This is a genomic window from Shewanella waksmanii, assembly GCF_043643685.1.
Lineage (GTDB): Bacteria > Pseudomonadota > Gammaproteobacteria > Enterobacterales > Shewanellaceae > Shewanella > Shewanella waksmanii_A.
Genome location: NZ_JBHZSN010000002.1, coordinates 278511 through 336181 on the forward strand (window position 1 = coordinate 278511; position 57671 = coordinate 336181).

General features: G+C 40.3%; 40 protein-coding genes and 2 pseudogenes (2 of these 42 cut by a window edge). 31 read left to right on the plus strand and 11 right to left on the minus strand.

Translation table 11 applies throughout. The features are described from left to right. The 20 genes and pseudogenes from ACHUFW_RS04120 to ACHUFW_RS04215 all read left to right on the plus strand — a co-directional run. On the plus strand, nt 1-424 hold the 3' portion of the coding sequence (locus ACHUFW_RS04120; protein WP_394200820.1) for an ABC transporter permease. 278 nt of this gene lie to the left of the window's left edge; the window shows 424 of its 702 coding nt (coding positions 279-702); its start codon lies off the left edge, out of view; its stop codon occupies nt 422-424. After that, nucleotides 424-1134 (plus strand): ABC transporter ATP-binding protein, encoded by a 711-nt coding sequence (locus ACHUFW_RS04125; protein ID WP_394200821.1) that lies wholly within the window; start codon nt 424-426, stop codon nt 1132-1134. The genes ACHUFW_RS04120 and ACHUFW_RS04125 overlap by 1 nt, the downstream gene beginning before the upstream one ends. A 3-nt stretch (nt 1135-1137) precedes the next feature. Further along, nucleotides 1138-2019, plus strand: a complete 882-nt coding sequence (gene rfbA, locus ACHUFW_RS04130; protein ID WP_394200823.1) for a glucose-1-phosphate thymidylyltransferase RfbA — start codon at nt 1138-1140, stop codon at nt 2017-2019. A 27-nt stretch (nt 2020-2046) separates the two neighbouring features. Then, a complete protein-coding gene (gene rfbC / locus ACHUFW_RS04135; RefSeq protein WP_394200825.1) occupies nt 2047-2598 on the plus strand; it encodes a dTDP-4-dehydrorhamnose 3,5-epimerase in 552 nt (183 codons plus the stop codon). A 4-nt stretch (nt 2599-2602) separates the two neighbouring features. Then, nucleotides 2603-3508 (plus strand): dTDP-4-dehydrorhamnose reductase, encoded by a 906-nt coding sequence (gene rfbD / locus ACHUFW_RS04140; protein ID WP_394200826.1) that lies wholly within the window; start codon nt 2603-2605, stop codon nt 3506-3508. Nucleotides 3509-3676: 168 nt separating this feature from the next. Further along, nucleotides 3677-5089: a mannose-1-phosphate guanylyltransferase/mannose-6-phosphate isomerase gene (locus ACHUFW_RS04145; RefSeq protein ID WP_394200827.1), complete on the plus strand. Its 1413-nt coding sequence runs from the start codon at nt 3677-3679 to the stop codon at nt 5087-5089. Between the two features lies 1 nt (nt 5090). Continuing rightward, nucleotides 5091-6452 (plus strand): annotated as a pseudogene (locus ACHUFW_RS04150) (phosphohexomutase domain-containing protein); the annotation flags it as partial. A gap of 687 nt (nt 6453-7139) precedes the next feature. After that, nucleotides 7140-9029 (plus strand): annotated as a pseudogene (locus ACHUFW_RS04155) (glycosyltransferase); the annotation flags it as partial. Between the two features lie 11 nt (nt 9030-9040). After that, a complete protein-coding gene (locus ACHUFW_RS04160; protein ID WP_394200828.1) occupies nt 9041-9775 on the plus strand; it encodes a sulfotransferase family protein in 735 nt (244 codons plus the stop codon). Between the two features lies 1 nt (nt 9776). Beyond that, the gene (locus ACHUFW_RS04165) at nt 9777-10820 is read left to right on the plus strand and encodes a glycosyltransferase family 61 protein (protein WP_394200830.1); all 1044 of its coding nucleotides are present in this window, start codon (nt 9777-9779) and stop codon (nt 10818-10820) included. 38 nt (nt 10821-10858) lie between these two features. Then, entirely contained in the window at nt 10859-11791 is a 933-nt protein-coding gene (locus ACHUFW_RS04170; RefSeq protein WP_394200831.1) for a UDP-glucuronic acid decarboxylase family protein, read from the plus strand. A 207-nt stretch (nt 11792-11998) separates the two neighbouring features. Beyond that, nucleotides 11999-13363 carry a hypothetical protein gene (locus ACHUFW_RS04175; RefSeq protein WP_394200833.1) on the plus strand — a complete coding sequence of 455 codons (1365 nt, stop codon included), beginning with the start codon at nt 11999-12001 and terminating at the stop codon, nt 13361-13363. Nucleotides 13364-13829: 466 nt separating this feature from the next. After that, on the plus strand, nt 13830-14744 hold the full coding sequence (locus ACHUFW_RS04180; RefSeq protein ID WP_394200835.1) for a glycosyltransferase family A protein: 915 nt from the start codon (nt 13830-13832) through the stop codon (nt 14742-14744). Then, the gene (locus ACHUFW_RS04185; protein WP_394200837.1) at nt 14731-16347 is read left to right on the plus strand and encodes a hypothetical protein; all 1617 of its coding nucleotides are present in this window, start codon (nt 14731-14733) and stop codon (nt 16345-16347) included. The genes ACHUFW_RS04180 and ACHUFW_RS04185 overlap by 14 nt, the downstream gene beginning before the upstream one ends. Before the next feature lie 257 nt (nt 16348-16604). Continuing rightward, nucleotides 16605-17522 carry a glycosyltransferase family 2 protein gene (locus tag ACHUFW_RS04190; protein WP_394200839.1) on the plus strand — a complete coding sequence of 306 codons (918 nt, stop codon included), beginning with the start codon at nt 16605-16607 and terminating at the stop codon, nt 17520-17522. A 23-nt stretch (nt 17523-17545) separates the two neighbouring features. Beyond that, nucleotides 17546-18298 (plus strand): WbqC family protein, encoded by a 753-nt coding sequence (locus ACHUFW_RS04195; RefSeq protein ID WP_394200841.1) that lies wholly within the window; start codon nt 17546-17548, stop codon nt 18296-18298. After that, nucleotides 18285-19256, plus strand: coding sequence for a hypothetical protein (locus ACHUFW_RS04200; protein WP_394200843.1), 972 nt, complete (start codon nt 18285-18287; stop codon nt 19254-19256). Before ACHUFW_RS04195 ends, ACHUFW_RS04200 begins: the two co-directional genes overlap by 14 nt. After that, nucleotides 19253-20239: a sulfotransferase gene (locus ACHUFW_RS04205; RefSeq protein ID WP_394200845.1), complete on the plus strand. Its 987-nt coding sequence runs from the start codon at nt 19253-19255 to the stop codon at nt 20237-20239. Before ACHUFW_RS04200 ends, ACHUFW_RS04205 begins: the two co-directional genes overlap by 4 nt. Then, complete coding sequence (locus ACHUFW_RS04210; protein ID WP_394200847.1) at nt 20236-21210, plus strand: sulfotransferase family protein; 975 nt, start codon at nt 20236-20238, stop codon at nt 21208-21210. Before ACHUFW_RS04205 ends, ACHUFW_RS04210 begins: the two co-directional genes overlap by 4 nt. A 49-nt stretch (nt 21211-21259) precedes the next feature. Continuing rightward, nucleotides 21260-21889, plus strand: a complete 630-nt coding sequence (locus ACHUFW_RS04215; protein WP_394200849.1) for a sulfotransferase — start codon at nt 21260-21262, stop codon at nt 21887-21889. Nucleotides 21890-21992: 103 nt separating this feature from the next. On the opposite strand, the gene ACHUFW_RS04220 is transcribed toward ACHUFW_RS04215, so the two are convergent. Together ACHUFW_RS04220 and ACHUFW_RS04225 are read right to left on the minus strand one after the other, a co-directional pair. Next, nucleotides 21993-23234, minus strand: coding sequence for a hypothetical protein (locus ACHUFW_RS04220; protein ID WP_394200850.1), 1242 nt, complete (start codon nt 23232-23234; stop codon nt 21993-21995). A 29-nt stretch (nt 23235-23263) separates the two neighbouring features. Beyond that, nucleotides 23264-23704, minus strand: a complete 441-nt coding sequence (locus ACHUFW_RS04225) for a hypothetical protein (protein WP_394200852.1) — start codon at nt 23702-23704, stop codon at nt 23264-23266. 612 nt (nt 23705-24316) lie between these two features. Here ACHUFW_RS04225 and ACHUFW_RS04230 point away from each other — a divergent pair. The 10 genes from ACHUFW_RS04230 to ACHUFW_RS04275 all read left to right on the plus strand — a co-directional run bounded on the left by ACHUFW_RS04230 (nt 24317) and on the right by ACHUFW_RS04275 (nt 45501). After that, complete coding sequence (locus ACHUFW_RS04230) at nt 24317-31639, plus strand: DUF7933 domain-containing protein (RefSeq protein ID WP_394200854.1); 7323 nt, start codon at nt 24317-24319, stop codon at nt 31637-31639. 56 nt (nt 31640-31695) lie between these two features. Continuing rightward, on the plus strand, nt 31696-34926 hold the full coding sequence (locus ACHUFW_RS04235; protein ID WP_394200855.1) for a CRTAC1 family protein: 3231 nt from the start codon (nt 31696-31698) through the stop codon (nt 34924-34926). A gap of 62 nt (nt 34927-34988) precedes the next feature. Then, the gene (locus ACHUFW_RS04240) at nt 34989-37169 is read left to right on the plus strand and encodes a DUF255 domain-containing protein (protein WP_394201133.1); all 2181 of its coding nucleotides are present in this window, start codon (nt 34989-34991) and stop codon (nt 37167-37169) included. A gap of 190 nt (nt 37170-37359) precedes the next feature. Continuing rightward, complete coding sequence (gene cysD, locus ACHUFW_RS04245) at nt 37360-38265, plus strand: sulfate adenylyltransferase subunit CysD (RefSeq protein ID WP_394200856.1); 906 nt, start codon at nt 37360-37362, stop codon at nt 38263-38265. Nucleotides 38266-38347: 82 nt separating this feature from the next. After that, on the plus strand, nt 38348-39757 hold the full coding sequence (cysN, locus tag ACHUFW_RS04250; RefSeq protein WP_394200857.1) for a sulfate adenylyltransferase subunit CysN: 1410 nt from the start codon (nt 38348-38350) through the stop codon (nt 39755-39757). Nucleotides 39758-39904: 147 nt separating this feature from the next. After that, complete coding sequence (locus ACHUFW_RS04255) at nt 39905-41632, plus strand: SLC13 family permease (RefSeq protein ID WP_394200859.1); 1728 nt, start codon at nt 39905-39907, stop codon at nt 41630-41632. A 17-nt stretch (nt 41633-41649) separates the two neighbouring features. Continuing rightward, nucleotides 41650-42291 carry an adenylyl-sulfate kinase gene (cysC, locus tag ACHUFW_RS04260; protein WP_394200861.1) on the plus strand — a complete coding sequence of 214 codons (642 nt, stop codon included), beginning with the start codon at nt 41650-41652 and terminating at the stop codon, nt 42289-42291. A 25-nt stretch (nt 42292-42316) separates the two neighbouring features. Next, nucleotides 42317-43285: a DHH family phosphoesterase gene (locus ACHUFW_RS04265; protein WP_394201135.1), complete on the plus strand. Its 969-nt coding sequence runs from the start codon at nt 42317-42319 to the stop codon at nt 43283-43285. Nucleotides 43286-43621: 336 nt separating this feature from the next. Further along, complete coding sequence (locus ACHUFW_RS04270) at nt 43622-44608, plus strand: glycosyltransferase family 2 protein (RefSeq protein WP_394200863.1); 987 nt, start codon at nt 43622-43624, stop codon at nt 44606-44608. After that, nucleotides 44605-45501: a glycosyltransferase gene (locus tag ACHUFW_RS04275; RefSeq protein ID WP_394200865.1), complete on the plus strand. Its 897-nt coding sequence runs from the start codon at nt 44605-44607 to the stop codon at nt 45499-45501. Before ACHUFW_RS04270 ends, ACHUFW_RS04275 begins: the two co-directional genes overlap by 4 nt. 3 nt (nt 45502-45504) lie before the next feature. On the opposite strand, the gene ACHUFW_RS04280 is transcribed toward ACHUFW_RS04275, so the two are convergent. The 5 genes from ACHUFW_RS04280 to ACHUFW_RS04300 all read right to left on the minus strand — a co-directional run bounded on the left by ACHUFW_RS04280 (nt 45505) and on the right by ACHUFW_RS04300 (nt 51790). Further along, nucleotides 45505-46176 (minus strand): acetyltransferase, encoded by a 672-nt coding sequence (locus ACHUFW_RS04280; protein WP_394200867.1) that lies wholly within the window; start codon nt 46174-46176, stop codon nt 45505-45507. Beyond that, a complete protein-coding gene (locus ACHUFW_RS04285) occupies nt 46166-47935 on the minus strand; it encodes an asparagine synthase-related protein (RefSeq protein WP_394200869.1) in 1770 nt (589 codons plus the stop codon). Before ACHUFW_RS04285 ends, ACHUFW_RS04280 begins: the two co-directional genes overlap by 11 nt. Before the next feature lie 2 nt (nt 47936-47937). Continuing rightward, complete coding sequence (locus tag ACHUFW_RS04290) at nt 47938-49356, minus strand: MOP flippase family protein (RefSeq protein WP_394200870.1); 1419 nt, start codon at nt 49354-49356, stop codon at nt 47938-47940. Nucleotides 49357-49555: 199 nt separating this feature from the next. Continuing rightward, nucleotides 49556-50641: a dTDP-glucose 4,6-dehydratase gene (rfbB, locus tag ACHUFW_RS04295; protein WP_394200871.1), complete on the minus strand. Its 1086-nt coding sequence runs from the start codon at nt 50639-50641 to the stop codon at nt 49556-49558. A 63-nt stretch (nt 50642-50704) separates the two neighbouring features. Beyond that, complete coding sequence (locus ACHUFW_RS04300) at nt 50705-51790, minus strand: TDP-N-acetylfucosamine:lipid II N-acetylfucosaminyltransferase family protein (protein ID WP_394200872.1); 1086 nt, start codon at nt 51788-51790, stop codon at nt 50705-50707. A 257-nt stretch (nt 51791-52047) separates the two neighbouring features. On the opposite strand from ACHUFW_RS04300, the gene ACHUFW_RS04305 reads away from it, so the two are divergent. Then, nucleotides 52048-53214, plus strand: coding sequence for a nucleotide sugar dehydrogenase (locus ACHUFW_RS04305; protein WP_394200874.1), 1167 nt, complete (start codon nt 52048-52050; stop codon nt 53212-53214). Nucleotides 53215-53427: 213 nt separating this feature from the next. Here the strand turns inward: ACHUFW_RS04305 and ACHUFW_RS04310 are convergent, their stop codons facing one another. The 4 genes from ACHUFW_RS04310 to ACHUFW_RS04325 all read right to left on the minus strand — a co-directional run. Next, complete coding sequence (locus tag ACHUFW_RS04310) at nt 53428-54678, minus strand: CDP-glycerol glycerophosphotransferase family protein (protein ID WP_394200875.1); 1251 nt, start codon at nt 54676-54678, stop codon at nt 53428-53430. A gap of 116 nt (nt 54679-54794) precedes the next feature. Continuing rightward, nucleotides 54795-55190 carry an adenylyltransferase/cytidyltransferase family protein gene (locus ACHUFW_RS04315; protein ID WP_394200877.1) on the minus strand — a complete coding sequence of 132 codons (396 nt, stop codon included), beginning with the start codon at nt 55188-55190 and terminating at the stop codon, nt 54795-54797. A gap of 9 nt (nt 55191-55199) precedes the next feature. Next, a complete protein-coding gene (locus ACHUFW_RS04320; RefSeq protein ID WP_394200879.1) occupies nt 55200-56603 on the minus strand; it encodes a sugar phosphate nucleotidyltransferase in 1404 nt (467 codons plus the stop codon). A 35-nt stretch (nt 56604-56638) separates the two neighbouring features. Beyond that, nucleotides 56639-57671, minus strand: partial view of an exopolysaccharide biosynthesis polyprenyl glycosylphosphotransferase gene (locus ACHUFW_RS04325; protein ID WP_394200880.1) — the 3' portion only. 950 nt of this gene lie beyond the right edge of the window; only the last 1033 of its 1983 coding nucleotides appear in the window; its start codon lies off the right edge, out of view; it ends in the stop codon at nt 56639-56641.

The following is a 57671-nucleotide window of genomic DNA, read 5'->3' on the forward strand; positions in this document are numbered from 1 at the left end:
TGTAATGATCGCGGTTGTTATTTTTTCAGGTTATCAAGATTATCAATATTGGTGGCAGTTAGTGCCATTGATTTTGTTGCAGTATCTATTAATCTGCGGATTTGGGAGCCTGATGGCGATGATGGTGACTTTTTTGCCTGATTTTAGAATGATTCTACAAATGTTCATGATGGGGCTAATGTTTTGCTCAGGAATATTTTGGGATGTGAATGCCATAGCCGATCCTGATATGAGAAACGCGGTATTACTATTTAACCCTTTAGCGCTTATCATAGATTGTTATCGGCAGGTGTTGCTGTTCGGCCAAATTATTGATTGGTGGTCGTGTTTACCTGCATTTGCTATCGGCGTAGTGTTTTCGATTGTCGGTTTTGGTAGTCTTGAGCGCTTTAATGGTTGGTTGACAAGAAGAATCTATATGTAATGAGTAATGTAATACTGTCAGTAGATAACATTTCCTTAGAATATAAAAGTAGGGCTGGCTTTTTTAAGCATTTTACTTATAGAGCGCTTGATGGCATATCGTTTGATGTGGAGAAGGGCGAAGTATTTGGTGTACTGGGACGTAACGGCTCGGGTAAGTCTTCACTATTGAAAGTGTTAGCTGGAACATTGCCACCTGATCGAGGTAATATTTCCTATTCTCATCAAATTTCTAAGTCACTATTATCATTAGGGTTGGGTTTTAACTCTAATTTAACTGGTAGGGACAATGCGTTGATTAGCTGTATGTTAAATGGTTATTCACGCAAAAGAGCTCAACCACTCGTTGATGAGATTGGTGCGTTTGCGGAACTTGGAGATTTTTATAATCAACCCGTGAAAACATATTCATCGGGTATGAGAAGTAGACTAGGTTTTGCGGCGGCGCTGTTGACTAAAGTTGACCTTTTACTCATTGATGAAACCTTAAGTGTTGGTGATGCTGCATTTAATGAGAAAGCTGAGGCGGCTTTGAGGGACAAGATGGCTGGTTCTCAAACCGTAATATTTGTCTCGCATAGCATCAACCAAATAAACAAGTTGTGCAATAGGTGCATGTGGCTGGATAAAGGTAAAGTGATTACACTTGGCAGCACCGAAGATGTCATGGCGCAGTATTTAGCTGATAAACAAAAAGTAGTGAAGATATAAACAATGACTAGAAAAGGAATTATCTTAGCCGGTGGCTCAGGAACAAGATTGTACCCGTTAACAAAAGTTGTTAGTAAGCAGCTAATGCCAATCTATGATAAGCCAATGATTTATTATCCAATATCAACCTTGATGAATGCTGGTATTAGAGAGATTCTTATCATTGCTACGCCAGAAGAGTTACCACGTTTCAAGCAATTGTTAGGTGACGGATTAAGTTGGGGCGTTCGATTTGATTATGTAGCACAACCCTCCCCTGATGGGTTAGCACAGGCTTTCATTCTAGCTGAAGAGTTTTTGTCAGGCGCTGATGCAGCCTTAGTGTTAGGTGATAATCTATTTTATGGGCATGATTTGTCTAGCTCCTTAAAAAAAGCTGCTGAGCAGAGCAAAGGGGCTACTATATTTGGTTATCACGTTGCTAATCCGCGCGATTACGGGGTTGTTGAGTTTAGCGAGTCAGGTAAAGCAATATCAATAGAAGAAAAACCACTGCAGCCTAAGTCAAATTACGCAGTACCGGGTCTATATTTTTTCGATCGAAAAGTGGTCGAATATGCTAAGCAAGTTAAACCTTCTGCGCGGGGCGAATTAGAAATTACGGATGTAATTGAACGCTATTTGGAAGAGAAAACGCTTAATGTAGAAATTATGGGACGAGGCACAGCTTGGTTGGATACGGGCACGCATGATAACCTATTACAGGCTGCTCAGTTTATTGAAACCATTGAGAAACGCCAAGGGCTTAAAGTCAATTGTCCAGAAGAAATTGCTTATCGAATGGGTTACATTACCGATGAACAATTAAAAGCGTTAGCCACGCCATTACGTAAATCAGGGTATGGTCAGTATTTACTTAATCTGCTGGAACAAAAACTTTTTTAATTAGTGGATTTCAAGTAGAAGGGATTTATGAAGTTTTTAGAAACTAAGATAGCTGACGTCAAATTGATCGAACCCATAGTTCATGGAGATGAACGGGGTTTTTTCATGGAAACATTTCGTCGTGATGAGTTTAATAAACATTGTGGAGTTAGGGAGTTTGTTCAAGAAAATCATAGTCGATCAGATCGTGGTATTCTTAGAGGGTTACACTATCAAACAAACAATACTCAAGGAAAGCTCGTCAGAGTAGTTAGCGGTGAAGTATTTGATGTTGCGGTTGATATGCGAGCCAGCTCAGATACGTTCGGTCAATGGGTTGGAGTCATATTATCAGCCACAAATAAACGTCAGCTCTGGGTTCCAGAAGGGTTTGCTCATGGCTTTTACGTGCTTTCTGAATCTGCCGAATTTGTTTATAAGTGTACCGATGTTTACAATCCTGAGGCTGAAATATCAATTAGCTGGGATGACCCTAGTTTGGCTATCGATTGGCCCCTAATTGAAGATAGAGCTCCTATTTTGTCCAACAAAGATGCAAACGCACTGTCATTGGCGCTAGCACCTAAACTGGAACTTTAGCTATATGTCAAAGCAGAGAGTCTTAGTCACTGGGAAAGGTGGCCAGTTGGCAACGGAGTTACAAGCAACATTGCCGAGTCAATTTGAGCTGGTATCTTTGGATTCGAGCACACTCGATATCACCGACTTAAGTGCGTTAGAGCAAGCCGTAACAACCTACCAACCAACAATCATTATAAATGCTGCTGCATACACTGCTGTTGATAAAGCAGAGTCTGATGTTGAGGCCGCATACTCGGTTAATGAGCTTGGCACTGCAAACTTGGCGCAGATTTGTAGTGAAAAAAAACTTCGATTAGTTCATATATCAACTGACTTTGTTTTTGATGGTAAAAACAATCAACCTTACACACCGGAAGATGCGCCGGCACCGCTTGGAGTTTATGGTAGGTCAAAGTTCCAAGGTGAGCGTCGATTACTCGAATTGATGCCCACAGGTGCCATCATAGTGCGTACAGCATGGGTCTATTCAGAGTATGGCAGTAATTTTGTCAAGTCGATGCTGCGTCTAATGACCGAGAAGGAGCAGTTAGGCGTAGTTTATGATCAAGTCGGCACACCAACATGGGCGAAAGGACTTGCAAATGCGATTTGGGCGATGGTCGTTCAATCAGATCAACAAAGTGAAAAATGGGCGCAAAGCTCTGTTGTTCATTGGACTGATGCAGGGGTAACATCCTGGTATGACTTCGCAATAGCCATTCAAGACTTAGCCTTCTCAGCCGGGCTGCTAAATAAGAAAATTCCTATTCTTCCGATTAAAGCAACTGCTTACCCTACACCAGCAGTTCGTCCCTATTATGGTGTGTTAGATAAGGCATCGGGTGAGAAGCGCTCTGGTATGAATACAATCCACTGGCAATCACAACTTAAAGATATGATTGTGAAGTTAGCTGAGGCAGAAAAATAGCCAATAGTTTGAAGCTTATTGATCGTACTACCGATTTTTAGCTTGATTATTGTGAGTTAGGTAACCAGATAGTTTTATAGGAAGCTTAAGTTATTTGCCACTGTTTCAATGTATTAGTTTTTGCATCATTTGGTGTATTTTGTTTTTAGAAAGGATAGAGGCGTTTTGATGAAGATAGTTCCAGTTATTATGGCAGGAGGCTCAGGAACCCGTTTATGGCCGTTAAGTCGCTCACTTTTTCCTAAGCAGTTCCTTTCGTTTGCATCAAATCAAAGCATGTTGCAAGAAACTGTAAAACGGACTTATGGATTAGATGGCGGTAAAGCAATTTTGTTATGCAATGAGAATCATCGATTTTTAGTGGCGGAGCAGTTGCGAGAAATTGGCTATCAGGGGGCGAGAATTTTATTGGAACCAGCTTCTAGAAATACTGCGCCCGCAATTGCTTTAGCTGCCTTTGACATCATCAATAGTGCTGAACAGGATGGCATAATGATGGTGATGGCTGCTGACCATATCATAGAGAACCCAACAGAGTTTGAAAATGCTGTAGTTCAAGGGTTACCAGAAGCATTAAACGGTAAAATGTTAACTTTTGGGATTGTAGCCAATCACCCAGAAACCGGTTATGGATATATTCGCCGCGGCGAAGTTATTTCTGAGAACGTTTTTCAAGTCAATGAGTTTGTTGAGAAACCTGATCTAGACACAGCGAAAAGTTATATCGCAGCCAATGAGTACTATTGGAATAGCGGTATGTTTCTTTTCAAAGCGTCAACCTTCTTGGCTGAATTAAAGGCTTATGCTCCAGACATTTTTACCGCTTGTGAATTGGCGTATGAAAACAAGACTTCAGATCTCGATTTTATTCGTTTAGACAAAGAGGCATTTCTTGCTTCGCCTGATGATTCGATAGATTATGCCATTATGGAGAGGACCCAAAATGCAGCAGTCATTCCCCTTGATGCTGGTTGGAGTGATATTGGGTCTTGGTCGGCGCTGTGGGACGTAGATGCTAAAGATCGCAATAACAATGCGGTTAACGGTGATGTCGTTATGCACAATACGACAAATTCACTCGTACATTCTACACATAGACTCGTTGCTGCAGTAGGCTTGAACAATATTGTTATTGTTGAAACTGATGATGCGTTATTGGTCGCAGATAAAGACAATGTTCAAGATGTGAAACACATCGTTAAATCATTAAAACAAAGAAATCGAAGTGAAACCAAGCATCATCGTCAGGTGTTTAGGCCTTGGGGTAAGTATGATTCAATCGATGCAGGACACAGATATCAAGTTAAACGCATTACTGTGAAACCTGGTGCTAAATTAAGTGTGCAGATGCATCATCACCGTGCGGAACATTGGGTTGTTGTTTCGGGTACAGCTAAAGTCACTAATGGTGATACCGAGATTTTATTGACCGAAAATCAATCAACCTTTATTCCTGTTGGCGTCGTTCATGCACTCGAGAACCCAGGTAAAGTTGACTTAGAATTAATTGAAGTACAATCAGGGAGCTACCTAGGCGAGGACGATATTGTACGCCTAGATGATCGATATGGTAGAAAATAACATGGAAGAGCTAAGTTGTTTTAAAGCTTATGATATTAGGGGACAATTGGGGTCACAGATAGACGAAGATATAGCTTATCGTATTGGACGGGCCACAGCGCAGTATCTTAAAGCGGCATCTATTGTTGTTGGCGGTGACGCAAGAGAAACAAGTGAAAGTTTAAAGTTAGCGTTATCGAGAGGGATTCAAGACGCTGGTTGTAATGTGATAGATCTAGGTCTTGTTGGAACAGAAGAGATTTATTACGCGACTTCTGATCTAAAAACCGATGGGGGCATAGTTGTCACTGCTTCACATAACCCTATTGATTACAATGGAATGAAGTTGGTTCGGCAGAATTCGAAACCTATTAGTGGTGATACTGGCCTTAACGAAATAAAGCGGGTAGCTGAGCATAATAAATTTGAGAAAGTAACCACAAAAGGAAGCTATCGACGCGAATCAAACTTAGGTTCCTATATTGAGCACTTATTAACGTATATCTCCCCGTCATTGATTAAACCACTCAAGCTTGTAGTTAATGCTGGCAATGGTGCTGCAGGGCATGTGATTGATGCGCTTGAAGCACAGTTTGATCGTCTTTCAATACCAATACAAATTGTCAAAATTCATCATCAACCGGATCCAACGTTTCCAAATGGGATACCCAACCCTCTATTACCCGAGAATCGGCAAGATACTGCCGATGCAGTCATTAAACATAAAGCCGATATGGGCATAGCGTGGGATGGTGACTTTGACCGCTGCTTTTTGTTTGATGAAAAAGGCCAGTTTATCGAAGGTTACTATATCGTGGGTTTGTTAGCTGAGGCGTTTTTGAAAAAAAATCGTGCTGAGCGGATTATCTACGATCCACGTGTATATTGGAATACTGAAGATATTATTCTTAAAAATGAAGGTGTACCGGTTAAGTGTAAAACTGGACACGCTTTCATTAAAGAAAGGATGCGTGCGGAAGACGCTATTTATGGCGGTGAAATGAGTGCCCACCATTACTTTAGAGATTTTTTCTACTGTGATAGTGGCATGATACCTTGGTTATTAATCGCTGAGTTGATGTCTGTAAAGTCGGTTGGGTTATCTTCTCTTGTCGCCGACAGAATAAGCAAATTTCCAAGTTCAGGAGAAATCAATTTAACAGTTACTGATCCGGACTACATCATTGAAGCACTCAAACGTAAGTTTAGTCATATCACGAATGCCGAGATCGATCTAACTGATGGACTCGGTGTAAGTTTGGAAAAATGGCGGTTTAATATTCGTAAGTCAAACACTGAACCAGTATTAAGAATTAACGTAGAATCCAAAGAGAATGCCGAAATGGTCAATGAAAAGCTAAGTTATTTGTTAAAGTCTATTAAAACATATACCAAATTAGGCGAGTCGTTAATTGGGTTTATTGATTCTATTGATGGCCGAAATATTACCGGCTGGGCGGCGTCAAATAAAACTGATAGAAAGCTAGATATCGCTATCGTTTGTGATGGGCAAATAGTCGCGAGGGGATTAGCAAATTTATACCGGGAAGACTTAAAGCAACAAGGTATTCACAAGGGTGAGCACAGCTTTAACCTATATCTAAGTGAAGGCACCATAGCAATAGATTCAGAGCTACAACTGGTAGAATTAAGTACTCAAAAATTAATTGCTAAAGCCCCCATCTTTAAAATTTCAGCACAAAAAGAGTTTATTGTTGAAGGAGAGGTTAAATATAGCCAATCTTTTTCACCAGATTTATTAGCTAGCCCACAGCCTGAAGTACAGGAAGCTCAGAAGCAAAATGGTGCTACAGGTGCGAAGGACAAAATTGCGACACCTTGGAAATACTTGAAAGATAGTGCTAATACTTCAGGCTTTATGTCGCTGAATGTACATAGTAATTACCGTTTTGAATCACTTAAGTACCATTTAGATGCAATAGCGAGGAATTCGCACTATTATACTGCGGAGCAAGTTTCAACCGTTCACATGCTAGTAGTGGAAGGCTACGAAAATAGAAACAAATTTCCGTCGTTTTCACTACCAAAATTTGATCAGCCAAAAGTTTCAATAATTGTTCCGGCGTACAATCAGTTTAATCTAACTTATCACTGCATCGCGTCCATTGCCCTTGCCTTTAACCATACCAGCTATGAAGTGATTCTTGCCGACGATTGTTCTACCGATATCACCGCAGAAGCAGAGGAGATAATTGGTAATATCGTCGTCTCTCGTAATGCAGAAAACTTAAGATTTCTAAGAAGTTGTAACCAAGCGGCTAAAAAAGCAAGCGGGCAGTACATTATTATGCTTAATAATGATACCGAGGTAACTTCCTACTGGATAGATCGACTAATTAGCCAAATGGAAGGTAATCTGCAAATAGGAATGACCGGCTCTAAGCTTTTGAACTTAGATGGTACTTTGCAAGAAGCGGGCGGGATTGTCTGGAACAACGGCCAGCCCTGGAATGTGGGCAGAGACCAAGATCCGTTAGCACCTGAATATAATTATGTGCGCGATGTTGATTACCTTACCGGCGCCGCTATGTGCATCAAGACAGCAGTGTGGGAGCAGGTTGGAGGTTTCAGTGAGGAACTTGTTCCTTGTTATTATGAAGATACAGACATCGCTTTTAAAGTCAGAGAGCTTGGCTTAAGAACCGTTTATGTTCCTGAGTCAGAGGTGATTCATTTTGAGGGCCAAAGCCACGGTACAGATGTAACTAAAGGCCTTAAACGCTATCAACAAGTTAATGAAGCAACTTTTCGTGCTAAATGGATTAAACAATACCGCAATAACGGTGTTGCCAGCTGGGACAACATGTTGCTTGAAAAAGACAGAAATATCGAAAAGCGCGTTTTGGTTATTGATTATGCGACACCTATGCCTAATCAAGATGCGGGAAGCTACGCAGCAATTCAAGAAATTAAACTTATACAGTCATTAGGGTTTAAGGTAACGTTTGTTCCAGAGAATCTTGCACACTTTGGTAAATATACTAAAAAGCTACAAAGCCTTGGAGTGGAAGTCCTATACGCACCTTTTTATCAATCTATGGATGAAGTGTTGTCTCGACGTCTTGCTGAAATGGACGCTGTATATATTACGCGGTATCACGTTGCTGAGAAATACATAGATAAAATAAAACAAACATCTAATGTGAAAATTTTGTTCAATAATGCCGATTTGCATTTTTTGAGGGAGTTGAGGGCTGCAACAAGTACTAGTAGCAAAGATTTAGAAAAGGCACTGAGAACAAGAGATGCGGAACTAGAAGTATGCCGGAAAGCTGATGCGGTATTATGCTACAACACAACAGAACATGCTGTTATCACTAGCCATACTTTAGATGACAGTAAGTTACATCTGACACCATGGGTCCTTGAAGAGAAGCCTGTAGGTCAAAGCTTTACAAAAAGAGATGGAATAGTTTTTCTTGGCGGATTTAATCATACTCCCAATGGCGAGGCTGTCGAGTATCTGGTCAATGATATAATGCCGCTACTTGCTAAACATCGACCGGATATTGTATTGCATGTATATGGCAGCAACATGCCTGCTAGTTATAAAGAAATGGAAACAGCCAATATTAAGATGCATGGATTTGCCCCTTCACTTGATGGAGTCTATCACAATCATCGTTTATTCGTTGCCCCGCTCCTTTCCGGTGCTGGAATAAAAGGCAAAGTGTTGGAGTCAATGGCATATCAATTACCTACAGTGTTAACTGAAGTTGCGGCAGAAGGGACAGGTTTAACGCATGGTATAAGCACTTTCATCGCACTTGAACCTCAAGAGTGGGTGGATAGAATCATTCAGCTTTACGATGACCAATCATTATGGAATAAGTTTGCGGAAAATAGCCAAATATTGTGCAATACAAGTTATTCCTTTGAGCATGGACATAAACAATTTAAAAGAATATTCGCTGGTGTTGGAATTTATTCAAGTAAATAGAAGTGATGACAATGAAAAAGAATTTATTTATTGCTGGTTGTGCTAGATCTGGTACGAGTGCATTGGTTCAACTACTTAGCGGCTCGGAAGATATAGTACTTGGTATGGAAAGGTACGGTCATTTAGTAAAGAAAAATGATTTTAAGCTGACTAAAGAACATTTTGTGAAAGAGCGCTTTTTTGACTTGCGTGAAGAAGACACATTTTATTCGGATTTTTTTGCTTTCCACCGTTTTTCACCAAACATAGAAGCTAAGTTTGATAGTTGTAAATGGGTAGGCGATAAACGGCCTGATCTTTATGAAGTCTACGATGAGTTATTTGAGGCATTTCCTGAATCAAAAGTCATATTCATTTATCGTGATATAGTCGAAGTTGCATCTTCCTACCAGGAGAGAGTAAAAGATGGGAAGAATTGGCCAGCTTCGAAAGACTTTATGGCTGCGGTAAGAGAGTGGAATCGCTCGCTATACTTAACTAGAGAAGCAATAGCTAAAGGTTATGACATTAATGTAGTCGAGTATTCGAGTATATTTAATAGCAAAAAGGACCTTAATCCATTATTTGAAATACTGAATATTGATATAGACAAAAATCTCGAAAGGCATATAGCTAATATTAGAGGAAGAGCAACGCAATTAGTTGAAGAGAGGAAGATGTCTTTGTCAGAGTCTGAACTTGACTATATTTCAAAGAATAGCAAAAGCTTCCTAATAGATAATATTGTAGAGAAGAAGGTTCTTTAAAATGAAAGTTATCAAAGAATTCGAAGATGCTATCGAATCTAAGGTTAAGAGACCGCTAAATCTGACTTCGGATATAAATGCCCTGGGGTTTAAATTCAGAGATATGGTATTGAAGCGATTCCCTTTGTCTGTTTATGAACTGTCTAATGTATATTTATATTATGATGATAAAGGCGCCTTTTTCTTTGATAGTGACTTTGAACTCATTGAAGAATTAACAGATAGTATAGCTAATTTAAAGCTGAATAAAAAAGATTTGCAAAACCTTGCTAACAGCCGTCTTACTTTATATAGAGGCGTTACTGCAACTAGCGTCACGTTTAAAGCTAAAACCAATTATTGCCACTTTTTGTTAGAAGGTGCAGCAAAATTACGTTTGATAAATGAAGCTTACAATGGCGAGTCGATTAATAACGTTATTTGTGATGAGTATTTTGGTTCTCAGACAGAAACTTTATGCTCTCTATTTCCAGCTTATAAACATTCCTCCTTTATATCTTTAAAAGGCGAGGGGATTTTAAAGTTTGAAAAACTTCTAGTAACGAATACTATTAAACATCCCATGCATAATGGCCATTCAGACTTCAAATTATTTTTCGAGTTTTTGAGAGAGAACATAGAGTCTAGCGTACCCAAAAAGTGTAAAAGAATCTTCATAGACAGACCAAATGGTAGGCGAGGAGTTAAAAATAAACGTCAACTACAAGATCTGTTAGATAAGTATAACTTCGATATTTTAAAGTTAGAAGATTATTCGTTTGCAGAGCAGATAGGTATCTTTAAAGAAGCTGAAGTCATTGTTGGTATACACGGTGCAGGGTTAAGTAATCTAGTATTTTCTACATCAAAGACATCGGTTATCGAGGTGATACAGCATGATTACGGGCTACCTTCATTTTGGTTTTTAGCGAACTTTTTAGATTTAGATTATCAAGTAGTAGGTGAAAAAAGAGACTTCTTGACTTTTAATGACGGAACGAAAAAATTTAATGATTTAGACATAGATATCTTAGCTCTAGAGCATAGTATTTTGAAAACAATATGAATTTGAGCTAATTGTTATTATATGATATGGATTTTGATATGAAAAAAGTGTTAGTTACTGGTGGTGCGGGTTTTTTAGGCTCTCATCTTTGTGAAAAGCTACTAGAAGAGGGTAATGAGGTCATATGTTTAGATAATTTTTTTACTGGAAGTAAAAAAAATATTGAGCATATGCTTGATCACCATTACTTCGAAGTTATTAGGCATGATGTTACTTACCCAATATCTTTAGAAGTGGACGAAATTTACAATTTGGCCTGTCCAGCCTCCCCCCCTCACTATCAATTTGATCCGGTACAAACAACAAAGACTTCGGTACTAGGTGCGATCAACATGTTAGATTTGGCAAATAAATGTAAGGCCAAAATACTGCAAGCTAGTACTAGTGAGGTTTATGGTGACCCAGAAGTTCACCCCCAACCAGAAACCTACCGGGGAGCGGTTAGTACGACGGGTATAAGAGCATGTTATGATGAAGGGAAAAGATGTGCTGAGACTCTCTTTTTCGACTACTATCGTCAGCATGAGCTAAGGATTAAGGTTATGAGGATCTTTAATACCTATGGTCCTAATATGGACCCATATGATGGCAGAGTTGTTAGCAATTTCATCGTACAGGCTCTCAAAGGGGAAGATATTACGATATATGGTGACGGAAGTCAGACTCGTAGCTTTTGTTATGTAAGCGATCTTATCAATGGAATGGTAAGACTTATGAATTCGGATGAACATATCACAGGTCCAATAAACGTAGGAAACCCCAAAGAGTTTTCAATGTATGAATTGGCTACAATCGTGCTTGACTTAACTGGTAGTAAGAGTGAAATCGTTTATAGAAAGCTTCCACAGGATGACCCTTTGCAAAGAAAACCGGTAATCGAGTTAGCGAAAAGAGATTTAGGTTGGGAGCCTTCTATTGAGTTGAAAGAAGGCCTTTTGAAAACAATTGAATATTTTAAATCAGTAGTCTAGTGGATATTGAGAGCAAGTAATGATTTCTTGAAAGTGTGGAAGGTTAGTCTATTAAATGTGCTTTAATTATTAACTCTCCACCACTTACTAGTTGAGTGCCTGTTAATTTTATGGGCAGTAATATCAGTTCAAGAACGATAAATTTCGAAATTTTACGATAACAATATAGGCTCGTTAGAATATACGATATGTGTAAGGTGTTCGATTTTGCCCAATAACAAAAGAATTTTAATCCATGTAGGGCCAGGGAAAACAGGTACATCAGCTATTCAATCTTCTCTTTTATTAAATAAAGGTTTTTTGAGAAATAGTGGCGTTTATTATCCTTCGCATATGATAAATAAAAATGGTATTAGTTCCGGCAATATGACTAGCCTACTTTCATATGATGAACATCGACAATTATTTATTAGTCGGGATAAAGTATCAAAACTAGTTAAGTGGTTTTATGGCTCTAGCTATGATGTATTACTGTTGTCGTCAGAGTTCTTTTTTGACTTTATTGAGGAGTTATCTGATGTTGTACCTAGTGCTGAATTCCTGATTTATATTAGAAATCCGCTTGAAATAATTGATTCTGGTTATAATCAAGCTGTGAAAAGGCATCGTCAAACCGCCAAGTTATCTGTATCCCGTAGCACAAAGTTTCGACAAATTGACGGTTTTGAAAAAATTGTAAAAAAGATAAGTGCCTCAAGATTGAACTTCAGATTTTATGATAGAGCAATTTTTGTCGGTGGAGATATCGTTTCAGATTTTTATAGTGTTCTTGGACTGGAGCGTAGTTCTACCAGCGACAATCAGCGTATAAATACGTCCTACTGTTTTGAGGCGTTAGAGTACAAGAGGGCGCTGAATAATTTAGGCTTGGATGAAATTGAGCCGACACTCGACAGCACGCTACAGGGGATGGAATCAGATGGTGAAGGATATTCACTTATTGAGCCTGATACATACGAGGAACTTCGCCAGGCTGTCATCACTAGACTTAAACGTTGGCAATTAGAGTATGATGAAATTGATCTGGAACGCTTTACAAATAGTGTGTTAAACGCGAGGCAAAAAAGATATTTTTCGCAGCACAACACTCATATGGACTTCCGGCGGATAAATAATTATATAAAGAAACATAACATTTTTCTTTATTTGTATATAAAAAGATTGTTAGCTATTAATAATGACCTTGTTGTCGATAGATTGGATATTTATTCTTCGTATGGCTTGTCACATTGCGAAGTTGATGCGGATCGTTCTGCTATTAATGAGACATCTCAATTCTTATCTTCTCTTAACTTACCTACAGGAAAACAAGTTTTACTAGCAGTTGATTATGCGAAGATCCTAGAAAGTCGAGGCAAGTACGAGCAAGCATTGTTATTTTATAGGGTAGCTTACGGAATACGACCAGATATGAAGTTGGTTTATGATCCTCTTAATCGGCTGATAGTAATGAATAATCAAAAATTATTGAAGCCTAGAGTCAAGTTGGAATTGTATATTTATCGTATGTTTATGCAGTGGGTTAATGCATTTGGTTTACTTAGAAAAAATTTCTTTAGTTTGTTTAAATAAAATAGTGGTCGAACATGTGGTTTTTATTGAAAGCTGAAATGAGGGATTATGAATCTTAGATATAGAGCTGAAATTGATGGGATGAGGGCGCTAGCCGTTGCACCTGTAATATTATTTCATGCTGGTTTTGAATTTCTTGGATGGCGAGCTTATGACTTACGATAAGCATCACCTTTCTGTTAGATCTGTTGGCGTTATAAGTGAGCTTAATAGAGAAAAAATAAGAAACTATGTATTGTCAGAATACGCTAAGTGAATTTTTAGTGGTTGAACTCTATAAACAGCCAGTCGATTACTGTACAAAGCGAGCATAAGCTCAGGCGATTGCTCTGTAGATGCCAACATTGCCACACAGTAGTTTTTGAATAGATAGTGTTTTTTAGTGTTAAGTTTATAAGTAAAGTTCTTCATTTACCAAATGTGATAGTTGGGTAGAAGGAAAGCTTAGGTAGGTGATGGAGTAGAGATGTCTAATAAGCAGGCGAGTATTACAGTAGTTGTCGTAGCCTATAATATGGAGCGCGAAATACCTAGGACTTTGACGACCTTACTACCTCCCTATCAAAAAGGTATTGCACTAAGTGATGTAAATATTATCGTTGTTGATAATGGATCGACGAACCCGCTAACATTAAATGATATGCCAGAAAATGTGTCTCTTATTACCATCAATGACCCTATATCTAGCCCTGCACAAGCATTAAATTTGGGGGTTGAAGCAGCAACAACGGATCTCGTGACACTCTGGATTGATGGCGCCAGAATGGCCAGTCCTAACCTTATTTCTATGTCATTACTTGCCTCAAAATTGAATGACCGAGTAATCGTTTCTACCTTAGGCTTCCATTTAGGCGCAAAGGCTCAGCAGTTTAGTCAGCAACAAGGCTACAGCCAAGATGTTGAAGATGCTCTTCTTTCTTCGTTAGATTGGCAAAGTAATGGCTATAGATTGTTTGAAATATCTTCCTTTGGCGGCTCCTGCAAGAACGGCTGGTTTTCGGCAATTTCTGAAAGTAATGCAATTACTATGTCTAAAACAGTATTTAGCGAATTAGGGGGATTAGATGAGAGATTTGTCAAAGCCGGAGGAGGCTTAGTTAATTTAGATTTTTTCCAAAGGGCTGTCGTCCTACCAAACTGTCAGCAAGTCTGCCTATTGGGAGAGGGGACATTTCACCAGTATCATGGAGGTGCTGCGACGAACCAACCGAACCATACTGAGGTTTGGGAGGATAATTTAGCTGAGTATCAGCAAATTTTTGGCGAGCCGTTTATTTGCCCTGATACTATAGATTGGCTGTATGTTGGGAAAGTACCTAAGGAGCTATATCCTAGCCTTCGCTTTTTAATAAATGAGTGGGAAGTTAATGATGTCAAGTGAACAGGCTGAACAATTAGCTCTGGTCGTTACTGGCTTTCATCGCAGTGCGACCTCTTTTACGGGTAACTGGTTGTCGAATGCAGGATTGCATTTTGGTGATGACTTATTAGCCGCCAATTTTGCCAATCCAAAAGGTTACTTTGAAGATAGACAAGCTGTTTCAATCAACAATCGGGCCTTAATTGATTCTGGAACATCTTGGCAGTATCACGGTGAAGCTTCGTTACAATTCAATCAGGTAAGTGAGTTAGACGCATACATTAAATATAGAGCGATGCAACATAAACAATGGGCAGTAAAAGATCCTCGAATATGTTTATTTCTCAACGAATGGCAACAAGCACTAGTTAATAATGGGGTTAAAGCCAAATTTTTGTTGGTGATTCGCCATTGGGCTACATGCAGTGATTCACTTTTTCGGCGTCATTCCAATGTTCTAGCAACTAAAGCTAAGCTTGGCAAGACGAATCATTTTGCTTTTTGGCAGATTGATAGTTTGGCGCAAAAGATGTGGTTAGCATACAATCAAAAGCTATTAGAGTTTTATGTGGCAAATAAGGATGACTGTATACTTATAACCCAAAGGGGCTTATTTGAGCTGACTGATCCAACTCAATTAGTACCCGGCTTCGACATCGACCCTACATGCCTTGATAGCGCGCTAGATAGAACTTTGTTAAGAGAAGAGGCCCCAATAGAAATAAAAGATATTTTACCAAGGGGGCTTAGGTGTCAACTTGACACACTGTGGGAAAAATTGACGTATTTAGCTGAAATTAAATCAGAAAATGAATGCATAGATTATCAACAAACTACGCCTCCGGTAGCAGCGACTAAGCCTCCGGTGTTAGCCAGCATCGATAACCCTTTTTACCCTTATAACAGTTTTGACGAATTATTGACTGTATTAAAGCAGGAGCCCATAGACAATTTAGGTCGTATGATCAATTGGGATATCATTAATGCCGATCACTTCTGTCGGGTGTTAGAAGGAGTTGATAGGAACTCCTATGGTGCACTACATCAGATTTCAAAATGGTTAGGAACTGCTGGTTACGATGAACTGTTCCTCACTGTTTCCCAGTTTTTGGTTAAGCAAGAATCAAACAATATTTATTATCTTAGTGTTGCAGCAATAGCTAATCAAAAACTAGGAAAGCCCGCCGACGCAGATAAGTTGATGGAGATCGCTTTCTCTATTGAGCCTAAGCATATATTTTGTAGGTTTACTATGGCCAATCTCTATATCTTGAGAAAATTATGGCATATGGCCTATGCATATTCAAAAGTGGCTGTGGTTCAGGGAGAATCGAGCCCGATGTGGGTGTCCCAGCAATTCGCATTTATTCTTCATCGTTTGGATTATTCTGAAGAGCTTAGCCAGTTTACAAATGAGATAGATGATCCGGTGTTTACTCGTTGGGTCGAATCTTCTATTGCAAGTTACAACAGCACTAATGTCACTAAATGTATGGACGCTATCGGTGAAAACCTGGATGAAAGTACTCTTAATAGACGGTTGCAATTCGGTGTACAATCAGCTCATAGTGAGACTTTGTCTGAGGACTTCGTATGCCGTGTGCTTAAGCGCATACGATTTTAAGTGACACTGACTTAGTAAGTCTTATTATCGGTTTCATTTAGCCAACAAGTAGGTATAAAGGCGAACTGACGACATCAAATTGGGTATAGGGCTTATTATGCTGCGCTGTTTAGTCTAGAGCCACAGGCAGAAAAGCACTATAAGGTCAACAATTTTAAAGCTTACACGCCCATGCAAATGGTGTATTTTCGCGATGTATGCAGCGTTAAAGACGCATTATTAAATATAATTTAAGTGACTGATATTAAATATTTACCATGGCAGGGTTAACCTTGGATATAACAGCGATTATCAATGTAAAAGACGAACCCGAGCTTTTACGAAAGAATATCGAGTATCATAAAAAGTTGGGTATTAAGAACTACTTTATTTTTGATAGAAGTATTGAGCCCTTTAATGTTTCATTGATCAGAAAGTTTTCAGACTCAGAAGATATTAAAGTCGTTGTTTATCATAGAGATATATTTTCTATGCCAATCGACTCACTAGAGTTTAAAAACCGAAGGTTAGACATGTTTTCTGCATTTAAGCAGGCGTTTAGTAAAGGCTGGTACGTTATTATGGATGCCGATGAATTTTTGGTATCCAAGTATAAAGATATAAGTAAAACGGCCTCAATTACATCTTGTAATACTATAATTTTAAATAGATATAATATAGCCTCTACACTGAACTCGATACCTTTTTATGAACAGAGTTACTCTCTGGATGATGTACTGAATTTAAAAGTGGTAGCCAAATCAGTTTATATGTCGCGAGATTTTATGGCAGATAATCCTAGCATGCCTTGGATAATGCACAAGGTTGGCCCGAAAATGATGTCAAACATTAGAGAGGTAGAGGGTATCAATCCAGGATTTCACTCAATTGAAACTAGAGAGGAAATAGTTGAAGTTGAGGGTGCAGACCTTTGTTTATTACATGTGCCTTTTACAGACCTAAAGAGCTTTGCTAATAAAGTTAAATCAATTAGAGTTCATTTGGATAAAATCGGTTCTACATTTAGACCTGCACAGGCTTGGCATTGGCGGCGGTGGGCAGAAGAATTAGCAAGTTCACAAGATATTGCCGAAGAATTTGATAAGCAGTTTTTTTCGAGTGACACGATAAGTGACTTGGAAAGTCGAGGCGTGATCAAAAAACTTGATAATGTACTTATTAGTCAACTCGCTTGAACGACCATTGCTTAGGATTTGGTATGAAGTTAGGCATTATGCAACCTTATTTTTTCCCTTATTTGGGGTATTTCCAGCTTATCAATCATGTAGATAGATGGGTTGTTTTTGATGAGGTGCAGTACAATAAAAAATCTTGGATGAATAGAAATAGAGTTGTTCATCCAGACATTAAAGAAGATTATCAGTATATAAGTGTTCCTATATGTAAGCATGCTAAGGGAACACTTATACGAGAAGCAATGATTAACAATCAGATTGGCTGGAGAGAGGCGCTAAAAGGAAAGCTAACAGTTTACAAACACTTAGGTGCTAAAAACTATGGCGTCGGACTTGATTTAGTTAGCAATGTTATTGATCGAGATGTCAATAGTTTTCTGGATTTGTCGACTCTTTCTATAAAAGCAGTGTGCAAATACTTGGACATAAATATTCACTCTCTCGAAAACTCCTCAGATATACATTTTGACCGCAGTTCAGTTGATGGACCTGGCGATTGGGCTTTGATGATAAGTAAGGCAAAAAATGCTACTCAATACATAAATCCTTACGGTGGGAGGACACTATTTGATGAAGGTAAGTACAGTCGTGAGGGCATTGAATTAAACTACTTAAGAACCTGTTTTTCTGAGTATAAGCAAGGCAGAGATAGAGCATTTGTTCGCGGCTTATCTGTCATTGATTTGATCATGTTTTTAGATAAAGAAGAAATAAGCAATCTATTGAGAGAAGATTTCTTCTTGGTTCATCCTAAGGATGTTCATGACAAATCATGAAATAGGTGGCTTTTTCGAGTTAGAGCTACCAAAGGTAAAGTGCCATTATCACCATGGGTTAAAGCTAAATACGGCGCGCTCTGCTCTTTACTTAATATTGCAAGAGTGTAAACCATCAAAAATTTATGTGCCTTACTATATGTGTCATGTTGTGCTAGACGTTTTTAAAAGCTTAAATGTTGAGTATGATTTTTACAATATAAATAAAGACTTAGGTATTGTAGAACGGCCCGTATTAAAGGAGTCTGAATATTTACTTTATGTAAACTATTTTGGTGTTAAAGATGACTATGTCACACAACTTGCTGGTCACTTTGGCGCTCACTTAATTGTAGATAATAGCCAAGCCTTTTTTTCAAAGATGACCGAAAATGTAAAATATTACTTTTACTCCGCTAGGAAGTTCTTTGGGGTAGCTGATGGTGCCTATCTTTATGGAGTTGAAGAAGACGTATTATCGGGCACAGGAACTGATGTTTCTGGCAGCAGAATGGAGCATTTACTTGGTCGTTTTGAGGACCGGGCTGTTCATTATTACAGCGCATATAAGAAAAATGACGAATCATTGTCTCATGTAGGTGTTCGGAAAATGAGTAAGCTAACAGGGCACTTGCTTAGTCTGATTGATTATGAGACCGCAATGAATGCAAGAGCTGCTAATTTCGAGTACTTAGCGAGTCGATTGAATCATTTAAATGGACTTAGTTTATTTGATGCACAGATATCAGCTCCCATGAGTTATCCGTTGTTGTTAGCTGCTCCAGGATTGTCTGAGTATTTGATTAGTAATCAGGTGTATGTCGCGAAGTATTGGCCTGAACTAAACGATATAGTATACGAAGATGAAATGGTTCTTGTTAATTGCTTAATTCCATTGCCCATTGACCATCGGTATGACATTACCGATATGAAACGTATTGTAAGTTTGATCTTCAAGTTTCTAGAGAGCAAACAATGAATAAAAATCGAGTTGAAAGTTTTGCTAGGAACGCCTCTTTAGAGCAATTCTTAAACGAGCTAAACAGTGAACTATGGTATACAGAGAGTCAAATACTTGAAGCAGAAATAGAGCAGCGCTATCCATTGATATTTATTGTTGGCCCTCATAGATCAGGTTCAACTCTATTTATGCAATGGCTCGCTTCATTAGGAAGCATTGCTTATCCTACCAATTTAATGTCGCGTTTTTATGGCTCTCCCATTATCGGTTCAAAAATACAAAAACTACTCAGTGAACCTAGCCTTAATTATCGCGACGAGCTTGGCGATTTTTGCTCAAGAACTGATTTCAGATCCGCTAACGGTAAGACACAGGGCTTAACTTCACCAAACGAGTTCTGGTATTTTTGGCGTCGATTTTTGGATTTTGACAATTTAGTAGAGCTTGATACGGAACATTTAGAATCTGAGTTTGACTCTGTGACCTTTAAAAGGGAATTGTATGGAGTCTCTAATGTATTAGAAAAACCTTTTGCTCTTAAAGCAATGGTAATGAACTACCATATTCCTTTTCTTGCGAAATTATTCGATAAGGCACTTTTCATTCAGTTGACGAGGGAGCCTCTAGCAAATATTGCATCTGCGATGGAAGCTAGAAAGAGGCAATACGGCACTTATAATGATTGGTATTCATTTAAATTTCCTGAATATGAATTGCTTAAAGATATGTCCAACTATGAACAGGTAGCTGGGCAAATTTATTACATAAATAAAGCTGTTGATAATGGCCTAAGTGCAGTTTGCTCAACAAAAAAATTACAGGTTAGCTACGAGGTGTTTTGTCAGGACCCCAAGACAGTGTATCAACAAGTGCATAATAAATTGGCCGGCTTAGGCTGTGTTTTACCAAAGGATTATATTGGTCAAAGCCAATTTGAGATATCAAGAAAACTAGTCACGGATCCTAGTATTTTACTGGCATATAATAGATTTTGGAGATGAAATTGATGTTTATTTTTTTGATGTGTTCTGAACGTTCAGGCAGCAACTTTATCACTAAGTTGATGAACGGCCACCCAGAATTGATTGGACCGTCGACAAAACACATTCTTAACCCAGTATTAAAGAACTATTTTCGCTACGGAAATTTAGCAATACAAGACAATTGGTTAGATTTACTTGCGGACATAGTAACATTGTTTAAGGTAGATTTTTCAATTTGGAAAACAGAACTAAGCGTAGAGTTGTTGTTGACTTTCGCTGAACCAGGTGATCTGCCTAGTTTATTGAAAAATTTATTTTTGCATGAGGCTAGGCTGCATGGTAAGACTTCAGTCTTCGTTAAAGAAAACAAAATCTACGAGTTTTACCCTTATTTAGTTAAGTATTTTGGGGAGTCGAAGTTCGTTTACCAAGTTCGTGACCCTAGGGATATGGCTCTTTCTTGGAAGTTGAACAAAAATATAAAGGGTGGAGTTGTAGAGGCTGCACAGCAATGGAAAAAAGACCAGCAAGGCTTTATGGCCATGAGGGCACTGCTAAAAGACCAAGTTTACACTATTACATACGAAAATATGGTGACTCGGCCTGAAGCTGAATTGACTTCCTTATGTCAGTTTTTAGGCTTAGAGTATGCTCCTAAAATGCTAGAGTTTTATTTGGACGAGCTGACGCAAAAGAATGCTCAAATGAATTCTGCATGGAGTAACCTTTCAAAGGGTATCATGGAAAATAACTGTAATAAGTATCGAGATCTATTGTCTGCGCAAGAAGTGAAGGCTGTAGAGAAAGTTTGCTTTCACGAAATGAAACAGTTGGACTATGCAACAGATAATGCTAAAGCAGCCTTAGATAAGGTTTCAATGCAAGAACTTGATGTTTTGTCTGCACAACAGCGAAACAGCTTGGAATATGCACCGGTTAAAGGGATTAGGGATAATATGGTGGCGAAAGCACGTTTTTATCAAAAATAACAATGCTTAGAGAATTATCCATAGGGTTCATTAAGATAAGGGAATAGTATTGTCTTTTAGTAAGATATTTTGTGTCGGTTTTAATAAGACTGGTACGACGTCGTTAAAGGTCGCTATTGAAAGTTTAGGTTTTAAGGTAGGAGATCAAAAAAGGGCTGCAATCTTGGCTAGTTCAAATTGGGCAAAAAGGGATTTTGGTAAAGTGATTGACTATTGTCAATCTGCAGATGCATTTCAGGATGCACCTTTTAGCTTTCCTTATACCTATCAAGCAATGGACATGGCCTTCCCTAGAAGTAAGTTTATTTTGACTATCAGGAATAGTAGCGAGGAGTGGTATAGCTCGCTGATTAGGTTTCACGGCAAATTATATGCTTCTGGTAAGGTACCTCCCAATAAGAGTGACCTTATAAATGCAAATAATTGGCTCTATAAAGGTCGTCCTTGGGAGATGAATAGAGCGTTGTTCATGTCTCCAGAAGATGAACCATACAAAAAGGACGTATTAATAAAAGCCTATGAAAATCACAATTATGCTGTACAAGATTATTTCCGTCATAGGCCAGCTGATTTACTTGTACTAAATGTGTCTGAAGCGCAAGCTTTGGAAAAGCTAGTTAGGTTTCTAGGTGGTAAGTCTCATTTAACATCTTTTCCTCATGAGAAAAAGTCTAAATAACTCATGTTACTTTGATGCCTCATTTCCCCCTCTGGGTGAAATGAGTTTAGAAATTAAGAATCCGCTATGCTGAAAGCATAACGGATTCTCAGCGATATAAGGGCTAACCTTTACTATTCGGTGTGGTTTTAAGTTGATTTAATTCGGTCTGTTGACTTTCAACTAACCCCGTTAAGTGTTTTATCTGTTTATCTTGTTCAATAGTGTACAAGGTTAATTCTTCCACTTTCTTTAAAATCTGTTGAGGCAGTGCAGATAGATTCAATCCCGACGTGTTTACATTATTGGCGCTAGGTATTTCTGGTAGGTGTTTTTTCTCATTGATAAATGCTTCTAGTTCAGAAATCGGCATCAATGGATAGTCTTTTTCGAATACATAATCAGGGTGAACTAACGCTGCATTAACATATACATTTCCACTTGAATCTATTCTAAATTCACGAGTACCACTTCCATGTCGTGTGATAGAAAAGCCTGGATTTGCGTTGGAGTCATTGGCGGCAATGATACTCCATTGACCATTATCACCTGTAGATGTATCATTTAACTCAACTTTAACTTCACCGACGTTTTCAATATCTACATTAGCACTTGGTTCGAGCGTGCCGGAACCTAGATTACCATTGTTATCAACAACAAAGGAATCGCCGTAAAGGGGGTTTTCTATTCGCAACGCAGTGGGGCTAATACTATTTCTTATGTGAAGACTGGCGGCTGGTGCATCGGTACCTAAACCGACATCTCCATTACCATTGACGAAAATGGAGTTACTCGGTGCACCAGGCTTAATTCTAAAAGGTAGATTAGAGCTATTGGTTACATCTCTTATAAAAAAGCCAGCTTCATTACCTGCGACATCCCATGACTGAGACGTAAATCCAGCACTACCATCTTGTTCTAAGCGTAAAGTTGGTGTGTTACCTTCTTTAACATGGATATCTACCAATGGTGCATTAGTTTTGACACCGATATGGCCATTACTATCGACATACAGCGTATTGGCCGGCGCATTACCTTCGATGGTAAATGGTGTTTTGTTGTTGGTGATATCATCAATGGCAAACTTTTCCGCACCACCATTAACACTATCGTTAATGGTGATTTGCCAATCATTTCTTGGGAAGCTAGACGAGACACTGGTATCATCAAATTTAATACGTAGGTTGTTCTCTTTTAATCTTATTGTGTCAAAACCAAAGTTTTCACCATTACTGCAATCTATGCCAACACAAGCACTGCCGCCGACGATTAAGTCGTCATTGTATACTTGGTCCGCTAACGCCGTCGTAGAGATTGCAAGCGTAAGTGGCAACATGGTCAATGTGCCAATTTTAAACGTTTTCATAATTATTCCCTTGTTTTCTTACTGCTTGGTTAGTTTTGGTTAAGGTTACTACTAGGGGGGATGAGTTCATTCTCTTCAGTTGTGATCACAAACTCATCGTCCTTGACATTAAAATACCCTGTGACTACTTCAATTTGTCCCAAGTTTCTTACAGCACCATCGCGACCCGTTTTGCGGTCGGTCACAAATTCAACCCCACCGTTGTTGGCGTATTGGATTTCATATTTGTAGCGGCCATCTGCAAGTGCACCTAATTTGTCAAAGTCTATTTTCGTATCACTAGCATCAATTTGTATTTTCTTAAAGAAGCCGTTGGGACCTGATAGGGTAATGGTAGCCACGTCATACTCAACTTCATATACATCAATATCCAAATCAGTAGCACTGGCGATAAATGATTTTTGTTGTGCATGGACCGGATTGATGAACACAACAAACAAAAATAGTGCTGTTAATACGAATTGTTTCATATTCATACCTATATTTATACGAATGGATTAATTTTAACTTAGCTGCAACATAAATCAAACGGCGGCGTCAAAAAACTGTCAATGGTAAAACCAGTTAGTAATATCAATGGCAATACTTTGAATTTAAATACTTACACTCTTTATGTTTGTAATATTTTAACTCCCTAAAAATAATCGTTTTTTTTGTTGTAGATAGAAATTGCACTGAAATTGTTGAGTATTTTTTAATGGCGTAAGCATAACACAAAATCATTCACACTTTTGAAAAAGCTGTTACAATTATGTTTCGCTTGTGCTGCTCAAAATGTAAGCTAAATAAGTGCTTTAAAGAGTTTCGCACTAGAAGGGTGTGGTGGTTTTAGGGTTTAAATCTTTATGCAGCTCAAAATGCGAAAGATAAAACCAGTCAAAATATTTTTAATGGTGGTGAGTGAAAGTGTGTTGCCACTTCTTCACCGTAAAGAACGCAAAGAATTAGTCGTGAAAAACTATTCGAAAAGTACTAGTAGCAAATAGTGAAATTTTGGGTTAGTCGCTAAGAATGATATTTAGGTGTTGTTGCGCTAAATGACAATGTGCGTTAGGCAGCTTTTTATGATAAAGGGTATTACCATGGATAAATCGATAAGTAAAAGTGCAAATATCATTAAGCTGTTTGTTTATATTTGTACTTTTATGATGCTAGTCATCTCGCCTAAAACTTGGGCAGCCAGCACAGATTTGAGCTTATCAGGTTCCTATTCGAGTTCCACAATAGGTAATGGTGGTGTCAGCTCATTAACGTTAGTGCTTGATAATCAAACAGGGCTACCGCTTAGAGAAATTGGCTTTAGCGTCACGATTCCAGATGATACCTATTTAGCTTTTGCCGACCCGATTAATTTTAGTACAAGCTGTTCGAATGGTAACTACACGTTCGACACCACCACTTTTACGGCTGCCGATTATACCCTGGCGCCCGGTGAAAGCTGTAACTTCATGTTTGATATGGCTGCTTCCGGTGTTGCTTCTTTGTCCGTTTTAGATTTGGATGTTACTGGGCTGAGTTCTAGTGAAGGCGTTGGAAGCAATCCAGCAGGTCCTATTCAGCTGTCCGTCGACCCAAATTATGTCAGCATCAGCATGTCTGTGCTTAACGATAAACTATCTGTTGAGAGCGTTAATACGCTAACGGTTTCAATGGCTAATTTACCGTTATTTTTTGGTGACTTTTACCGGGTGCCCTTTGGTACGATCAATTTGCCCGACGATGTTGTATTGGCATCACCGCTTAATTATTCTAGTAATTGCGGTGCTAATTTTGTTAATGGTAATGCCTCAGGTGCTAACTCGTTCGCAATTCCTGGGTCATACGCTGATTCCAGCGCATGTAGTTTCTCTTTTGATGTTGTTGCCAGTAGCCCTGGGGTTAAAAATATCGTCAGTGGTGAAATTACCGATCCGGCAATAAGCAGAACCATCGGTAAGATTAGTGCTAGCTATGTCTCTGAGTTGTCTTTTATTACCGCTAAATTCTCTCCATCTGCGTTGGTCCCTGGTGGTTCAGGTGCAATAGAAGTGTCGATTTTCAATAGTGATCGTAGTAATGCTGCTACAAACATCAGTTTTACCGCTGATTTAAATAGCGCATTGGCGGGGTTGGTGTCGAGCGGTGATCTCAGTGATGTTTGTGGGGCGGGCTCGAGCCTTTCTGGTAGCGGAGTTTTGAGTTTCAGCGGTGGTAGCTTAGCGGCGGGTGCTAGCTGTCAATTTAATATCAATATTGATGTGCCGGTAGCAGCGGTGCCGGGTAGCTACGTTAATACTATTTCGGCTATTAGCTATCAATTGAATGGTCAAACACAAACACCAGATAATTCAACCAGTAGTTTTACTGTTAATAGCGCTCCGAGCATCGCGTTAAGAACATTACAAAGCGGTAGCCCTAGCACTTCAGTGGCAGCGGGGGAAGTGATCAGTGTTGAATATGTATTAACTAACGTTGATAGCGCGAACTCTGCAACAAATGTTGCTTTTGTGCATGAGTTAGCAGGACTGTCATTTTTTACCACTACGCCACCAGCTGATGGATATTGTAATGGTACCGGTACCGCAAGCTTTAGCCCAAGTTTTAACCCGCCACCACCTTCATCTTTTGTGGAAGCGAAAACGACGTTTTCTGGCATGAGTTTAGCTGCTGGGGCCAGTTGTACATTTACCTTAGACTATTTAGTACCTGATGACTTTGTTGCTGGTAGTTACCAGTTTTCCACCGCCGCAATCAGTGCTTTAGTTAATAGTGTAAATGTTGAATCTGCGTCACCTTCAGCCAGTATTGCGTTTTCAGTTGAAGCGGCACCAAAGTTAAGCTTCTCATATAGTCCAGCTGCTGTTGGTCAAGGTGGGGCAACGTCTTTAGATTTTAAGTTAACTCACGGAGCCGGCTCGTCTGCAAATGCTACAGATATAGGTTTTACTATTGATTTAGCTACTGTCTTGCCTAATATCTCTGTTAATAGTTTACCCGAACAGCCCTGTGGTGTTGGTTCTACGATAACAGGTAGCACAACGCTGACTATGTCAGGGGGTACTCTGGGGGTTGCGGAATCCTGTGAGTTTTCGGTGCCTGTCACTGTACCTGCGGATGCAGCAGCTGGTTCTTACACCTTTACCAGTAGTGTTGTTGATGCAACGGTTAATGGCAATAGCTTGTCTTCACCTGCAGCGACATCGGATCTGCAAATTACTAATGTCACTTTTTCAAAAAGTTTTTCACCTGACTCATTAAGAATTGGTAATGCTGCTGCGACAACCAAGGTTGTTTATGTGATTAATAATGCCGACCCAGTTGAAGCGGTATCAGATATCGCTTTTACAGAGCTGTTTACAACGATTTATTCGGGTGTGACAGTTACTTCAGTCACGCAGCCAGATGTGTGTGGCGCGGGTTCTTCTGCAATTATTTCGGGCAATCAACTAATTCTTAATGGTGGAACACTTGATCCATCAAGTAGTTGTAGTTTTGAAGTTTCGCTCAATCTACCTGCGAATATGCCAGTTAACACATACTCTAGTAGTACTTCTTTGTTTTCGGCAACGGTTGATGGCATAAATACCAGTTTTGATTCGATTTCATCACAGTTTACGGTTAACGAGATTACAGTATTAACTTCCATTGATGTGACAAGCCCAACATCGCAGTCAACTATCAGCATGGATATTGAGTTTTCTGATGCAGTCGAGAACTTTGATGTTAATGATATTGTTGTCACCAATGCATCACTAACCAACTTTGTTAGCACATCGTCGACGCTTTATGCTGTTGATGTGATGCCAACAACTGACGGCACCGTTACGTTGAATATCCCCGCAGGTGTGGCGGATGATGTTCTAGATAATAACGTCACCAATACTGCTGCTTTTGAGCTTAGCTTCGATTATCAAAGTGTGGTGGTAACGCCGACACCAAGCTTGACCATCTCTGCACCATCTGTGTTGTTGGCAAGCTCTGGTCCGGTAACGTTTGATGTGGATTATCTTGATGTAGAGCAGGTCAACCTAACAGCATCAAATGTCACACTTAATACCACTGGCGATGCAAGTGCTGACATTACCATTATTGATGGCGATAGTTCTAATGCACAAGTCAGCCTATCGAATTTAGCCGGTGAAGGGTCTATTGGGATAAGTATTGCAGCGGGGACGGCAAGGTTCAGTACTAATTCAGCACCTGCAGCAGGCCCAAGTGGTGTGTTTGCTGTTGATACAAATGCACCTTCTGTGACCTTATCAGGCCCGAGTGGTATTCAATCCGGTGATTTTGTTGTAGACATTGTGTTTAATGAAAATGTGCTAGGTTTTGACCAATCCGATATTGCTATTGTTAATGGCACCATTGAAAGCTTTAATGCTATTGATGCGCAAAATTATCAAATAACAGTCAGTGCTACAGGGACTTTGGACGTTGATTTAAGTGTGGCAGCTAGCTCGGCTCAAGACGCCGCGGGCAATGGCAATACCGTTTCAAATACGCTAGTCATTAGTTTTGATGATGAAGCACCATCAGTGACAATTTCGGGTCCAACAGGTGATGTGGCTTCATCATTTACAGCGACCTTCACATTTAGTGAAGATGTGACAGGGTTTACCAAAGATGATATCTCCGTTAATAATGCTGACCTTGGTACATTGGCAAGTTCTGATGCTAAAACCTACAGCATTGGTGTTACTCCAACAGTTCAGGCGGCCGTAACACTTGATGTTGCCGCTAATGTAGCAATTGATGGCGCAAATAATGGTAATCTTGCTGCGACTCAGTATGCCGTTAATTACGATTTTAACGATGCACCCATCATTTCAGGCAGCCCAGCAATTTCGGTTTTCGAAGATAGTGCCTACAGTTTCGCACCAACTTATAGTGATGCTGATGCGCTAGATACATTAGTGTTTTCGATTGTCAATAAACCAAGTTGGGCAAGTTTCAGTACCAGCGATGGCTCTTTAACGGGGACGCCGACTAATAGTGATGTTGGATTGACTTCATCGATTGTAATTACCCTCTCAGATGGTGCTTTATCTGCGAGCCTTGCAGCATTTGATATTGAAGTTATCAATAGTAATGATGCGCCAGTTATTTCAGGAACGCCTTTAACATCAGTGAATGAAGGGGAGCTTTATAACTTCGTACCTGGTAGTAGTGATGATGATGTGGGGGATAGCTTAACATTTAGCATCGTAAATAAACCAGCTTGGGCCATATTCTCTAGTGCTGATGGTTCACTTAGCGGTACGCCCACTAATGCAGATGTAGGAATAACAACTAATATTGTTATTTCAGTTTCAGATGGCACCGTTACGGTACCATTGCCGAGCTTTAATATTACGGTAGTAAATGTTAACGAAGCACCGACTATTACCGGTGTCCCAGCTTCCTCTGTTAATCAAGGTAGTCTGTATAGCTTTACCCCCATCGCGAATGATGGCGACGCAGCGGATAGTCTTCAATTCAGTATTCAAAATAAACCCAGCTGGGCAAGCTTTAACTCGGAAGATGGCACCTTAAGTGGTACGCCAAATAACGAAGATGTAGGTGTTACCAGCAATATCATTATTTCAGTTTCTGATGGAGAGCTCTCAGCTTCTTTAGACCCATTTAGCATTGAGGTGGTCAATGTCAACTCAGCACCAGTTATTTCTGGCACACCGTTGACGGTTGTTGAGCAAGGACAAAATTATCACTTTATGCCAACAGCGACAGATGAGGATGGTGATACGTTATCATTTACTGTGGTGAACTTACCAAGTTGGTCATCGTTCGATGTTACAACTGGTGCCATTAGCGGTACGCCAATGAGTGATGATATAGGTATTACTACTGGTATTGTGATTTCTGTGTCCGATGGTGTTGAGACAGCATCGCTTGCTGGCTTCAATATTGAAGTGGTCAATGTCAACGATGCACCTGTTATCTCAGGTATTGCCCCATCAAGTGTTTTACAAGGCGAGGTATATAGCTTTACGCCAACCGTGAATGATGACGATGAAAATGAAGAGTTTACGTTTAGCATTGTCAATAAACCACAGTGGGCGATGTTCGATACTCAACTAGGTACACTGTCAGGCACACCAGACAACGATGATGTAGGTGTAAGCGCCGATATTCAAATCTCAGTAACAGATAAGGCAGGTGAGAGTGATTCACTTGCAGCGTTCAGTATTGAGGTGGTAAATGTCAATGACGCGCCAGTCTTTACTTCTACGCCAGTGACGGAAATTGTCGCTGAACAAGCCTATCAATATCAGCTTTCTGCTGAAGATGTTGATGCTGAGCATACCTTAGTCTTTTCGATGGTTTCAGGCCCTAATTGGTTATCAGTTTCTGCAGCAGGTTTAGTTCAGGGTACAGCTCCTGCATCTGCTATAGGTGAAACCTTTGTTGTTGTGCTTGGGGTTACTGACGGAGAAATTGAAGCGCCGATCACTCAAGAGTACTCTCTCAGGGTTATTGCGCCAGATGAAACAACATTGTCTGCCAACCTGTATTTCTCTCCCGCGCCAACCTCCACACAACAAGCTGTCAGCTTGATTGTTGAACTTAATAATACAGGCCTAACCAATGCTGAATCCGTCATGTTTGATGTTGTTTTGTCAGATTCAATCACGGTGACGAGTTTGCCAGCCGAATGTACTGTTCAAGCACAGACGGTAAGTTGTCAATTAGAAGACAGTTTATCAGCGGATAACCAATACAGTGCAGCATTAAGCTTAGGTAGTGGCGAGGATAGTGGCTTCGTTACAGCTGTCATGTCAGTAACTGCTACTAATATTGGCGATGATCTAACAGCTGAGGCGCAATTATTAATTGCAGACTCACTTGCTGTAATACCTGGTGAAATAGTCTCTAGTGTGCCAACTGAAGTGGGTACCGCTATTGATATCAATGGTGACGGCAATGTGGACTTGATTTCTTTCAATCCTGTCAATAGTGAATTTGAAATACGCGTAAATGATGGTTTAGGTCATTTAGTGTTTGAAAATTCAATTGATGCATTATCGCCAGCCACTGCAATGTTGGTTGCCGATATTAACGGAGACGGTCAGCTTGATATTGTTGGGCTAGGCGGTAATAACGGTGTTAGTCGAGCCTATATGTTGGATCAACAACTAACAGTCAGTAGCATGGAAGTGTTAGATGCCATAAGTGCTGATTTTGCTGTGGTAGCCGATTTAAGCAATGACGGTAACCGTCAGCTAATTTTGGCCGGTGTTAGCCAAGCTGAGATAGCCGTTTATACTGGTATCGGCAGTGGTAATACTGTGGTTGAGTTGGTTAACTTGTTTGACCTCATTTTATCGCTTGGTAATGAGCAGCCATTGTCTGAAGTGTCAGTTAATGAGCAAAGCTCATCAGTTGAAGCATCATCTAGCTCTAGTTTCAAGCAGCTGACAAGTCAACAAGGTATTAGCAGTGTGGCTAACATATCCAGCACAAATGGAGAGCAGTTGTTGCTGGTGAGAGACGGTGAAGCGCCTATTATTGCGACTTATACTGAGCAAGGATGGCAAGCAGAGGTTGTGACAGGCCTACCTAACGGTGTGAGTAAGTTCATTACCGGTAATATTGACGGTAATGAGCAAATCGACGGGTTTGTATATCATGATAGCCGATGGACTATGGTTATTGATATTTTCTCTGGAACGCCGCAATTGAGTACCGTCAACCTGCCGCAAGCGTCTGATATTAAGGTCACCGATCTTGAAGGAGATGGTGTTGTCGATCTTGTGTTTATCAGTGCTCAAGGTGTAAGCGTTTGGCATTATTATGGTATCAATGATATTCGTAGTAGCGGTAATGTTATTGCTGGCGTGGATATTGTTGATGCGTTGCTGATGGATGTTGATGCAGATGGTGATTTGGATGTGATTACCTTGGACGCTCAGCAAGGAATGGGTCTTTGGTATCTAACCAGTAATGCTGACTTTGGCGCTCAAGACGTTGATATTAGTTTGTTTGCCCAAGCTCCTAACTTCCCACAGGCCGACCAGGCTGGGCCAGTTGAGTTTATTGTAAGTAACAACTCATTAGGTAATGCAACCCAAGTGGCATTGAATGTTGATGCCGACAGTGGGATTACCTTAAGTCAGTTACCAGCAGGATGTTCGTTGGTCGATACTGGCATGTCATGTAACCTCAATGACCTAGCAAATGGCCAGCAACAATCTGTGACTGTTTGGGTCACGACGGCTAATACTGGTAGTTATCAATTGTCAGGGCGCATCGACAGTGCTGAAACCGATACTAACCCTGAAAATAATACGGTTACCGTGAGCCTGTTAGTGCCTGAGAAGCCTAAGCAAAGTAGTAGCAGTGGTTCACTGTCTTGGTACCTCTTGGTGCTGTTAAGTCTATTGAGTGTTTATCGTTTATTAGCGGTCAGGCAAGCCAATAGAAATTAGTGTTAAATTAAATGCCGATATCTTATGAATATCGGCATTTTCTTATATGATAAAAATTGAGTAACTATAATGATATGCCATTTAAAATGGCAATGGAGAGTGGTATGCGCTTGTTTAACGATGGATTAGCCGCCGAAGTCAGTTTTACATCTAAATCAAAAATTAAGCGCATGGCGCTCAGTAGTTTATTTGTGGCGATGTTTGCCGGTGGTGTGCAAGCCAATACTGAGTTTGAATTTGCGCCCGTTGATGATGGTATTTTGAAGTTAATGGGTCAGTTGGAGTCTGATAAAGACCCTAAATGCCATGCCACAGCTACTCGACTGGAAGGACTGATTTACGGTACCCCATTGTCTGAAGGTGCTCGCTACGCCAAAAGTGAATATCAAAAGCAGTTAGTCAAACAGATTTGGATGGTGGCAAGTAAAGCTTACCCGGCACAAGATCCCCTCACTGAGCAAGCTGTTGCTGACGCAACAAATAACTTATTTAAAACGCGTTTGGTGAAATCTGACGCCGAGGCATATTGGCAGGTCGAGCTAGATAACCAACAGGTAACGATTACCGAGCGTGACCAAAAGCATTATGGCTCTATCGCCTATACGCTGCGAGCCATGTTAGCTGTGCAGCAAGATGTATTGCTGGATTTTGATTTAGAACTTCCAGAGCTGTCTGATCAAGCGACAAGTTATATTACGGAGCAAGTTGACTTGGTGACTTTATCGCTACTTAAACTTGCGGATGAAAGGGCACGTAAAGCGGACTTGTATGAAGTAAGTACTAACCATATCGAAAGCAGTTGGTTGCAACTGTTTCCTGAATTTGAATCTGCTGACAGCAATCAGCCTGTTACGTTAGTTGCGGGTGCGCAGTCAGGGTTACTTACGCAATTAATAGACCAAAAAATCGCAGCATTTTCTCAGTACAATGATGTCAATCAAACACTATTTATCCGTAATTTGCAGGTATATTTCGCGAAGCTCGCGATGCCCGAGGCTGAGCGCGATAGAGCGAGTTTTAAACAGTACTTTACCGAAGCGATGATTGCATTTTCGGGCACGCTTTACTTAAATGCACAAGCCTATGCTCAGCAAGCTAAGGGAATTACCATTAAAGAAGCTGACGTTGCTGCAGCGCTGCACAGTGTTTTGCCCCATGATGTCAATGAATATGAAGATGTCATTTTCTATCCAAAATACGCAAAAGATCAGCAAGTGATAATTGAATCTTACGATATGGATGCGTTTAGAGATTCTGGGTTACATTGGGTCTACTTTAAAGAAGCGTTAGTCGATGCTAAAGAGATGGTAAAGCTCGAGGCCGATCCATTTGCTGCGGAGCTGTTAAGCGAAGCAATTGCTCACTATGGTGTACTATTATTGCGCGAAGCAGGTGCAATAGGTAAAGCGTCGTCGCAGCAGCATTTGTCTGCGGAGCTGATTGCACAAAGTTATCAGTCGATAGAAAGCAACATTGCAGCTCACACTAAATACCAACCAGAACAAAACGTAAAAGCCACCATAGTATCGGCTGATTCCGGTAAAAATCGCTCAAACTCTAAGGTGAAGTATTTTGAAAATATTTCAAATGATCAGAACTTTAAAGCCGAACATCGCTCGTCAGATTGGTTAAGTCGCCAATTACGTAGTTATTTAGAAAAAGATGCTGATACCGGGATCATCACCATTCCGCCCGCGTTTGGTGGTAGTGGTATTGCCGCGGAAGACATTAATGGCGATGGTTTAACCGATATGTTGGTACTCAGTGGATTGGGTAACAAGCTATTTGTTAATACAGGCAAAGGTTTGATGGATGTCACTGAACAATCTGGTTTGGTTAACCTTAGCCGAAAACCAGGGGCAAAAAACAGCGCTGGGGAGCCGAGACAACCATTGATTGCAGATTGGGACAATGATGGCGACCAAGATATTATTATCACTTATGTTGATGAACTGCATCACGTGTACAGAAATGATGGTTCTGGTAAGTTTGAAGATATCAGTGTTCAAGTTAACTTAGGTGGTGTTGGCTCTGTGGGAGGGCCAGCAACCACTGCAGACTTTAATAATGATGGCTTATTGGATATTTATATCCAGTATTTTGGTAACTATTTAAAAGGGGACTTGCCTACTCTGAAACGTCGCAATGACAATGGCGGCGAAAATGTGCTGTTCATCAATAAAGGTAACTTTACTTTTAAGCAAGCCAATAAAGCGTTGGGTGCAAATAATAATGGGTGGGGACAATCTGTCACCCATGCCGACTTGAATATGGATGGCTGGCAAGATCTGATTGTAGGTAATGACTTTGGTGTAAATGCCTATTATATCAACCAGCAAGGCAAGGGGTTTAAAGACTATGCTACCAGTATTGGTACCGATAAACCTTCGTATACTATGAACTTGAGTTTAAGTGATCTTAACCGTGATGGCATTGCGGATGTTTATGTGTCTAATATTGTCACCATGAATAAAGATCAAAAATACGTACTGCCTAGCGAAGACACCACTGCTGAATTTAACCCTGATAAGCTGGCTAATATGCGGGTCGTAGAGGGTAACGATCTGTTTTTATCAGCCAAGAATGCTACGGGCGCACTTAAGTATCAGCACAGTGATTTAGTTGGGCGTGGCTTTTCGTCAACGGGCTGGGCGTGGGATGCCGACTTCTTTGATGTCGATAATGATGGTGATGACGACCTTTATGTACTTAATGGCATGAATGACTATTACGTTTACTCCAAGAAAAACCCTTATTATACCGACCCCGAAACCGGTGAGTTGCTAGATGTTGACTTTCCTGATGCAGCTAAAGCCAGTAATGTATTTTTCGTCAATAGTGGTGGCAAACTAAACAATGTTTCTGCTTTGAGTGGCTTGGATTTTATCGGCAATTCTCGCTCTGCGACGTATTTAGATATTGATAGCGATGGCGATCTCGATGTAGCGGTAAATAACTATCATGATACCGCGCAACTATTTGCTAATCAGGCGCAAAAGCTAAATAACAACTGGCTGAAGATTACCTTAGAGGGTTCTCCGCAAAACGGTGTTAACCGTGATGCCATTGGCGCACAAATTATTGTTACCACCGAAAACGATGGGTACACATGGCGCCAAGTTAACGGTAGCCAAGGCTATATGTCGGTACATCCTAAAGAGCAGCATATTGGGTTAGGCAAGGCCAAGCAGGCACAAGTCACTGTGATTTGGCCAAACGGTAAGCGTCAGCAGTTTGAACAAGTTGATGCGAACCGCAGTTACGCTATCTCTTATCCAGCAGAATAATTACGTCGTTAAATATGCGAAAAGTTGTAGAAAATTTGGCAGTGACAATGGTGAAGGCTGTGATGTTTGCCATCATGTCGCTGCAAGCGTGTAATGTGTATGCGCAGGCAAATGGTGCACAGTCAAGTGATGAACAGGCAAAGCGCATTGTCGCTTATAACGGCTTAAAAGATTGGTTGGTTGAACAGCAAGTGATTAGCTCATCTGTCATTGAACCACAGTATCTCAATGCATTAATTCATGCCAATTCGCCTTATTTGATAAGCCATGCATTACAGCCAATTGATTGGTATGAATGGCGGCAACAGTATAACCAAGGCAGTGGTGATAGCAGTAAGCTGCTGTTTGTCTCAATAGGCTATTCCACTTGTCATTGGTGCCATGTGATGGCAGAAGAGAGTTTTAACGATCCTACTGTGGCTGAGTTGCTCAATGAAAGTTATATCAGCGTTAAAGTGGACAGAGAGCAGTGGCCGCTGGTCGATAACCGCTTTAAATCGGCATTAGAGGCGATTAAGGGCGAAGCTGGTTGGCCAATTAACGCCATTTTAACCCCTGATGGCCAATTGATTTGGATTGAGTCATATCTTGATAAGCAAGCTTTTTCTAAAGTGTTAGTTGGGTTGGCAAAACGCTGGCAATCGAAGCCATCTGCAGTTAACGCTTTAGCAAAGCGAGTCGAACAAAAGCTTCTTTTGGACAAGCCACCAGTGATAAAAGGTAATAGTGTTACCTTATCGAATAAGCAGTGGCGTCAAGCGCTTCCGAGTTTACATGAGGATATTGCTAGTGGACTGCAAAAAGAGCAGGGTAGTGATGGCCCCCGATTTTTTCGTGCCTATTGGTTGCTAGGTTTACTCGATGAGTATATGCGTAGCAGTGATATAACGCTTTTACGGCAAGTGCAAAACCATGTTGATTCTATTTTAAAAAGTCCTACCTATGATGCTGTCGAAGGCGGTTTTCATCGTTATGCCGTTGATGGACAATGGCAAGTGCCGCATTATGAGAAAATGCTCTATACCCAAGCGAATATGATTCGCGTGTTAGCTAAGCTCTATGCTATCACCGGGCAGCAGCGTTATCGAATAGCAATCATGCAAACAGTTGATTGGGGGGAGCGTTGGTTAAAGCAAACTCAGGGGATGGGTTCTGCGGTATCGGCTTTATCAGATGGAATTGAAGGACGGTATTACCAACAATTAGCCAATGAACGTAGTCAAATTGATTTTTCTAAAGATTGGTCTAGAAGCACGATTGTCGAACAATTGGCAGAAAGTCGAGAAAGTAGAGTCAAACCGCTAGTTGATGAGAAAGTCATTTTAAGTTGGAACAGTTTATATATTGTTGCCTTGCTTGAAGCTTATCAAGTCACCCGTCAAGCTGAGTTTTTGCAATCCGCCACCGAGCTGTCTAATCAACTATGGCAATCTCTGGTCGAACGTGACACTGTCTATCGCAGTTTGTTTGCAGAGCGAGTGGCAATTAATGCAGAGTTAGAAGATTTAGCTTGGTTTGCTCAGTCGCAAATGATGTTGAGTTTTTATGCTACCAACACCGACAAAGATAGCAGTCAAAACATGAATCGAGTGTTGTCTGCTTACGCGAGAAGTGAGTTTTTACTGGAAAAAATGATTTCGGTGCTCTCTGATGCAGATTCACTTCAAGAGTTGATTAATTTAAATCGGGATGGTGAGCTGCCCTCAGCCAGAGGTGTCGTATTCGGGGCGTTAACGCAGGGCTACGGAATTATCCCAAATCGACAATATCGTCAATATGCTAAGGCTGTAAGCCCCTTAAACGGTCAATGGCAAACACAGCTTGTAAATGAATATGCGTTTATTTCATATATGGCTGACAGTTTGAATCCAATTGCCATTAATCAAACGACCTTTGCTAAGGGAAATGGCAAAGTTCAGATATCACGAGACAGCTTTGGTGTGTCATTGCACTTCGATATGGCGGATGATTGGCATGTCAATGCCAATCAAATTACAAATAGTCGTCTAATTGCAACTGAAGTTAAATTTAGTTCTGGACAGGCGAAGGTAGAGTATCCGCAGTTTGTTGAAAAGCACCTTGAATTTGATACTTCGACTTTATTGTTATACGAAGACCAATTTGTGATTAGCGCTCAATTAGATGATATTAACGCAACGGATCTCATTGTTTCTGTAACCGTTCAAGCGTGCTCACAAACGTTATGCTTACTGCCTGAAACCTTGCAAATCTATGTGCAATGAAGCTTTTAACTAGTGAATGCCACGCGGTTGAGCTTAATTGCGTGGCAAAATCCAATTTGATATCTTTTTTTGTTATATGAATACCAGTGATTATAACTTTTAAATGTTTTTGTAGGTGGTATTATATGAATCAAATTTTAAGGGTTACCTTAAATCATTGTCTTCGTTTAGTTGGATACGGAACTCTATAATGTCAGTTAATCTTACCCATTTAAAACAGTTAGAAGCTGAGTCTATTCAGATCATGCGAGAAGTGGCGGCCGAGTTTGATAATCCGGTCATGCTTTACTCAGTTGGTAAAGATTCATCAGTACTGTTACATCTTGCTAGGAAAGCTTTTTACCCAGGAAAAATTCCTTTTCCGTTGATGCATGTGGACACTAACTGGAAGTTCAAAGAGATGATTGCTTTTCGTGATCATATGGCTGAAAAGTATGAGTTTGACCTTATTGTTCATAAAAACCCCCGTGGTTTGGAAATGGGTGTTGGGCCTTTTACTCATGGTAGCGCTAAGCATACTGACATAATGAAGACCGAGGCATTGAAGCAAGCCCTTGATAAGCATGGCTTTGATGCCGCTTTTGGTGGCGCTAGACGTGATGAGGAAAAGTCCCGTGCGAAAGAGCGTGTTTATTCATTTAGAGATAGCAAGCACCGTTGGGATCCCAAGAATCAACGACCAGAGTTGTGGAATATTTATAACGGTAAGGTAGATAAAGGTGAGAGTATTCGTGTATTCCCGCTGTCGAACTGGACCGAACTTGATATTTGGCAGTATATCTATCTAGAAAATATTGAAATTCCTTCGCTGTACCTCGCTAAGCCACGGCCTGTTGTCGAGCGTGACGGTGTATTAATCATGGTTGATGATGAGCGTATGCCAATTGAGGAAAGTGACGTTGTTGAAGAGAAAATGGTGCGTTTTCGTACATTAGGCTGTTATCCGCTAACAGGAGCTGTGGAATCTGAAGCAACAACGCTACCAGAAATTATTCAAGAGATGTTGTTATGTACTACGTCTGAGCGCCAAGGCCGAGTGATTGATAATGACTCTGCTGGGTCGATGGAGAAAAAGAAAATAGAAGGCTACTTCTAACTCTAACGTTTTTCATTGAGAACATTCATTCTAAGTTTAGATTTAACCCAAGTATCATTATTGGGTGGGCAGAGGGATAAACATGAGCGCTAGCGCTAACTTAATTGCATCAGATATCGAAGCATACTTAAAAGTTCACGAAAACAAAGACATGCTCAGGGTATTGACCTGCGGCAGTGTTGATGATGGTAAATCTACCTTAATTGGCCGCTTGCTATACGATAGTAAGATGATTTTTGAAGATCAGATGGCGGCGATTGAAAAAGATTCAAAACGGTTTAATACCACTGATGAAGCGTTTGACTTGGCTCTGCTTGTTGATGGACTACAGTCTGAGCGTGAGCAAGGGATCACTATTGATGTCGCGTATCGTTATTTTGCGACTGAACAGCGAAAGTTCATTATTGCGGATACTCCAGGTCATGAGCAATATACTCGCAATATGGCAACCGGCGCTTCTACTTCCGATTTGGCGATTATTTTGATTGATGCTCGACATGGCGTACAAGTGCAAACTCGTCGTCATAGCTTTATTTGTTCGCAGCTTGGTATTAAGCATGTGGTCATTGCGATCAACAAAATGGACGCTGTAGATTATGATCAGTCTGTTTATCAAAAGATTAAACAAGACTATCGCGAGTTTGCCGAGTCCTTAGCGTTTGAAGATGTGCGCTTTGTCCCCATTTCAGCATTGAAAGGCGATAATGTCGTTAATGAAAGCGACAATATGAAATGGTACCCAGGTAGCACGCTGTTAAAGCTTTTGAATACCGTTTCAGTTGCTCAAGACGCTAACGCATCATTTCGATTCCAAGTGCAGTATGTTAATCGACCTAATCTAGATTTCCGTGGTTTTTGCGGCACTATCGCATCGGGTGACATTCGTGTTGGCGACACAGTAGTGTCACTGCCTTCTGGCAAAGAAAGCAAGGTGAAATCGATTGTCACTTTTGATGGTGAGCTTGAGAAGGCGTCAGTAGGTATGGCCGTCACTCTAACGTTAACTGATGAGATTGATGTTAGTCGCGGAGATATGCTAGTCAGACCTCATGATCAGCCAGCGTCCTCAAGTCACCTGGAAGCCGATGTGGTGTGGATGGCCGAAGAGCCTTTGCAGTTAGATCGAGAGTACGCCATTAAGCTTGGTAGCAAAGCAGTTTATGGCTATGTTGATGCGATTAATTATAAAGTTGATGTTAACACGCTAGAGCAACATGAAGCGCAGCAATTAGCGCTCAATGAAATGGGTAATTGCCATTTTGCGGTTACCGCCCCAGTGCAGTTTGATGCATACAGTAATAATCGTGCTACAGGTGCTTTTATCATTATTGACCGCTTGACTAACGTTACTGTTGGGGCTGGTATGATCCGTGGCGCTATTGATGGTACTGTTAAACCTAAGCATGAATACTCAGAGTTTGAACTTGAGATGAATGCGTTAGTGAGGAAGCATTTCCCGCATTGGGGAGCCAAAGATATATCTCGAAGTTAACTACGAAATAGTGAGTGAATCCACTTAAGGGTTAATTTAAGAAAACTAAGTCGCTTATCGTAGTCTATCTGACTATTGTAAGCGGCTTTTATTTTGTTACATTACGAATAGGGAATTTGTAGTGTTTTTATTTAGCTGGTTACATATATGGCCATTGAGACCTTTTTAACGGTTGCTATTTTTGTGCTTTCTATCGCTGGATTAATTCGCTATCAGCGAAAACCTGCTGCCGTGCTTGGTTGTGCACTGCTTGCTTTGTCAGTCTTAGGGCTTGTGACGCAACAACAATTACTTAGTAGCATGGTTAACCCAGGCTTAGTCACGCTTATTTTATTGATTTTGTGCTCTTTTGCGTTAGAGAAAACACGTCTGTTAAGGGTTATCGCTGCAAAAGTCATTGTCAGTTCTTATCGCTCCACTTGGCTTAGATTATTCGGCATTACAGCATTGTGTTCGGCGTTTTTAAATAACACTGCTGTCGTAGCAACGTTGATTTCCCCGCTACGTAATAATCCCCATCATGGCGCAAGTAAATTACTTATTCCATTGTCCTATGCTGCCATTTTAGGTGGTACGTTGACACTCATCGGTACGTCGACCAATTTGATCGTTAATAGTTTGTTTATCGATGCCACGGGCGAAGGACTGGCATTTTTCTCGTTTACATTGTTAGGTTGCGTGCTGGTGGTGTGTTGTGGCTTAACTTTAGCTGTTACATCTCGTTGGTTACCCGAGGTAGCCACTAATGACCTAGATTATAAAGGCTACTTTATTGATGCCAAAGTGAAACAAGGCTCTGAGCTCATTGGTCGTTCGGTTGAGTCCAATGGCCTTCGTCATTTGGAGTCTTTATTCTTAGTTGAGGTTGTTAGGGAAGGGCGCTTGATTACTCCTGTGAGCCCGAGTGAGATCCTTCAAGAAGGTGATAGGCTCGTTTTCAGTGGCGATATTACCAAGGTGATGCAAATTTCTCAGTTTTCAGGACTTGAGCTGTTTGCTGATAAGAATGGGTTACTTGGTACTAACCTCAATGAAGTTGTCGTAAAAGAAGAAAGTGTTTTGGTAGGGAAAACCCTTAAAACCTGCGGGTTTAGGGCACTTTTTGATGCTGCTGTTGTTGCTATCAGCCGAGATGGTGCTCAAGTATCGGGAAAGCTTGGTGAAGTGGTGATAAAGGCTGGTGACTTCTTAGTATTGGCGGTTGGTGATGATTTTAGCTCTAGACGTAATTTAACCAAAAATTTTATTTTGCTCAGTGGTGTAGCACCAGAAACACGAATTAGTGGCGCAAAAGCATGGTTAGCGACCGGTGGCTTTATTGTTGTGATTGCATTGAGTGCACTAGGCGTGATCGATATGTTGTTGGGGTTATTGGCCTTATTTGGTGCGCTTATATTTAGTGGTAGTTTAAATACTAATGAAGTGATCAGGCGGTTTCCTGTTGATATATGGGTGGTGGTGACCGCAGCCATTTTGATGTCTCAAGCACTAGTTAATGCCGGTGTTGATGTTGCAATTGCACAGTGGGTGTCTGGTTTCACTAGCTTTGGTCATGTATATGCGGCGCTTATTGCCGTTTATTTTATGACTTGGATATTAACTGAGCTGGTGACGAATAATGCGGCGGCCGCACTGATGTTTCCTATTGCTTATAGTGTTGCACTAGGTTTTGGTGTTGATGTCATGCCTTTTATCATGACCGTTGCTTTTGCTGCCAGTGGCAGTTTTATTAGCCCGTACGGATATCAAACCAATCTCATGGTGTTTAATGCTGGTCAGTATCGACTGAAGGACTTCGTCAAAGTTGGTGCGCCGATTAGTTTTGTATATGCCGCGGTAGTCATCATCGGCGTTCCCGTTTTATTCCCGTTTTAAAAGATCTGAGGTTTGTTATGACTGATTCACCTTATAAAGAAGTGACCGATGTTGCGGCTAAGTCAACCGACGTTATGTGGCACAAAGCCGATGTTTCATCAACAGATAGGCAGGCTCTAAATCAACATAAACCTGTGGTGCTCTGGTATACAGGGCTGAGCGGCTCGGGTAAGTCAACGGTCGCGAATGCGGTTGATCGCAAACTGTTTGAGTTAAAATGTCATACTTATGTTCTCGATGGTGATAATGTTCGACATGGTCTTAATGGTGATCTAGGTTTTAGTGATATTGACCGCGTAGAGAACATACGTCGTATTGGTGAAGTTGCTAAACTTTTTGTGGATGCAGGTCTTATCGTATCAACGGCATTTATTTCACCGTTTATCGCTGATAGGCAGATGGTTAAAGAATTAATGGCGGCTGGACAGTTTGTTGAAGTATTTATTGATACGCCTATTGAAGTCTGTGAGCGCCGTGATCCTAAAGGCCTGTATAAAAAAGCTCGTGCAGGTGAAATAAAACACTTCACAGGGATTGACTCAGCTTATGAGGCCCCTATTAACGCTGATGTTCACGTTGAAACGGCGGATAGAACGATTGAGCAATGTGCTCAACAAGTTGTTGACTATTTAGTTGAACATCAATTTGTTAGTAAGTAATTTTTTGTAGAGAGTTTATTTGAATATGATTTATGACGTGTTCAACGGTGATGCTGATGGTATTTTATCACTAGTACAGTTAAGAAAGGCCAACCCACAAGAGTCAAGGCTTATCACAGGTGTGAAGCGCGATATTGCTTTGGTTAAAAATATTGATGTCGACTTGGCAACTCATGTCAACGTATTGGATGTTTCATTAGAAAAGAACATTGATGCGGTAAAGCAGCTGATTGACAGTCAGGTTTCTTTATTTTACGCAGACCATCATCGCAGTGGTGATATTCCACAATCTAACCTTTTGCAGATCCATATTGATACTCATCCCAATACTTGTACAGCATTGATTATAGATGAAATTTTAGACGGAGCTTATAAATCGTGGGCAATTGCAGCGGCTTTTGGTGATAATCTCAACGAGCGGGCTTTTGAGCTTGCTACGATGGCAAACTTAAGTCGTCAGCAGGCTGAGCAATTACAAGAACTTGGCGTGTTAATCAATTACAACGGGTACGGCGCTACGGTTGAGGATTTACATTATCATCCAGCGGAGCTCTATCGTTTATTAATGGCTTATGATTCTCCTTTTGATGTGATTGATGATGACAGTTCACCGTTTCACGTACTTAAAAGTGCCTACGATGATGACATCGCGAGAGCAAGATCGGAGAAACCGCAGCATAATTCTGATATTCTTATAGTTACCGAGTTGCCAAATTGTGCTTGGGCAAGAAGGGTTAGTGGAGTGTTTGGCAATATGCTGGCCAATGAGTCCCCCAATAAAGCTCATGCTGTACTTACCCAAAATTTGGATAGCAACACTTATACGGTTTCATTGCGCGCACCGTTAAAAAATAAGCAAGGTGCGGGTGATGTTTGTGCTTCTTTCGCGACTGGCGGGGGAAGAGCAGCTGCAGCAGGTATTAATGCGCTACCTGCCATAGAATTAACTAAGTTCATAGAGGCCGTGGAGGAGGCTTATACCTCCAGATTATAGAGGATAGCGTTTATTTCATGCTTAAAAATGAGCTTCGGCAATTAACCCTAGAGTTAGTTGAGTATCATAAATTATTGCGCTTAAGTCATTGCTCTATAAGCGAACATGAACAGCAATTTTCGGACCTGGTTTGTGAGAAAATTTCTCAACTTTCTTACGAATACCCTATTGATAATAAGGCGGTACCGGAATGTGAACGCCGCCGCTGGAGTATCTATTGGGATGTAAGGTTAGGTGAAAATTTTTTTGAAAATGGTTCGTTTCTCATTAAATTGAAAAGTAACCGCGAGAGTCTGATTTTTTGTGAATACTGTGGACTTAAGGATAGGATCTACATTGAATAATCACCCAAAAATTTCAGTACTACTTGCTGCTTATAATGGTGGCGATTACTTATCTGTGCAAGTAGCAAGCATATTAGAGCAACGTAATGTTGAGCCGCATATTTTAATTCGAGACGACGGTTCAACTGACGGTAGTATTGAAGCTTTACAGAAAAAGTACGTAGAGAGCGAGCAATTGAGCTACATAAAAAACTCTACGTCAGCTAGAGGTCATCTTGCCAATTTTAGCGCTTTGTGTCTGGAGGCGCTTGATTTGGAATCAGAGTACTTTGCCTTTAGCGATCAAGATGATGTTTGGCATAGTAATAAACTATCTCTTTGCTACGAAAAGCTTGTTGAGTTGGAAGCAAAGTATTCGAGTAAAATGCCAATTTTGGTTCATTGTGACCTTCGAGTTGTAGACAAAAAGCTCAATGAGATGGCGCCGTCTTTTATCCAATATCAAGGTATACCTGATCCAGTAACGCATTCTGCAGAGGCTTTTTTACACCAGAATGTTGCTACAGGGTGTACTTTTGTGTTCAATCGAGCACTTTTGGAACTCGCTGCCCCTATTCCTGAGGTGGCTATCATTCACGACTGGTGGTTTGCACTAGTAGCCAAATTTTACGGTATAGTGAGCTATATTGATCTACCGCTCATAGATTATCGGCAACATGGTGGAAACTCAATTGGGGCTATTTCGGTAGAGAAGCAGCGAAATGTTTTTAAAAGCCATATTTATAGAGCACTTTTGAGATATCCGGCCCATTTATGTGATTCAGTGAAACAAGCTGAAGGGGTGTCTAACATCACGTCGAATACTGATAGTTTTTATTGCAATGAGTTAAGTACTTTTTCGGAAATTTTAAATAAAAATTTTTACCATCGTATTAAATATGGTTTTTCTATACTTGGTAAGCCAAAGCCAATTGAAGAGAAACTTTATTACTCTTTTGTGATGTTGATAAGCCCTATTATCAATAGAATGAGCCGATGAAATCAATATCTGTTTGCATCCCTGTATTTAATCCAAATATGACATATTTACAGCTTGCTGTAGAAAGTGTACTAGCCCAATATATTGATAATTGGGAGTTGGTATTAGTGGAGGGCTCTGGGAGTCGTAATCAAGACATAGAAAAGTTTGTAGATTCGTTTGTCGATCACCGTATTAAATACGTAATGAACGAGGAAGATACTACGATGGCTGGAAATTGGAACTTTTGTATAGAGTCGGCCAAGTTTGATTTAGTCACTTTATTGCATGATGATGATTACTTGTTACCCAATTATCTGAAACAAGTTATAGAGTTACATTCGCAATACCCTGAAGCAGCAGCCTGCTTTACTTCTGCGACCACGGTGGATGAGCAGGGACGGCCATGTTTGACAATGGCCGATAGAGTTAAGGGCTATTTGAAACCCAGAACTGAAGTCATTGTACTTAAAGAAGATAATGGTCTTTCATCAATATTGTCAGCAAACTACATATTTTGCCCAACCCTGTGCTATAACAAGGTAAATCTTGGCAATATACGATTTGAACAACGGTGGAATATGGTGGCTGATATTGCTTTATATGCTGAGCTTCTTGTACAAGGAAAGTGCTTAGTTGGTTCAAACAAAGAGCATTACATTTATCGTCGTCACTCGAATAACCAAACTGCTAAGCTTACTTTATCCACAGAGCGGTTTGAAGAAGAAGTCGCATTATATAACACTGTAAACAGTAGTTTGCTGATAAATAATTGGCCTTTAACTATCAAGGTTACACGCTCTAAAAATATAATTAAATTACATATTGTTTATTGTTTATTAGTGGCTATAGTGAAGCTGGATAAACATTATGCTAAAAAATTAATCAAAATTTTCTTTAAGTGTTTTAGATAAGGTCTATTTTAGGTACTTCTGGCCTGTATGACGAGTGCTAACGATTTTAGCCGGGCTACCGACAATAACCAAGTTGTTTTCAAAGTCATTGATTACAGTACTTCCTGCCCCGATAATAGTGTGTTTACCTATGTTAACTTTCTCTATGATTGTTGCATTTGCACCAATTGCTGAACATTCCCCAATTGATACACTTCCACATAGCACTGTACCTGGGGAAAGACTACTGTAGTTGTCAAGTGAGCAATCATGGTCTATGGACGAATGGTGGTTAACAATAGCATGCTGTCCTATGTGCGCTGACGGTGCGATGATCGCGTTGGCCATTATGATGCTTCCTGCTTCAACTGTAGCATGGGGGCTGACTTGTGCTTTAGGGTGGATTATTGTTAGAAAATTAGCGTTGATTTTATTTTTTACTATTTTTGTTGATATTGTTTTTCTTTGGGAATTATCGCCGATAGCAATAAATAAATTAAGACGTTGAGAATTTCGACTTAACTCCTTTAAGAGCGGTTCTAGTGAGCCTAAAACCGGATAACCTAAAGTGGTTTTTCCTTGCTCACGATAGTCATCTATTAAACCAGCAATTTGGTATTTCCCTTCAGCTTCAATAGCGTCAATTACAACTTTTGCATGGCCTCCGCTGCCAATGATATATGCGTTAGCTTTCATTGATACTCCTAAATTTGGAAAGTTGCTCTAGGTAAATCGCTAACGTTAATAATGCACCAATACTCTCAGCGTTATTGGGTTTCATTTTGTAAAAATGCGCTAGTCTCGCTGCAATATCTTCTTTACTAATAAGTTGTTGTATTGCTGCGTCCTCACTCATTAATAGTTGATTGGCATAACTTTTAAATTGAGGTTGCTGCATCCAGTCTGTATAGGAAGTATAGCCTTTACTGGCATTTATCTTTCGATATACGGTATGTGCTATACCAGCGAGTGGACTTGCCTTAACTAAATTAATCAATTTTCTCTTAACAGACACATTTTGGTGGCTGTCGCCACTTTCATTCGCTATAGATATCGGCTTACCTGTTTGCTGCCACGGAATATCTTTAAAATACATCGGGTAGTATTTAAGTAACATTGCGTTATAGATGCGACTGTTAAAACGATAAGCATCAGGTAGAGAGTAGCTAAAATCTATTAGGTCGTAATCCATGAATGGTTTTAGATTATGTAACCGACTACTTAAAAGGTCAGTTCCTGTAGCAATAAAGCGCACTCCTCGATTATAAATAAATATGGGGTCGTGTTTAGTGCTGCCAAAATAAGCATGGTTTAGTTCGATGCTTTCGACAAGGCTAGGATAACGTTTGGCTAGCAATTCAGGCGATGTGCCTTGTTCTAAGTGATTATTAACCAAGTAGCTTCCACCAATTACGGCATCACCCAAATAACCATTTAACAGATAGTTACTATCAGTTGCTATGTCTTCGGCGGAGCCTAAAGCGTGCATATGCAGTACATTAAACATTCCGTCAGTTTTCCAAACTCCATTTTCTCTACCATCGAACCAATTAATGGCGTCTATTGTACGAAGTTCATTTTCCACTTTAGCTAGCTTTGCAACTTGTTTAGCTATAGTTGCATCATCACAGTCAGGATTTCCAAAAGTGAAGGTTTTTATTTTTCCATTAAAATGTTGCTTGGCCGCGGCCAGAATTACTCTCGAGTCTAGCCCGCCGCTAAGTGTAACAGCTAATGTTGGCTGTTTTAGATTACTTAAGCATCGTTGCATTGCTTTATCAAAATGATAGTAGAGCTGGTCGGTTGCTTCATCAAAACTGATATCAGTGTTGATGCTAATGTTGCTCCAACTCCAATATTGTTGCGTGGTGCCGGCCATGGAGTTCAGTTCTATCTCCATGATGGTAGCGGGAGGGATTCTATTTATGCTCTTGAACCATGTTTGCTGATTCAGCATATGCCCCAATTGACCGAAAGCATTGAGTGCGGCTTCATCGATCTCAAGTGAAATGTCAGGATGCAATGTTAGTGCTTTTAGCTCTGAAGAGAATCCTTGGATTAGGTTCTCTTGCTGTGCTACGTATATTGGCTTCATGCCATAACGGTCAGTGGCTAACGTAACGTGTTGACTACTTTTGTCATAAATGAAAAGGTTGAAGTAACCGTTGGCTTTTGTCAGACAATCAGCGAGATTTCCATTTTTATGGGCAGATAACAAAAGGTTTGCGGGGTTAGCACAGTCCAAGCTATCAAGAGAAAAGATATCTCCATCGAGTATAAGTAAATGCTGTTCAGTTTCGATATATTGATAGCCAATATCATTGCTAATAGCATTGATTCGCACTTGGATAATGTCATCTACAAAGTCTTTGGCAGCCTTATTGGACAGCTGAGTAAAAGAGTTTGAACAAAAAGGTGTTATGTATTGTCCGATAAAACCTGTTATTCCCGGCATTATTATCTATTCCTGATCTCTTTAACTGTTTTTTTTGCAATGGGTAACAATAGTAGCGTATAGGTTGAAAGTAAGATGACTAATTCAATAGTAGTGGATATGTTGGGTATTATATAATGGCCTGTCGCGACCATAAACATTGACACTAAACAAAGTAACATTGCTTGTTTGAAGGCACTAAGAAACTTCCATAATGAAAGTTTGCTCACGGGTCTCACCAGTACTAGCCAATGAGCAAAAAATAGTAAAACTTGTTGTGCTACTAGTGATTTAACTATCCACTCTAGACCATAAGGGAAACTAAAAATAACCACTGCTGGACGAGTGATAGTAACCAACACGTTCCACCAAAATGCCCGCTTCACCTCACCAGTTGCTCTAAGCATAGCGCCGACAGGATTTATTAGTGAAATAAATAGCATATAAACTGCTAGCCAACGTAAAAGCTCACCATACTGTACCCACTCGGCACCAAATACGAAGCCTAGAATAGTATCTGGGTACATTATAAAAGCCATGTAAAGTGGCAGATTTAACAAGCTTAATATACGGAGTATTTGCCAATAAATGTCAGCAATAGCATGTTGCTCTTTGTAATGTGACATCAAAGGAAATGTGACTTTGTGGACCACGGGGTTGATAAGTTGCATCGCTGGGCGGAACACGAGGGCCTTTATATATGAATAGATTCCTAATGACTCCGCACCCATCAACTTACCAATAAGTAATTGATCAAATTGGGCGCTTAAAAAGTTGATGCACGCTTCCCCAGCTTGATAGAAACCATACTTGATAGGTTGTTTGATTGATCTCCAGTCGGGAACTTCAAATTTGGGACATTTTGTTTGGCTCATTACTACAATCAACAAACCTAAAAGTCCAGCGGTGACTAATTGGCTAGCGACTATTGCTGACATTCGCATTTCATAACCAAGACATAAAATAAGTGTTGTGAAGCCGACGATTGCCGCAATCGTTTCTGCTTTGGCAAGAATGTTAAATTTAAAGCGTTGCTGAAGCAAAGCCATAGGTTGTTGGTACAAACTTCTAATTAAAAATACTGGAGAGATTGCAATAAGGAGTTTAACTAAATCAGGCATTTCGAAGAAAACACTGATTGGAATTGATAAAAGTAACACGCTTAAAGTGAGCGACAATCCAAATATGATATTAATTAAATAGAGCGAGTTTAACTGCTTTTTAGTTAAATCCTTGTAATAGATCAGAGCGTTGGAAAGACCTGCATCGCCAAATATTTGTGCAAATCCTACAACTAAGTTGACGATAGCCAAAATGCCGAGTTCAGCTGGTGTTAAATAACGAGCTACTATAAGTAGCTGAGCAACTTGGAGAACAGCTCTAAATAGAGTAGAGCCAGCAGTCCATGACACTCCTTTTGCTGCAGTTTTGGCTATGGTCATTAATTAAAGTACTTAGAAGTAGAAAACGTTCATTACATTGTGTAGTTATGATCAAATAGTCGCCGAATAAGCTCATTTCCTACATATTGTTTATGGCCTTAGTGTCCAAAAATATAAGTAGATTGTATTAGCTTAGTTCAAGTAAATGCGCTAGTTGGCGATTAATTGAACTTGTTATTCATCATATTTTCGATTGAGCTCACTTGCTCTTTAAACCCAATCGCTCACCCTGATAGCTGCCATCCAGTATGGCTGAATACCACGCTTTATTTTCTAGGAACCACTCTATGGTTTTCTTTATGCCTGTTTCGAAGCTTTCCTTAGGTTGCCAGTTTAAATCGTTGGCAATTTTTGAAGCATCGATCGCGTATCTAACATCATGACCAGGTCGGTCAGCTACATAGGTAATTAAATCGGAAAACTGCCCTGTAGCGCCATTCACAACAGGCAAAGGCTTGTCAATAATGAGTTCGTCCAGTATTGAACAAATACACTGAACTACTTCTAAATTGGTTTTCTCATTGAATCCGCCAATATTGTAGGTTTCAGCTACCTTGCCTTCACTGACTACTTTATATAGGGCTCTTGCGTGATCTTCAACATACAGCCAGTCACGGATTTGTTGGCCATTACCGTAGATGGGAAGAGGTTTACCTGCTAGTGCGTTTATGATGATTAAAGGAATCAGTTTTTCGGGGAAATGAAATGGGCCATAGTTATTTGAACAGTTGGTTACAATAACTGGTAAGCCATAGGTACGCTGCCAGGCCCTAACCAAATGGTCAGAACTTGCTTTAGACGCAGAGTAAGGCGAGCTAGGGTCGTATGATGTCGACTCAGTAAACAGATCGTCGGTGTTACCTAAGTCGCCATAGACTTCATCTGTCGAAATATGGTGGAAACGAAAACTATTTTTTTGTTCTTCGCTACTCGTTAGCCAATACTGCCTAGCCACTTCGAGTAAAGTGTAGGTTCCTACAATATTGGTTTGAATAAATTCTGATGGCCCATCAATAGAACGATCTACGTGTGACTCCGCAGCTAAATGCATTACGATATCAGGTTGATGCTCTTTGAACGCTGACTCCATAGCTGACTTATCACAGATATCAGCTTGGATGAAAAAGTAATTGTCTCTATTTTCGATACTTTGTAATGAGCTTAAGTTTCCTGCATAGGTTAACTTATCAACATTAACGACCTTATTATTGGTTTCGTTAACCAAGTAACGTACAAGTGCACTGCCGATAAAGCCTGCACCGCCAGTGATAAGGATTGTTTTCATTTTGTTATCCATATACTTAAATAGCTGAATAAAGTGCGCTGATTATACCACCTATAAAGCAGATTACAGGTGACTTTGTGTCAATTTGTCGAAGAAGTTGCTCCACTTAGGTGCTAAGGCTGCTTCAGTAAAATTTTCAAGCAGTATTTGCTGGTTTTTTAACTGCGTTTTTGGACTAACTTGCCGAAGCTGCTCTACGCTTTGCTGACTAAGGTCATCAATAGATCCAATAGTAAAATGATAGCTTTTGAAGTTCTCATAAGTACTCGTTGAAGACTTAAGGAATAATTGTTTTCCATGCAGCATCATATAATAGGCAACATACAAACCTTGTTGACGGTCGTGAGCGAACACAGTGACATCAATACGGGCCAATAGTTTGTCATATTCGGCTTTTGATAACATTGATTGTATCGGTATGAATTTATGGCCGAAAATCGCTTTCCCTTGGTCTATCACAGTTTCTATGTATTCGTCTGTGCCTGCGTAGTTAAGCGGCATGATCAGTTCGATATTCTCATTGCTTAAGTGAGCAACACTGGCTAATAACTCTGGATGGTTATTACTTTTTGCGGCAGAGTTCCCTAACATAATACTCAATGGACCGTCAGTTTGAATGGGAAGAGTCTCTGGTGGGCTGACTTCTACTAAGGGGTAAGGTAAAGTTTCAACTTTCTTGCGGCCAAAAGTATGCTGTATTAGCTTTCCATCACCGGGATTTAGTGATTTAACAAAATGCATTCGTCGGCAAGCTAGTACATGGGCACTTTTAGCTATCACTTCTCGAAAGGTGCGACTTTTACCCAAATATTGATAAGTATCAGCCCCCCAACTAACCCAGCTACAACGTTTAAGTAACTTGGTGAAGTTTAAATGTAAGCACAGTGTTCGGTTGTGTAGGCTATGAAATATAAACTCTGATTTCGCATTTTCTTGCTGCATTAGTTTAACGAGCTGCATAGAGTTGCAATAGAATTCCGCGTTGAACCCGGACGCCGCCAACCGTTCAGCATTTTCGCGATCGCTTGTTTCATTTTTACTGCTTTCAATGAATACCTTATGGTTGTTCTTTACATTACAGTAAGCTCTGAAAAAACCCATAAAGTTATGATAATGATGAGGAATATTTTCAAAAATATGGATTATCATTGGTTGGCCTATGGGACTTGGAAATCGTTGAGTTTTTCAAAGTGACGTATAATGCCATAGTTAGACGTATATAGGGTAACAGTTTTACGATAGTTTATCTGGCGCTTATCAATGGTGAACGATTGTGGGATATGCAAGCTTCAAATAAAGGAATCAAGCTTGAATTCCGGATAAAATCACACAAATTTATATAGTCAGCAAAGACTTTAGTGCGTTGTGATGTTAATGTACGCGTTTTTAGTTTTAGAGGAATAACAATGAAAGTCGCAATTGCTGGTACGGGGTATGTTGGTTTGTCCAACGCAGTGTTGCTTGCTCAGCATAATACAGTGGTGGCAGTAGATATTGTTGATGACAAAGTAAACCTAATCAATCAAAAGGTTTCTCCAATATCTGATAATGAAATTGAGCGCTTCTTGGTCGATAAGAAGCTCGATCTTGTTGCCACTACAGATAAAGAGCTTGCCTATAAAGATGCTGATTATGTTGTTATTGCGACTCCCACAGACTATGATCCTGAAACCAATTTTTTCAATACCGCTTCTGTTGAGTCTGTAATTTCAGATGTATTGGAAATAAACCCTAACGCTGTGATGGTTATAAAATCAACTGTGCCGGTAGGTTTTACTCAATCAGTAAGAGCTAAGTATCAGTGTGACAACATTATTTTTAGCCCTGAGTTTTTAAGAGAAGGCAGAGCGTTGTATGACAACCTGCATCCATCAAGAATTATCATTGGTGAGCGCTCAGAGCGAGCTAAGGTATTTGCAAACTTACTTGCCGATGCAGCGATTAAACAGGATATCGAGATTCTTTTCACTGACTCTACTGAGGCTGAAGCGGTTAAGTTGTTTTCGAATACTTATTTAGCTATGCGAGTTGCTTACTTCAATGAGTTAGATACCTATGCAGAAACTCACGGATTAGACTCTAGGCAAATTATTGAAGGCGTTGGTTTAGATCCTCGAATAGGTAGTCATTATAATAATCCATCGTTTGGCTATGGCGGATATTGTTTACCTAAAGATACGAAGCAACTAAGAGCTAACTATGCTGATGTACCTAACAGCTTGATCGGGGCGATTGTTGAAGCAAATACCACTCGGAAGGATTTTATCGCTGAGTCTATATTGAAGAAATCGCCTAATGTTGTTGGGATATACAGACTGATTATGAAGTCTGGTTCTGATAATTTTAGAGCCTCTTCAATTCAAGGGATTATGAAGCGAATCAAGGCGAAGGGGATTGAGGTTATTGTTTATGAACCTGCGTTAAACGAACCAGAGTTTTTTCATTCTAAAGTTGTTAAAAGTGTTGATGAGTTCAAGGCAAGTGCGGATGTGATTGTTTCAAACCGCATGGTTGAAGAACTCGAAGACGTAAAAGATAAAGTTTATACCCGTGACTTATTTGGCAGTGATTAGATTGCAAGTTGTTAATTACTAATAGAGCTAATTTTCAAGGATTAAATTTGGTTTGATATTCAAGCGTTTTCAGTCACTATGAGAAGTTTGATGGATAGTTATCCTAAGTGTCAAACTTCAAATAGCTTAAAACCTTTTGAGAGAAAATCAATTCGAAAGCTGACGGACTCAATGGTTATATCTTTGTACTTTTGATTACTGTTGCTGATAAGACTAGCCTAAAGCCGATGTAGCTTTTTTCTGGCAATGACTTTTGATTATGTAGCTTTCTAATATTTCAAAATTTGATGTGCTCTTCTTCTCCCAAAACCATTGCTTCAAATTGTCATAATCCTCTATTTCCTGTTTAGATAGCTGAGTAAAGTCGCTATCTAAACAGGTTTGTACTTCTTCAAAATCGGCTAGCCTCCAACGGCAGTCTTCATTGTTAATAAATGGCAAGCTTTGCGAGTAGTTGTAATGACTGCGCTGCTCGGTAACTTGTGAGTCAAAGCAATAGAAACGAAATGGCGTATTGTTGGGTAAGATATCGATAAACAGCGATGAGCTATCGGTAATAAGCAGATCGATCTGCTTGAGCAAATCATAAACATCATCCCTATCTGAAATATCTAATATGTTGTCCATATCCTGCAGCTCTTGCGCATAATGGGCTTCATTAGGGTGTAAACGAATGAGTAGCAGTTGATGATTACGCTTTAATTGCGCTGACAGCTGCGGCCAATTAAAGGCTTTGTTATAGGGGGATTGACCAGGTTGTTTATCGGTTAGGCCCGCATCGCGCCAGGTGGGGGCGTAAAGGATGACTTGGCGATAGGTCTGACCAATGAGCTTGCTAATCTCCTTTTGCCGATGGGGATAGCAGCCATAGAAATCTGTACGTGGGTTACCAGTGATTAAGGTTTGCTGAGAAGATAATCTAAAGGCAGATTGAAACAGTTTTTGAACTTCTGTAGAAGGGCATAATACCAAATCAGGGCGTATGTGTTCTTGATAGAACATGGTTGATTTTAGCCATGCTTGTTGCTGATTACTGCTTTGATAAACCTTTGCTAGAGGCCCTTGGTCGATATCAAATTCAATTTTCTTTAATGGACTGCCGTGCCATAGATTGGTTTTTATCGCGCCACCATGGGTGTATTGGTTTACGTCTCCAACATAGCTAGTGTAAAAGTAGTATTGGGCTGTTATGGCATGGTAAAGCCCTTTAAAAGACCAGCGATGATAGGCCTCATACCCTTTACGATTTAGCTGTGCAACAACCTTATCGTCACCTGAAATCCAAATAGCGCGAATAAAATGATTGAGCTGCCAGTGTAGATAAAGATATTTACTGTTATCGGCAAATTTGTTCTTGTAACAACCTAATACAGCTTTATGTTGCCGAGGAAGCATGGCCAGTATTCGATTGCTTAGTTTGGCTAATAAGCCTTTTAACATCGGCATTAAAGTAGACTTAGACATGTATTATGTTCCTCTTAGAGATTTACCTTTCCCTTGGTATTCTGATAATTTGCCATAACTGCCTGAGGCTTATTAAAGCCAATTATCTGCACGTTATTAACTAAGTTTAGTTCTGTTTATTCAGATGGTTGACGTAAATCGACTTTTATGTCCGTTGTTGATACATCTTGTGTGCGCGTTAAATAAACGACTTCACAATATTGTTTTAAAAAGTCAAAACTGCCTTGCCAATCATTGCCAATAGCAAAGGTGTCGACATTGTATCTTTTGATGTCTGCAATTTTTTGCTGCCAATGGGTTTCTGCAATGACTAAGTCAACATGCTTGCAAGCTTGCAGCATTTCTACCCGTTGTGCATGGCTAAAGAAAGCGGCTTTGCCTTTTATGGCGTTAAATTCATCTGTAGACACGGCAACAATTAATCTGTCACCCAATGCTTTTAAACGTTTAAGTAGACGGACGTGTCCATAATGAAATAAATCGAAAGTACCGTAGGTAATGATTGTTTTCATAGTCAGCTCCTATTGAGTCACATTGGTGGTAGATTGCTTTAAGGTTGCTAAAACAAGCTGCGCATACTTGCTGGTTTTTGGGTCACTGGTAAATGTGAGCTCTATCAAGCGGCGCTCCTCTTCTGGCGCATTATTGGGAAGTAATAGTTGCACAGGGCCCAATACGCCTAAGGTTTGATTGTTACTGCTTTGAGGGTGTTGAGTGGTTGCGCTAGCACCAAACAATGCTAGCCGTCCGGAAATCACATGTCTTAGTTGTGGCAATAGTGATAAGAAACGGTTTTGAAGGTTAAAGCGCCAACTTGTAAACGGTGAGCCGTCATTGTCGGTCAAGTGTTCTGTCACAATGGCGTTGTTTGGGTGTTTAATCAGGCTCACGATTGCTAATAGGCAAGTTGCCAGCGCAATAATGGGTGAGCAGATTAGTAAGCTTAATCTCAACCATTGGCTAGAGTGAGTCTCACTGTGGGTGGCCGTTATTTCGTTGGCCGCAAGTAACGTTGGATCGTCAACAGTGATGTGGCCTTCGTGACTTAGGTTGATCAGTAGGTTTTTACTGACAATCACATTTTGTAGTTCAAGATCTTCACCGACAAAGGTATTGGGTAACACTATGCAGTTATTGAGTTTAGAGTTTGCTCCGATTAGGCTATGTTCACCCACAATGACGGTGTTATCGACTTTAACGCTATCGTCTAACCAAGACTTTGCCCCCACAAGTCCCTGAGCTGATTGCATTGACTGGGGATTGATCTGTACTTTCTCTCCTAAATAAAAGCCACCATACTGCTCATTCGCGACAAACATTTCGTTGGGGGTTAACCCTTTTACCTCTCCTTGGATCAACTGTTGGTTGGCGAGCATATAGTTTCGCAAGCTCTGTAAATGAAAGTTTTGACCATGCAACACTAAGGTCACTGCATCTGCGTGGACGTGGTCATTTGACAGTGGCCAATTGAGTTCATCGATATAAGGAATTGCAGCGGGGAGTAACATCATGCCTGCGTTCATTCCCGCCATTTTTGCTTCAACATAAGCTGCAGGGAAGCGCGCTGAAAACTGAACAAACTTCTCAACACATGGGCTTCTAAAGATATCGCCGCGGATAATAATGGTTGAATCATCGCGACGCAGCGAAAGGCGATTAAGGGTATCTAAAGTATTCTCCTCAGGCTTAGACAAGAAATACTCAATTTGTACGCCCCAACGTTGACCGCTCTGAAGATAGGCCTCTATTTGCTCCGCATCGACTGAGATGACCATTTTTATATTGGTAATTCCAGCAGTGGCAAGATCTTCAATGGTATATTCGATCACCGTTTTACTGCCAATGCGTAATAAAGCGGGGCAGTAGTGCTGGTTTAAAGGAGATAGCTCTGATCCGGTTCTATTGGCTAATATTATCGCTTGCATAGTCATTCCTTAGTCACACCTAGGTGATAGATAAATTAGTACGCGCCGCGAGCAGTTAGCACCGCCGGGATCGTTTTAAGTAAAAGGTTAATATCGGCAGCAAGAGATTGTTGATAGATATAATCAATATCTAGCTGAACTTGTTTATCAAACGGGATATCAGAGCGTCCGCTTACTTGCCAAATACAGGTAATACCTGGTTTAACATTCAATCTGCAGCGCTCATGTTGACTGTATTGCTCAACTTCAGTCAGCAATGCGGGTCTTGGACCCACTAGCGACATATCACCTTTGAGTACATTCCATAGTTGTGGCAACTCATCGATTGATGCTTTGCGAATAAAGCGGCCAATACGTGTAATGCGCGGATCTTTTTTCATCTTAAAGGTGACACCGCCTTGCATTTCATTTTGCTGCTGTAACTTCTCAAGCCGCGCTTGGGCATCTACATACATAGAGCGAAACTTCCACATTTTAAACGGCAGGTTATGCTTGCCAGCACGTTGCTGGTGGAAAAATACTGCGCCGGGAGATTCGATTCTAATCAGCGCAATCACTATCAGTAATAAGGGCGATAGTAACAACAGTGCAATGGTCGCCACTGTAATATCAACAGCGCGTTTAGCTGTACTGTTTACTCTTAGGGCAAGCTTATGGCTAACACGTTTTAATAAGGCTTTTTGATGGGCTAGCTCTGGGTTACGCAGGCGTTGCTCCATCGATTGCACCTTTTCGTGGGCCAAATGCGTGCTAGCTATATCTGTTGCGTTAGTGTTTGCAGCCTTTTCGGCTTGCTTGTGAAAACGACGAACGCGATAGATGAACAATGGGTTACCAATGATGTAGCGTTTCCACATGCGCTTGGGCTCTGCAAGTAAACGACAAACCCACTCCATACCAATTTGTCTAACCCATAAAGGCGCTCGCTTGATTCTATTTGAATAAAAGTCGAACAAGCCACCGACACCAATTGCTGCGCCAACTTGAAGTTGCTTTTGGTGAGTGTGCAACCACAGCTCTTGCATTGGTGCACCCATTGCGACAAGTAATACAGCAGCGCCGGAATCA

Bases quoted from the DNA above. Each gene is read 5' to 3' on its own strand.
- ACHUFW_RS04200 (WP_394200843.1), top strand. From the start codon at position 18,285: ATGACAAATCATGAAATAGGTGGCTTTTTCGAGTTAGAGCTACCAAAG.
- ACHUFW_RS04225 (WP_394200852.1), bottom strand. From the start codon at position 23,704: ATGAAACAATTCGTATTAACAGCACTATTTTTGTTTGTTGTGTTCATC.
- cysD (WP_394200856.1), top strand. From the start codon at position 37,360: ATGTCAGTTAATCTTACCCATTTAAAACAGTTAGAAGCTGAGTCTATT.
- ACHUFW_RS04205 (WP_394200845.1), top strand. From the start codon at position 19,253: ATGAATAAAAATCGAGTTGAAAGTTTTGCTAGGAACGCCTCTTTAGAG.
- cysC (WP_394200861.1), top strand. From the start codon at position 41,650: ATGACTGATTCACCTTATAAAGAAGTGACCGATGTTGCGGCTAAGTCA.
- ACHUFW_RS04165 (WP_394200830.1), top strand. From the start codon at position 9,777: ATGAAAGTTATCAAAGAATTCGAAGATGCTATCGAATCTAAGGTTAAG.
- ACHUFW_RS04180 (WP_394200835.1), top strand. From the start codon at position 13,830: ATGTCTAATAAGCAGGCGAGTATTACAGTAGTTGTCGTAGCCTATAAT.
- ACHUFW_RS04125 (WP_394200821.1), top strand. From the start codon at position 424: ATGAGTAATGTAATACTGTCAGTAGATAACATTTCCTTAGAATATAAA.
- rfbC (WP_394200825.1), top strand. From the start codon at position 2,047: ATGAAGTTTTTAGAAACTAAGATAGCTGACGTCAAATTGATCGAACCC.
- ACHUFW_RS04310 (WP_394200875.1), bottom strand. From the start codon at position 54,678: ATGTCTAAGTCTACTTTAATGCCGATGTTAAAAGGCTTATTAGCCAAA.
- rfbB (WP_394200871.1), bottom strand. From the start codon at position 50,641: ATGAAAACAATCCTTATCACTGGCGGTGCAGGCTTTATCGGCAGTGCA.
- ACHUFW_RS04195 (WP_394200841.1), top strand. From the start codon at position 17,546: ATGAAGTTAGGCATTATGCAACCTTATTTTTTCCCTTATTTGGGGTAT.
- ACHUFW_RS04280 (WP_394200867.1), bottom strand. From the start codon at position 46,176: ATGAAAGCTAACGCATATATCATTGGCAGCGGAGGCCATGCAAAAGTT.
- ACHUFW_RS04265 (WP_394201135.1), top strand. From the start codon at position 42,317: ATGATTTATGACGTGTTCAACGGTGATGCTGATGGTATTTTATCACTA.
- ACHUFW_RS04300 (WP_394200872.1), bottom strand. From the start codon at position 51,790: ATGATAATCCATATTTTTGAAAATATTCCTCATCATTATCATAACTTT.
- ACHUFW_RS04145 (WP_394200827.1), top strand. From the start codon at position 3,677: ATGAAGATAGTTCCAGTTATTATGGCAGGAGGCTCAGGAACCCGTTTA.
- rfbA (WP_394200823.1), top strand. From the start codon at position 1,138: ATGACTAGAAAAGGAATTATCTTAGCCGGTGGCTCAGGAACAAGATTG.
- ACHUFW_RS04185 (WP_394200837.1), top strand. From the start codon at position 14,731: ATGATGTCAAGTGAACAGGCTGAACAATTAGCTCTGGTCGTTACTGGC.
- ACHUFW_RS04255 (WP_394200859.1), top strand. From the start codon at position 39,905: ATGGCCATTGAGACCTTTTTAACGGTTGCTATTTTTGTGCTTTCTATC.
- ACHUFW_RS04230 (WP_394200854.1), top strand. From the start codon at position 24,317: ATGGATAAATCGATAAGTAAAAGTGCAAATATCATTAAGCTGTTTGTT.
- rfbD (WP_394200826.1), top strand. From the start codon at position 2,603: ATGTCAAAGCAGAGAGTCTTAGTCACTGGGAAAGGTGGCCAGTTGGCA.
- cysN (WP_394200857.1), top strand. From the start codon at position 38,348: ATGAGCGCTAGCGCTAACTTAATTGCATCAGATATCGAAGCATACTTA.
- ACHUFW_RS04305 (WP_394200874.1), top strand. From the start codon at position 52,048: ATGAAAGTCGCAATTGCTGGTACGGGGTATGTTGGTTTGTCCAACGCA.
- ACHUFW_RS04220 (WP_394200850.1), bottom strand. From the start codon at position 23,234: ATGAAAACGTTTAAAATTGGCACATTGACCATGTTGCCACTTACGCTT.
- ACHUFW_RS04315 (WP_394200877.1), bottom strand. From the start codon at position 55,190: ATGAAAACAATCATTACCTACGGTACTTTCGATTTATTTCATTATGGA.
- ACHUFW_RS04320 (WP_394200879.1), bottom strand. From the start codon at position 56,603: ATGCAAGCGATAATATTAGCCAATAGAACCGGATCAGAGCTATCTCCT.
- ACHUFW_RS04240 (WP_394201133.1), top strand. From the start codon at position 34,989: ATGTTTGCCATCATGTCGCTGCAAGCGTGTAATGTGTATGCGCAGGCA.
- ACHUFW_RS04190 (WP_394200839.1), top strand. From the start codon at position 16,605: ATGGCAGGGTTAACCTTGGATATAACAGCGATTATCAATGTAAAAGAC.
- ACHUFW_RS04210 (WP_394200847.1), top strand. From the start codon at position 20,236: ATGAAATTGATGTTTATTTTTTTGATGTGTTCTGAACGTTCAGGCAGC.
- ACHUFW_RS04275 (WP_394200865.1), top strand. From the start codon at position 44,605: ATGAAATCAATATCTGTTTGCATCCCTGTATTTAATCCAAATATGACA.
- ACHUFW_RS04285 (WP_394200869.1), bottom strand. From the start codon at position 47,935: ATGCCGGGAATAACAGGTTTTATCGGACAATACATAACACCTTTTTGT.
- ACHUFW_RS04160 (WP_394200828.1), top strand. From the start codon at position 9,041: ATGAAAAAGAATTTATTTATTGCTGGTTGTGCTAGATCTGGTACGAGT.
- ACHUFW_RS04170 (WP_394200831.1), top strand. From the start codon at position 10,859: ATGAAAAAAGTGTTAGTTACTGGTGGTGCGGGTTTTTTAGGCTCTCAT.
- ACHUFW_RS04290 (WP_394200870.1), bottom strand. From the start codon at position 49,356: ATGACCATAGCCAAAACTGCAGCAAAAGGAGTGTCATGGACTGCTGGC.